Here is a 56,323-nt window from a genome sequence, read left to right on the forward strand (position 1 = left end):
GGCGGCCAGCTCGTCGAGGTCGTCGTTGCGAACTGGGGGGCAGCACTCGCCGTCGGGGGCGGGGCAGCCGTAGAAGCGCCGAGCCCGCAGGAGCGGTCGTTGCAGTGCTCGCCGGTGTCGTCGGAGGCGCAGATGGCGGGGTCGCAGATGCAGCAGGCGGGGATCATGCGGTCCTCCCGGAAGCGGAAGCGGAAGCGGGGCAGGTGCAGGCCGGCCCAGAGCTGCCGGCGGTGCCAGGCGATGGCCTTGGCCTTGAGCTGCGGGCAGGTGACGGCCGTCTGGGTGGCGCGCATCTGGTGGCGGTAGGCCCGCCAGCGGAGGTGCCATTTGCCGCCGTAGAAGCAGAGCGCCGACCAGGCGGTGAGGGCGAGGGCGATGAGGAGTTCCATCACGCACCTGCCCCATTCGCGATTTCCAGCAGCACGTCGGCGTGGCAGGGCTGGTCGAGCGGGCACCAGCAGGCGAGGTTCTTGCCGCGCAGGTACGTGCGGATCTCGGCGGCCTTGATCGGGCCGCACCAGTTCAGCCACGAGCGGTGGGCATCGACGAGCCACTGATGCGGGTTGGGGTGGTCGAGCGGCGCGTTCCGCAACCGGTAGGCGTTTCCCCACCGGCTGGGTCGGCCGACGTAGACGGTGTTCTCGGGCATCCGCCAGCCCTTGGTGCGCTGGCGCTGGATCCGCTTCGGCATCACGCGGCCCTCCCCTGCTGGCCGAACCAGATGGGCTGGTTGAGGGCGGCCTCCCACTCGGCGGTGAACGCTGCGCAGTCGCACTGCTCGCCGGCGAGGACGCCGCAGCCGCACGCCTTCTCGACGACGCGGGGGCCGGGGCGCTGGTCGCTGGTGCCGGGGCCGGTCTCAACCCCGCCGGCGGTGGGTGCGGGGGTCGCGCCGGGCCGGTTCAGGTGGTCGAGGAACGTCTCCAGCTCGATCGCGGCGGTCACAGCGCACCTGCCAGGTGCGCGCGGCGGACGGCCTGCCGGTACTCGAACTCCCGGTCGATGAGCCGGCGGGCCTCTGCGGCGTAGTGGCCGGTCTCGACGGCGTGCTCGGCGGCGAGCTTGGTGAGCTGCTCGTCGGACAGGAACGGCAGGTCGGCGGCGAGGTGGTCGAGGACGACGGCCTCGGCGGCGGCGGGGCTCACCGGTCCGCCCCGATCTCGCTCAGGTCGAGATCCGGCACGAACGCCTTCACCATGTCGGTGAGGTCGCGCACCCCCGCCTCGTAGGCGGCGGAGAACTCGGCCGGGAGGATCTCGAGGGCAACGAGCAGGTTGACCGCCTCGCGGACGGTCGTGGCCGGGTAGTCAGCCGACATGCCGCGGAAGTGGGGGGTGTCGCTGGTCTTGCGCCACACCTCGAAGCCGGCCTCGTTGGGGCGAACGGCGATGGTGGCGCCGTCTTCGTAGCGGGCGTTCTTGTAGCCGCGCCATCCGGCCTCGGTCCAGCCGTTCTCGTGGGCCCAGGCGGACACGGCGGCGAGGAGCTGGCGGTCGGTGGCGGTGCTGGCGGTGGTGTTCACGGGTACTGTGTCCCTTCGGTTGGCGGCGTCCCTGGGTCTTGGCGGATCGGGGGCGCCGCTGTTGTTGTCCGGGGCCCGGTCGGGCGCCGGGTGGTTCAGCGGTGCTGGCGCAGCTCGGCGAGGGCGTCGGCGAGGCGCTGCCGGTCGTGGTCGCGCCGTTCCTGCTCCGTCGCGGGCCGCAGCAGCATCTGCGTGGGCTCGGTCCGCGCGGCCGGCACGACCGCGGCGGTGAGCAGCAGTGCGAACAGCAAGGTGGGCGCGGCGGCGGCGGTGGCGGTCGCCACGAGGCGGCGGGTCGTGGTGTTCATGCCGCGTCGACCGCGGCGTGCTGGTCGATGAACTTGGCGATGTCGTCGCGGTGGACGAGCCGGCGGCGGCCGAGCTTGCGGCTTTGCAGCTCGCCGCTGGCGATGTACCGGGCCACCTGCCGCTCCGTGATTCCGCCGAGCAGGACGGCAACCTCGGGGATGGGGTAGAGCAGGCGGGACGGCACCGCGGCGTCCCCGCTCTCGGGGATCTGAGGGTTATCGTTCCCGAACATGGGGACAGACTACAACTGACTGCGATCCCCGAACAGGGGGATGGGTCATCTTTTTGGGCAACGTTCGGACACGAGAGACTGTCGTATCGTGTGACCCATGCCCGCCAGTTCAGCCATTGTCATCGACGAGCAGTCTCGTCCTACGCACCGTCGCCGAGTTCGGGAATCTGCCCGATCTCGGGCGGCCAGTCCCGAACTCGGGGCCTATCTTTCCCTCATGGCTTCCGTCGAGGCGCGTCGTGCTGCGTTCGGCCGGTTCGTGGCCAAAGCGCTCGAGGACGCCAAAGACCGGCGCATGAGCATCAAGGAGATCGAACGCCGGACAGGCGTCGGCTCCACCACCTTCTACCGCTGGCGCGACGGCGACTGGTCGAAAGACCCGCGGCCCAGCCAAGTCGACGCCTTCTGTGAAGGGCTCGACATCCCCAAGCGGGCCGCGTACCGGGCCCTCGGATGGGGCGCCGACGGCAAGCCCAGCGCCGAGCCGGTGGAGACGTTCCACCCGGAGCTGCGGGCCGTGCAGCGTGAGCTGATGGACCCGAACGTGTCTCAGTCGAAGAAGGAGTTCATCCTCGCCACGCTGCGGCACCTAACCGGATCGAACGGGAGCCGTCGGGCGTCGGGCCAGGACTGACTGTGCCGCGTCTGCCCTACCCCACCATCAAGCTCGGCGACGACGGTTGGTGGCACGCCTACGTCACCGTCGGCAGCAAACCGAACGGCCGCGCCGATCAGCGTCACGTCCGCCGCAAGACGAAGGACGAGGCGGTCGCCCGGGTCGACGAGCTGCTCGCGCAGCGGCGCACCGGTGCGGTCACCAAGGCCGGCCGGGCGCCGACCGTCCAGGCGTGGATGGAGGTGTACCTCGCCGACGTCGCGCCGCGGCGCTGCAACCCGGCGACGCTGTACGACTACCGGTCGAAGTGCCGCAACTGGATCTACCCGCACCTAGGGAAGACCAGGTTGGACAAGCTGAAGCCGGAGCAGCTCGACGCGATGTACCTGGCGATGGAGCGACAGGGCAAGGCGTCGTCGCACGCGTTGAAGGTGCACCGCATCATGACCCGCGCCCTCGAGGTGGCTCTGCGGCGCGGCATGGTGGCCCGGAACGTGGCGAAGCTGATCGACGCGCCGTCGGGGAGGTCGCCGAAGATGGCGTTCCTCACCGCCGAGCAGGCCGCGAAGGTGCTCGCCGCGGCGGCCGGACAGCGGAACTCTGCGCGCTGGTCTGTGGCTTTGGCGCTCGGGCTGCGGCAGGGTGAGGCGCTCGGGCTGCGGTGGTCGCACGTCGACCTTGAGGCCGGCTACATGGAGATCCCGAAGCAGTTGCGTCGGCGGATCTACGAGCACGGCTGCGGCGGCACCTGCGGGCGCAAGCGGGGAGCGGACTGCCCGCAACGGTCGGAGGGCGGGCTCCAGCTCGTCGACCCGAAGGGCAAGTCGGAGCGGACGTTGCCGATCCCGGCGCCGCTGGTGGCGAAGCTGCGGGTCCACAAGGTGCGGCAGGACGAGGAGCGGTCCGCCGCGGCGGAGTGGTGGCACGACGGCGACTTCGTGTTCGCGCAGAACGACGGACGGCCACTCGACCCGCGGCAGGACTACCAGGCATGGCGGGATCTGCTGAAGGAGGCCGGTGTGCCGCGGGTGCGGTTGCATGACGCGCGGCACACGGCGGCGACGCTGATGGTGGCGCAGGAAGTGAAGCTGGAAGTGGTCCAAGCGGTGCTGGGGCACACGGACATCCGCACGACGCAGGGGTACGCGAAGGTCGTCAACGAGCTGACGAAGGAAGCTACGGACCGTATGGGCCGGCTGCTGCTCGGCGAGGGGTAGACCGCCCCCAATTCCCCCGCGCTGTAGACACCTCTACTGCCGTGATGTAGAGTGGTCTACAGGCGAGCCGAGGAGGAACCCAAAATGGCCGAGCCCACCACCAGCACCATCATCCGCGCCGACCAGATCGAGCCCGGAATGACCGTCGCCGCCGTGTGGCCCGACGGCCAGCGTGGCCGTGCCCGCACCGTCACCGCCGTCGAGATCCTGCCCCACACCGGCCGGATCAAGATGGTGACCACCAGCCGCCGGCAGCCGAGCCCCTACGCGCCGGGCGATCTGTTCGAGCTGACCGAGACCGCCTGAGCCGAGAGGAACCCACCATGAGCACCGCACACCAGCAGATCAGCGAGCGCGGCCCCCGCTGGGCAGTCTCCGGAAGCGTTCGGCAGGGCGAGATCCGCGCCGAGTACGCCGACACCGCCGAGCGCGCGGAACAGATCCGCAAGGACTTCGAGGAGAACTGGGGCTACTACCAGGTCAGGGTTCACCCACCGGTCGGGTCGGTTGACCTCGCCAAGCTGGGTCGGGAACGCGCCGAGGCCAAGCGGGTGTTCGACGAGAAGACCGCGATCCTGCGCGCAGGGGTACTGCGCGCCCTTGAGGAGGGTCGCGCCGAGGCCGAGGTGGCCCGCACCGCCGGCGTGGACCGGATGACGGTCCGCAAGTGGGCCGGGAAGGGCTGACTCCACAGGGTTACCGGCTAGCCGAGCCCCGCGAGGGCTAGTACACCTCTCCGTACACTGTTGATCTCAGAGGGCACGAGAAAGGGCCCCTGGCTCCCGGGATGTTTCCCGAGGCCAGGGGCCCTTTCCGTTACCGAGCCGCCTGACGGAATCGAACCGTCGACCTACGCATTACGAGTGCGTCGCTCTAGCCGACTGAGCTAAGGCGGCAACGATCGTCAAGTGTACGGCACGCCCCACCGCCCGCCGAACCCGATACCCCCCCCCCGCGCTGCGGCGGCAAGCCGGACAACGGACACCAATACGTCGTTCGCCGGACAGCGGTCGCACGGGAGCGGTACTACGCTGCGGCGGTGACCGATGATCACCCCCGCCCCGAGGAGTCGGCCAGCCAGCCGAGCGACGGTCGGACCACCAGCGAGCCGGCCGGTGAGCGGGCGGCCCGCCGGCCACGGACCACGGATCCGCTGGAGCTGGGCTTCACCCCGCGCAAGCCGGTCCCGTGGCTCGCGCCGTTCCTGCTCATCAGCACCGGCATCCGTACGCTGCTCGCGATGCTCTTCGGGGCGTACCTCGACAAGCGGGAGCTGCAGAACTCCCTCGACTCCCGCATCGAGCGGCAGGTCGGCGCGGACGGTGGGCTCTGGCTGGACTACGTGGCGGACCTGGGTGACGGCTTCAACGCCACCTACTCGATCGCGTACCTGCTCGCGCAGCCGGAGCTGGAGGTGGACGGGCACCGCCTGCCGCGCGCGCAGACCCTCGTGATGGGCGGCGACCAGGTCTACCCGTCGGCGGGCTACGCGGCGTACGAGGACCGGTGCAAGGGGCCCTACCAGGCCGCGCTTCCGGTCACCCCGCCCGAGCGGCCCACCCTGTTCGCGGTCCCCGGCAACCACGACTGGTACGACGGTCTCACGGCGTTCCTGCGGCTCTTCGTCCGCACCCGGGACCGGCACTTCGGCGGCTGGGGCACCGGACAGTCCCGCTCGTACTTCGCCGTGGAGCTGCCGGCGGACTGGTGGCTGCTCGGCCTCGACGACCAGTCCGGGTCGTACCTGGACGATCCCCAGCTCACCTATTTCGACGCGGTGGCTCGCAAGCTGGGCCCGCAGAGCCGGGTGATCCTGGCCGTGCCGGCGCCCACGTGGGTCAAGGCCGTCGACCACCCCACGGCGTACGACTCGATCGACTACTTCATCCGTACGATCGTCGCGCCCACGGGGGCGCAGGTGCGGCTGCTGATCTCCGGCGACCTGCACCACTACGCCCGCTACGCCGGCCCCGACCGGCAGCTCATCACCTGCGGTGGTGGCGGCGCCTACCTCTATCCGACGCACAAGCTCCCGCAGCGGATCGAGGTGCCCCCGAAGGACACGCTCGCGCGGCGGGCCAGCCGCTCCCGCGCGTACGACCTGGTGGCGCGCTTCCCGGACGCGGCCCGCAGCCGGCGCTACGGCTGGGGCATCTTTCCCCGGCTGCCGCTGCGGAACCCGGGCTTCACCACGCTGCTCGGGACCCTGCACACCCTGCTGATGCTGTCGATGGCGGGCGTGGGAGCGAACCGGGCCGGCGGCACCGAGCAGCGGCTGTTCAGCGTTCCGCTGGTGCTCATGCTGGTGGTCACGCTGCTCGGCGCCGCGTTCTTCGCCAAGCCGCCGAGCGCCGGCGGCAAGCGGCACGCCCGGCACTGGATCCTCGGCGTGGCGCACGGTCTCGCGCACCTCGCGCTGGGCGCGGCCGGCACCTGGGTCTGGTTGCAGCTACCGTTCTACGACTGGCCGTGGCCGCTGCCGGCGGTCGCCGCCGCGGTGCTCTACGGCCCGGTGAGCGGGCTGGTGGCGAGCCAGTTGGTGGCGGCGTACCTGCTGGTGGCGGGCGCCTTCGGGGTGAACCTCAACGAGCTCTTCGCGGGCCAGGGGATCGAGGACTCGAAGTCGTTCCTGCGGATGCGGATCGACCCGGATGGCAGCCTCACCATCTACCCGATCAACCTGGACCGGGTGGCCCGTGACTGGCAGATCAACCCGGACCAGACGCCCACGGCGAGCTGGCTGACCCCGAAGACCCCCCTGACGCCCCACCTGACCGAACCCCCGATCCGCCTGACCTGACCCCGCCCACCACCCCGTTGATCATGAAGTTGTTGCCGCGACACGCCGCGGTGTGAGGCAATAACTTCATGATCGACGGCGCGGGGCATGTGCGGGCGCGCACGCGCGCGGAAGCGCAGCCCGGGGGCGCGGGAGGTCAGGCGTTGTAGTGCTTTTCGTGGGCCTGGCGGGGGGCGCAGACGGAGGCGCGGGAGCAGGAGCAGCGGCTGCCGTCGGCGTCCAGCCGGACCGTCACCGAGTCCCGTGGGACGCTGTGCCCGACCACCCGGCCGTCGCCCTCCGGCGTGGTCACTCGCGCCCCGACCGCAGGCGCCGACTCCTGGAAGCGCTGGTAGAGCGGGTGCTCGTACTTGAGGCAGCACATGAGCCGACCGCACGCCCCGGAGATGCGCAGCGGGTTGAGGGGCAGGTCCTGGTCCTTGGCCATCCGGATGGTCACCGGCTCGAAGTCGGTGAGGAACGTGGCGCAGCAGAGGTCGCGGCCGCACGAGCCGATGCCGCCCTGCACCCGGGCGGAGTCGCGGGCCGAGAGCTGGCGCAGCTCGACCCGGCAGTGGAGGGTGGCGCCGAGGTCGCGGACCAGCGAGCGGAAGTCCACGCGGTGCGGCGCGGTGAAGTAGACGGTCGTACGCTCGCCGCCGCCCTCGCCGGAGCCGAGCACGTGGTCGACGCCCACCACCTTCATGGGCAGGCCGTGCGCCCGGATGAGCCGCTTCGCGGCGACCTTCGCCTCGGCCTTGCGCCGGCGCAGGGCCTCGTCGCGGCGCAGATCGTCCTCGGCCGCCATGCCGGCCAGCCGGGGGAAGCCCTCGGTGTCCTCGGTGACCCACTGCGCGGCCCAGACGCACTCCGCCACCTCGGGCCCGTCGTCGGTGGGAACGAGCACCTTGTCGCCGACCTGCGGCCGAAGCTCACCGGGGTCGAGGTAGTAGAGGCGCCCGTACCGGTTGAAGCTGACCGCGCAGAGCATGCCCATCCCCCCACCCTACGCGGACCGGCGACCCCCGGCCCGTCGGGCGTCGCCGGACGACTACGCCGTGCAGCCATCCACAACGGTCGACTCGACCGACCCTGCGGCCAACCCGTCGTGCCGTTGATCCTCGCCCGGACGGCTGAATCCGGGCTCGCACGGGCGACAAACGGGCGCCGGGCGCGTTGAGTGGAGACCAGACCTGCGGGGGGTGCAGGGGGAAGGCCACGGCGTCGCCGCCGGTGCCCGGCTCGACCGGGCACCCGAGCGCGACGCCGTGGACTGTCCGGGGTCGTGTCACCAGCCGACGCGGGTGTTGGTGTCGTAGCGGGCGGGCCCGGCCGCCGCCGGTCGCCACGTCGACTCAACCAGGCTCGGCGCCCACTGCCGCACCAGCGTCTCCGCACCGTCGTACGCGACGGAGAGCGTCGCGAGCACCCGCGCCGCGATCTCGGCGGCCTCCACGCGCGGCCCGCCGGACGTCGGGCGGGACGCCGCCCCGGTCGGGATGGCCGTGGCCGCGACGACAGCCACGGCCTCGGCCGAGCGGAGCACGTCGGCGAGCGCCCGGGCCAGCGCGAGGCGGCTGCCCTCGACCCAGTCGGCGAGCGCGTCGGCGTAGCCGGCGGTCGACTCCAGCCGCCCGACCAGGCTCTCCGGCCCTTCGTCGAGGTGGTGCAGCAGCGCGGCGCGGGTCTGCCCGTACGCCTCGGCGGCCGGCCCGGCCCACAGCATCGGGTCGGCCAGCGCGGCGGACGCGTCGTCGTAGCCGCGCACCAGCCGGCGCACGTCGTGCCCGGCGCCGGCCAGCGGCTCGGGGCGCAGGTCGAGGAACGTGCGCACCGCCTCGCCGGGGAGCACCTGCATCCGGCGCAGCAGCGGCCAGACCCGGTGGCCCTCCGGGGCGCCGGCGGCGAGCAGCGTGTCGACCCGGCGCAGCAGGTCGAGGCCGGGCTCCGCGAGCCGGTCCAGCGCGTCCATCACGCCTCCCCGACGAGCCGCCGGCGCGCCGAGCGGTCCGCGTCGACGTAGCCGTCGGCGGCCTCGCGGACGGCCGTGGCGCCGGCGCTCAGGCGGACGGCGGCCGCGCGGGCCTCCCGGGACCGGTTGTCGGTGGCGGCCGTCCACTGCCGGTGCAGCGCCCGCCCGATCTCGCCGGGCCGCCCCGGCGCGTCGGCGCCGAACGCGGCCTGTGGCGGGTCGCTCGCGGTGACGGTGTGGGAGAGCGTGGTGAGGGTGGCGCTCGCCTCGTCGAGGCGGCGCGCGAGGGCGCGCAGGGCATCCATGTCAGGCTCCCGCGAGCGGCCGGTAGGCCGCGAAGGTCTCGTTGTGCAGCTTCTCCCGGGCCCACACGGCGGCGTCGGCCGCGGCGGTGACCGCCGCCTGCACCGAGCCGGCCACGTCGCGGGGATTGCGGGCGTGCAGCGGGCCGAGGAACCGCACGTCCGTGATGCGGCCGCCCGCGGTCACCACCACCTCGACCAGCCCGTCGGGCGAACGCACCGTGACCTCGACCGTCGACACCGCCTGGTCGAACTCGGCCTGGAGGGACTCGATTCGGCGGTAGCGCCGCACCGCCTCCTCGATCCAGGCCTCGTCGATCTCGCCGCGTGGCATCGGCGACCCCTCCCCGGGCTGATCCTCACTGAGCGTGGCGTCACCGTCACCACCGCAACCCGGACCGTACCCCATGGGAATCGCGGCTGTCGATGCCCTGTGGACGAGCGCGTCCGGCGGCGCCGGACCGTCTCCGAACAGCGAAGCGGCGTCAGCCCCGCCAGAGGGTGAGCATCATCGACTCGACCGCGATGCGCGGCTTCACGTTCGCCTCGATGGCCGCCCGGCAGGCGAGCACCGCCTCCAGGCGGCGCAGCGCCCCCTCGGCGTCCCACTTCTGCGCTCCGGCGTTCGCCAGCGCCGCGGTGTCGGTGTGCACGGGCTCGACGGGGGCGCGCAGCGCCATGACGAGGGCGTCCCGGTAGAAGCCCGCGAGGTCGACGAGCGCCCGGTCCAGGGCGTCTCGCTGCGCCCGGGTGGCCCGCGACTTCTGCCGCTTCTCGAGATCCTTGAGCTGCCCGGCGGCCCCCCGGATGGCGCCCGCGGCGCCCCGGCCCGTGCCGCCCGCCCCGAGCGCCGTCTCCAGTGCCGCCCGCTCGGCGGCGTCGGCCTCCGCCACCGACGCCTCGGCCTCCGCCTCGGCCGCCTCGATGAGCGCGGACGCCGCGTCGAACGCCGCGCCCACACCGGTGAGCCGGCGCGGCACGGCGAGCACGGCCTCCCGCCGCTTGCGGGCCTCCGGGTCGCGGGCCAGCCGCCGGGCCCGGCCGACGTGCCCCTGCGCGGCCGCGGCGGCCCACTGCGCCACGTCGGGGGCGATGCCGTCCCGGCGGACCAGCACCTCGGCCACCGCGGCGGCCGGCGGCTGCCGCAGCGGTACGACCCGGCAGCGCGAGCGGATCGTCACCGAGACGTCGTCCGGGTGGGTGGACGGGGCGCAGAGCAGGAAGACCGTACGCGGTGGAGGCTCCTCGATCGCCTTGAGCAGCGCGTTGCCGGCGGCTTCGGTGAGGCGGTCGGCGTCCTCGATGATCACCACCTGCCACCGCCCGCCGGACGGGGTGCTGGCGGCGCGCAGGACGAGCGCCCGCATCTCGCCGACGCCGATGGAGAGCCCCTCCGGCACGACGAGCCGGACGTCGGCGTGGGTGCCCGCCATGGTCGTGTGGCAGCCCGGGCACTCGCCGCAGCCCGTCCCGTACGCGCACTGGAGGGCAGCCGCGAAGGCGCGCGCCGCCACCGAACGCCCGGACCCGGGCGGGCCTGTGAAGATCCACGCGTGGGTCATGCCGGCCCCCGGGTCGCCACCCGGGGTGCCGTCCGCGTCTCCGGGCTCACCGTCGCCGGCCGCGGCACCCGGGCCGGCCGGGGTGAGGGCGAGGGCCCGCTCCCCGGCCGTGTGCCGCAGCACGGCGGACGCGGCGGCGGCGGCCCGGCGCAGCGTGGCGACCGCCTCGTCCTGGCCGACGAGGTCGGCGAAGACGTCGGGCATCAGGTCCGCTGCTCCATCGTCACCAGCTCCGCTTCGGATAACTCCGGCTGCACCGAGGTGTCCGGGCCCTGCGCCGGCCGCGGGTGCACGATGCCGGCCGGGTTGCCCAGCATCTCGTCGATGCGGCGGGCCACCAGCCGGGTGATCTCCTCGGCCGGCCGGGCGGCGTCGAGCACGAGGTAGCGCTTCGGGTCGGCGGCGGCGAGGTCGAGGAAGGCGTACCGGACCCGCTCGTGGAACGCGATCGACTCGGCCTCCAGTCGGTCGGCCGCCTGGTTGCGGGACGCGACGCGGGACAGGCCGGTGCGCGGGTCGACGTCGAGCAGCACCACGAGGTCCGGCTTGAGCCCTCCGGTGGCCCAGGAGGAGAGCCAGGAGACCTCGTCGACCGGGAGCGTACGCCCGGCGCCCTGGTAGGCCAGGGAGGAGTCGACGTACCGGTCGCTGATCACCACCCCGCCACGGGCCAGCGCCGGCCGCACCACGGTCGCCACGTGGTGGGCACGGTCGGCGGCGTAGAGCAGCGCCTCGGCCCGGGGTGACGGCGCCTCGCCCTCGTCGGTGCCCAGCACCAGCGACCGGATCCGCTCGCCCACGGCGGTGGCGCCCGGCTCCCGGGTCACCACCACGTCCCGCCCCTGGCCGCGCAGCCGCTCGGCGAGGAGCGCGAGCTGGGTGGACTTGCCGGCGCCCTCGCCGCCCTCGAAGACCACGAAGAGGCCGTTGGACACGAACGGCTCGGCCGGCATCAGCGGGCGACCCCGGATCGAGCCCCAGAGGTCGGCCAGGACCGGCACGCCCTTCTTGTCGTCCATCTGCCCGAACGCGCTGATCCCCGCGAAGATGCCGGCCGCGCCGGCGGCGAGGAGCAGCAGGCGGGTCGACGAGATGGACACGCCGAGGTCGGCGATCTCCAGCTTGCGGGAGCCGCCGACGCCGGCGAGCAGGCTGCTCAGCGCGATGGCGAGGATGAGCACGAGCCGGGTGCCGATCTGCACCACGGCGAACACTCGGCCCCGCACCTCGTCGGCGATCTCCCCGCCGAGCAGGGTGGTGCCGGCCAGGAAGGCCATTCCGGCGCCCGCGCCCACGAGGACCGCGCCGACGATCGCCATCGACAGGTGGATGGCGAAGGCGAGGGTCATCACGGCGGCGCTGGCCAGCACGATGCTCATGCCGAACCAGCGTCGCCGGGACATCTCCTTGACGATCATCGGGCCGAGGCCGATGCCGATCGCCAGGCCGATGAAGATGGCGGCGAAGAGCAGGAAGAAGGCGGCGTCGCCGGCGCCGAGCGAGTTGGCGAAGAACCGGGCGGTGCCGATCACGATGCCGCCGCCCGCGAAGGCGCCGAAGATGCCGAGCACCAGACCGCGGACCAGCGGCGTGTGGGAGATGAACCGCCAGCCCTCGACGAACTGCCGGGTCATGCTCTGCCCGGCGCTCTCGTGCTCGGTGCCACGCGCCTGGCTGATCTCCTTGATCCCGAACGCCACCACCACGGCGGTGGCCAGCCGGGAGAGGGAGTTGAACCAGAGCGCCAGTTGGGCGGGCTCGGCCCAGGCAGGAACCTCGCCGCCGGTCACTCCCCGGACGCTGCGGTCCAGCCCCGCGATGGCCAGCGCGGCGAACACCGGCGTGAGGCCGTACGTGGTGATCAGGGTGAGCTGGTTGGCGGTCTCCAGCCGGGCCCGCGGGATGAGGTTGGGGACCGCGGCCTCCTTGGCCGGGATCCAGAGCAGGGTGATCGACTCGATGAGGAAGGTGGCGACCGCCGCCCAGGTGACCACGAGGCCGCCGCTGGCGCCGGTGAGGGCGTACAGCGGGATCGACGCGAACAGCACGAAGCGCAGCAGGTCGCAGATGACCATCGTCCAGCGCCGGTCGAACCGGTCGGCCAGGACTCCGGCGATCGGGCCGAGCACCAGCGCCGGCAGCAGCCGTACGGCGATCACGCCACCGAACGCGGCGCCCTTCGCGGTGCTGCCCTGCACCTGGGCGGCCGCGAAGACGGACGTGGCGAGCAGGCCGAGCCAGTCACCGAACGAGGCGGCGCCGAGCACGATCCAGAGCCGGCGGAACGGCCGGATGCGCAGCACGGAACGGATGGCGCTGTAGCCGGAGCGGTCGGTCTGGGGCGTGCCGGCCGGCTTGCCCGCGGCGCTGCCGATCTGCCCCGCGGCGCTGCCGATCGGGGCCGCGGGGTTGCCCGTCCGGTCCGCGGGGCGGCCGGACTCGCCGCCGGACGGCGACACGCCGGGCGACTCGCCGTTGTTCTGGCTTTCGATGGCCGTACCTCCACGTGCCGGCCCATCGCTGGGCATTCCCGGTGGAACACTCTAGACCCGGTGGGCAGCCGTCCCACCCCTGACATTGTCCTGCTCGCCGAGCCTAGGCCGCCGGGGCCACCCGCAACACCCGGGTAGACGCGAGGGGATTTCGCATCGATCGTCGGACGGTTAGCGTGCACACCGTGGCCACCGAACGCGACAAACTTCGCGACCGCCTGGACCGGGCGACCGCCCACCTCGACCCCCCGTACGCCGTGGTCGACCTGACCGCCTTCGACGCCAACGCCATCGCGCTGGCCGGTCGGGCCGACGGCAAGCCGCTCCGGCTCGCCAGCAAGTCCGTACGCAGCCGGGAGCTGATCAGCCGGGCGTTGCGCCGGCCGGGCTGGGCCGGCGTGATGGCCTTCACGCTGCCCGAGGCGATCTTCCTGGTCCGGGCCGGGGTGACCGAGGACGTGCTGGTGGCGTACCCGACGGCCGACCGCGCCGCCCTGGCCGAGCTCGCCGCCGATCCGGCGCTCGCCGCGGCGGTCACGCTGATGGTCGACGGCACCGACCAGCTCGACCTCGTCGACGCCGTACGCGCCCCCGGGCAGCGGCCCGAGCTTCGGGTCTGCCTCGACCTGGACGCCTCCTGGCGGCCGCTCGGCGGGCGGGTGCACGTCGGCGTGCGCCGCTCACCCGTGCACAGCGCCGCGGCGGCCGGCGCGCTCGCCTCCACCATCGCCGGGCGCGCCGGGTTCCGGCTGGTGGGCATCATGGCGTACGAGGCGCAGATCGCCGGTCTCGGCGACGCGCCGCCCGGCAAGGTGGTGCTCGGTGGTGCGATCCGCATCGCCCAGCGGGGCTCGTACCGTGAACTGCTGGCCCGGCGGGCGGCGGTGGTCGCGGCCGTCCGCGACCACGCCGACCTGGAGTTCGTCAACGGCGGCGGCACCGGCAGCGTGGCCGCCACCAGCGCCGATCCCGCGGTCACCGAGGTCACCGCGGGATCGGGCCTGTACGGTCCGACGCTCTTCGACGCGTACCGCGCCTGGCGCCCCACCCCGGCGGCCTACTTCGCCTGCGCGGTGGTCCGCCGGCCCGGCCCCGAGCTGGCCACCGTGCTCGGCGGCGGCTGGATCGCCTCCGGTCAGGCCGGGGCCAGCCGGCTGCCCCGGCCGGTCCTGCCGGCCGGGCTGAGGCTGCTCGGGTCCGAGGGCGCGGGCGAGGTGCAGACCCCGCTCGCCGGCGCGGCGGCCGCCACCCTCCGGGTCGGTGACCGCGTGTGGTTCCGGCACGCCAAGGCCGGCGAGCTGTGCGAGCACGTCAACGAGCTGCACCTGGTCGAGGGGGACGTGGTCGTGGCCACGGTGCCCACCTATCGCGGCGAGGGCCACGCCTTCCTCTGACCCGCGGCGGCGTACCCGTCGACCGGCGCACCTCCGGTCGGCGTCCCCGGCCGGCACCCGCGGCCCGCGCGTCCGGCCGGCGCACCCCGGCCCGCACGTCGTCCGCACCGTGGGCCCGGCCGCACCGGGCCCTTCCGTCGACCGCACCGTCGCCCGGCGCACCCCGGGCGTCCTGCCGCCGCCGTCCCCGCACCCAGGGCGGCGGCCCTGCTCAGCTGGCCTTCGCGGTGTCCGCCGTGGCGTTCACCTGACGGTGCAGGTACTCCCGGATGAGCGCCTTCGCCTCGGCCAGCACGCGCTCGTCGCCCTCCTGCCGCCGGCGGAACGCCAGCTTGATGAGGGCGTCGGCGGTCTCCACGGCGACCTCCAGGTGGAAGCGGAGCTCGGGGACGCCGGTCAGCCCGAAACGCTCGGTGAGCACCCGGGCGAGCTGGTCCGCGATGACCCCGTTGTTGTCCCGCTGCTCGTCGAGCAGGTGCAGGTCGACCACGTCGCCGAAGTGCAGGGTACGGAAGCCCGGGGTGGTGCGGTGCATCGAGATGTACTCGTCGATGGCCGCGTCGACGCCGTCCCACCAGTGGCTCAGGTCGTCCGACGCGAACCGCTCGTCGAGCCGCTGGAGATAGGACTCCATCGTGCGCAGCGTCAACGCCTGGACGATCGCACGCTTGTCGGGAAAGAACTGGTAGACCGACCCGATGGCGACCTCGGCACGTTCGGCGAGCAAGGTCGTGGTCAGACCCTCGTACCCCACCTCGTCAACGAGTTCGGCGCAGGCGTCCAGCATCCGCTGGACACGCGCGACACTTCGACCCTGCACCGGCACCCGGCGCAGCGGCCCGGTCGTGGCGGCTGGTGTGGACACTCAGCGCCACCCCCCTTCAACGGATGAACATATCTGCACGTCACTGTTCGTGACTACCGGTACAACGAACGGGACTCAATTGCGGTATTTACCTCGCACAACGTTCCCTGATATGAAGTCACTTCATATTCATGTCGAGGAGCGTGTATGGCCGGCACCGCACCGCCCGCCGTCCCGTGGTCCAACTGGGCCGGCAACCAGCAGGGCTCCGCAACCACCATCCTGCGCCCCCGATCGACCCCGGAGGTCGCCGAGGCCGTCCGGACCGCCCGGGCGGCCGGCGGCCGGCTCCGGGTGGCCGGCAGCGGGCACTCCTTCACGGCGATCGCCCTCGCCGACGACTCGCGGATGGACCTCGCGCGGCTCGACACCGGGGTACGGGTGGACGCCGAACGACGGCTGGTCACCGTGCCCGCGGGGATGACCCTGCACGCCCTCAACGACCTGCTGGCCGGGCACGGGCTCGCCCTGCCCAACCTCGGCGACATCGACGCCCAGACCGTCGCCGGGGCGATCTCCACCGGCACCCACGGCACCGGAGCGGGGTACGGCTGCCTCGCCACCTTCGTGGCGGCGCTGACCCTCGTCACCGGCACCGGCGAGGTGCTGCACTGCTCGGCCGAGGAACACCCGGACGTCTTCGCCGCCGCCCGGGTCTCGCTCGGGGCGCTCGGCGTGCTGGTCGACGTGACGCTGCGGTGCGTGGACGCGTTCGTGCTGCACGCGCACGAGCGCCCGGCCCCGCTCGACGCCGTGCTGGCCGAACTGCCCGACCTGATCGGGGCCCACGACCACGTCGAGTTCTACTGGTTCCCGTACACGGCGCGGGTGCAGGTCAAGACCAACGACCGGGTGCCCGCCGACGACCGGCCGCTGTCGCGGCTGCGCGGGTGGCTGGACGACGAGTTCCTCGCCAACACCGTCTTCGCGGGGGCCTGCCGGCTCGGTCGGGCCGTGCCGGCGCTCGCGCCCACGATCAGCGCGGTGTCCGCGCGGGCGCTCACCGAACGCCGCTACACCGGCCGCTCCGACACGGTCTTCTGCACGCCACGCCGCGTCCGCTTCGTCGAGATGGAGTACGGCCTGCCGCGCGCCGCGCTCGGCGAGGCGCTCGGCGCGCTCCGGAAGATCGTCGACGGCCTGCCGTTCAAGGTGCTCTTTCCGGTGGAGGTGCGGTTCACCGCGGCCGACGACATCTGGCTGTCGCACGGCTACGGCCGCGACTCGGTCTACCTGGCCGTCCACCAGTACGTCGGCATGCCGTACGAGCCGTACTTCACCGCCTTCGAGCGGGTGGCCGCCGGCCTCGGCGGGCGCCCGCACTGGGGGAAGCTGCACTGGCGGGACGCCGCCTCACTGGCACCGGCCTACCCGCGCTGGGCCGATTTCCTGGCCGTCCGGAACCGCCTGGACCCGGGCCGGGTCTTCACGAACCCCCACCTCACCGGTGTCCTCGGCGCCTGATCCCAACCCCTCGAAATTTAACGCGTTTTATACGCTTCAGAGGTTTCACGATTTCGTGAAATCGGCGTAGCGTCCCGGGTATGACTAGTGCTATCACCGTCTCCGCCCTGGTGAAGACCTTCGGCCGGGCACGGGCACTCGACGGGCTCGACCTGCGGGTCGACGCCGGCGAGGTGCACGGCTTCCTCGGCCCGAACGGCTCCGGGAAGTCCACCACCATCCGCGTCCTGCTCGGGCTGCTGCGAGCGGACTCCGGCTCGGTCGACCTGCTCGGCGGCAACCCCTGGCGGGACGCGGTGGCTCTCCACCGGCGTCTCGCGTACGTCCCGGGTGACGTGAACCTGTGGCCCAACCTGACCGGCGGGGAGGCCATCGACCTCTTCGGCTCGCTCCGGGGCGGCCTCGACCGCCGTCGCCGGGACGAGCTGATCCAGCGCTTCCAGCTCGACCCGTCCAAGCGGGCACGGACGTACTCGAAGGGAAACCGGCAGAAGGTCGCGATCGTCGCCGCCTTCGCCTCCGACGTCGAGCTCTACATCCTCGACGAGCCGACCTCGGGGCTGGACCCGCTCATGGAGGCGGCCTTCCAGGAGTGCGTACGCGAGGTGAAGCGGCAGGGCCGGACGGTGCTGCTCTCCAGCCACATCTTCTCGGAGGTCGAGGCGCTCTGCGACCGGGTCAGCATCATCCGCCAGGGCCGGACGGTGGAGAGCGGCACCCTCGCCGAACTGCGCCACCTGACCCGCACCTCGGTCTCGGTCGAGACCACGCTCCCCGTCACCGGGCTCGCGGACCTGACCGGCGTGCACGACGTCGACGTGGCGGGCACCCACGCGACCTTCGCCGTGGACACCGCCGAGCTGAACCGCGCGCTGGCGTACCTCACCCAGTTCGACGTGCGCGCGCTCTCCAGCGCCCCGCCGTCGCTGGAAGAGATCTTCCTTCGCCACTACGGCGACGAGCTGGCGGGAGTGGCGTCATGAGCGACGCCTTCACCGGCACCGGCCGGCTCGCCCGTCTCGCGCTGCGACGTGACCGGGTGCAGCTCCCGGTCTGGATCCTCAGCACCGTCGTGCTCGGCGCCTTCGCCCGCTCGGCGCTCGACAAGCAGTACCCGACGGAGACCGACCGGCTCGCGGTCCTGCGTGTCGCCGTCGACACGCCCGCGGTGCTGATGTTCCGGGCCGCGCCCACCGGCACCAGCAGCGGCGAGATGACGGCGTTCGGGATCCTGGCGTTCCTCGCGATGCTCGCCGGTTTCATGAGCACGCTCGCCGTCATCCGGCACACGCGGCAGAACGAGGAGACCGGCCGCGCCGAGATGGTCGGCGCGACCGCCGTGGGCCGGCACGCCAGCCTGACGGCCGCCCTCGTCGTCGTGGTCGGCGCCAATCTGGTGCTCGGCGTCCTGGTCGGGTTCGCCCTTCTCGGCTACGGCGAACCCGCCGCGGGCTCCTTCGCGGCCGGCGCGGGCGTCGGCGCCGCCGGGGTCGCCTTCGCGGCGATCGCGGCCGTCGCCGCCCAGCTCACCCAGAGCGCGCGCGCCGCCAACGGGATCGCCGCCACCGCCGTCGGCGCCGGCTACCTGATCCGTGGCCTCGCCGACGCGTTCGGCGACGTCCACCCGGACGGCTACACGATGACCAGCGCCTGGCCCTCCTGGCTCTCGCCGATCGGCTGGACCATGCAGATGCGGCCCTTCGCCGCGGACGGCAACCGGTGGTGGGTCCTCGCGCTCCCCGTCGCGCTCCTCGTCGTCGCGGTGACGGCAGCCTTCGCCCTGGCCGGGCAGCGCGACGTCGGGATGGGCCTGCTGGCGGACCGCCCTGGCCCGAGCCGAGCGTCCTCGGCGCTGCTCGGCCCGCTCGGTCTGGCCTGGCGGCTGCAACGCGGCACGGTGCTCGGCTGGGCGGTCGCCATCGGTGTGTTCGGCCTCATCCTCGGCTCGATGGCCAACGCGGTCGACGACCTGGTGGCCGAGAACAGCGGCGTCACGGGCACGCTCAACGACCTCGCCGGCGGCGGCGGGCACGCCCTCATGGACACGTTCTTCGGCGCGATGATGGCGACCATCGGCGCGATGGTGGCCGGCTACCTGGTGCAGGCGCTCATGCGGCCGCGCGCCGAGGAGGCGGGCACCCGCGCCGAGGCGGTGCTGGCCACCGCGACCGGCCGACTGACCTGGCTCGGCAGCCACGTGGCGGTCGCCACCGCCGGCGCCGTGGGGATGCTCGGCCTCGCCGCGGTCTCGATGGCGCTCGTGTACGGGCTGAGCGTCCACGATCTCGGCGGCCAGCTCGCGCACCTGGCCGGAACGGCGTACCTGCAACTGCCGGCCGTGCTGGTCCTGGCCGGGCTCGCCGTGGCGCTCTTCGGGCTCGTGCCGCGGTTCGCCGTGGGGCTGACCTGGTTCGGCTTCGCCCTGAGCTTCGTGCTCGGCCCGTACGGGGCGCTGCTCGGCGTGCCCGAGGCCGTGCGCGACGTCTCGCCCTTCAGCCACATCCCGGCGGTTCCGGCCGACGCCACGGGAACGCCGCTCGTGGTCATGTCCGGCGTCGCCCTCGCGCTCGGCGTGGCGGGCCTGGCCCTGTTCCGCCGACGTAACCTCGCCCCGTGACGCTAGGGGCGATCCCCACTCGCGGCGCGACCGGCTCTCCGCCGGCCGCGCCGCTGGTCGTCCGGCCGGGCGCCGGGCGTGGGGTCCCGGGAGCGCCACCGGGCACGACCACCGGAAACTAGGGAAAGATAGGCAGATGCAACGCGCAGGCCACCGCGACGAGGAAGCCGTACGGCGCTTCGTCGAGCACTTCGCTCTCACCTTCAGCGACATGGGGGTCCCCCGGATGCCTGCGCGGGTGCTCGCGGCGCTGATGGTCGCCGACGAACCCGGGCTCACCGCGGCGCAGATCAGCGAGTGGCTCGGGGTCAGCCCGGCCGCCGTCTCCGGGGCGGTGCGCTACCTGATCCACGTCGGCATGGCGGTACGCGAGCCGGCTCCCGGCTCCCGCCGGGACCTCTACAAGGCGGCCGAGTCCAGCACGTACACCTCGATGATCCGCAGCGGGATCTACAAGCGGTTCGCCGACATCGTGGACGAGGGTGTAATGGCGGTCGGCGACGAGACGTCACCGGCCGGCGCGCGCCTCGCCGAGATGCGGGACTTCTTCCTCTTCGTCCAGGACGAGATGAGCGCCGCCGCCGACCGGTGGGAGGGCATGCGCGCCGAGCGGCAGCGGCAGCAGCCGGAGGGCTGAGCCGCCGGCCGGGCGGGGAGCGCCGGCCGGACGGCGCCGACCGCCGCGCCCCGCTCGACGGGCTACTCCGTGGCGGACGTGGCCTTACGGGGGGCGGCCTTCTTCGCGGGCGTGGCCTTGGCCGTCGTGGCCTTCTTGGCAGCCGTCGACTTGGTCGCCGCCGCCGTCTTCTTCGCGGCCGTCGACTTGGCGGCCGTGGACTTCGCGGCCGTCTTCTTCGCCGGGGCGGCCTTCTTCGTGGCCTTCTTGCGCGGCGCCGGCCCCTTCGCCCGCTTCTCGGCGAGCATCTCGGAGGCCTCCTCGATGCTCAGCGCCTCCGGGGTCTGGCCTCGCCGCAGCGACGCGTTGGTCTCCCCGTCCGTCACGTACGGACCGAACCGCCCGTCCTTGATCACCAGCGGCTTCTCGGTCACCGGGTCGACGCCCAGCTCCCGCAGCGGCGGTGCGGCCGCCCGCCGCTGGCGGGTCTTCGGGGCCGCCAGCAGGGCCAGCGCCTCGTCCAGCGTGACGGTGAACATCTTGTCTTCCGAGTCCAGCGAGCGGAACTCGTCACCGCGCTTGACGTACGGGCCGTAGCGGCCGTTGTTGGCGAACACCTCGACCCCGTCCGGGGCCACGCCCACGAGCCGGGGCAGGGTGAGCAGCTGCAACGCCTGCTCGAGGGTGAGGCTGTCCGGCGTCTGCGAGCGCAGCAGCGACGACTTACGCTCGCCGCTCGACACGTACGGGCCGAAGCGGCCGGACTTGAGCAGGATCGGCTCGCCGGTGGCCGGGTCATCGCCGAGCTTGCGCTCGCCACCGCCGCCGAGGAACAGCTCGTGCACCTTCTCCGGGGTCAGCTCGTCGGGCGCCAGCCCCTCGGGGATCGGTGCCCGGTCGCCCTGCGCGGCGCCCTCCTCGCCCTCGCCGGACGGCGCGGGCTGCTCGCCCGGCAGCGCCCGCTGCAGGTACGGGCCGTAGCGGCCCACCCGGACCACGACCTCGCGGCCGTCGTCGTCGGTGAAGAGCGGGATCGAGTTGACGCTGCGCGCGTCGATCTCGCTGAGGTTCTCGGTGACCAGCTTCTTGAGCCCGCCGGCGTGCGCGATGGCCTGGTCGCCGGTGCCGTTGGCGCTGCCGAAGTAGAAGGAGGTGAGGAAGTCGACGGCCGCGTGGTCGCCGCCGGCGATCTCGTCCAGCTCGTTCTCCATGCTGGCCGTGAAGTCGTAGTCGATGAGGCGCGGGTAGTGCCGCTCCATGAGCCCGATCACCGCGAACGCGAGGAAGGTCGGGATCATGGCCTGGCCGCGCTTGTTGACGTACCCGCGGTCCTGGATCGTCTGCATGATCGACGCGTACGTCGACGGGCGGCCGATGCCCAGCTCCTCCAGCGCCTTGACGAGCGACGCCTCCGTGTACCGGGCGGGCGGCTGGGTGTGGTGCCCCTGCGCGGCCAGCTCCTCGGCCGTCAGCGGCTGGTCCTTCACGAGGGTGGGCAGGCGGCGCTCGGCGTCCTCGGCCTCGGCGTTCTCGTCGTCGCTGGACTCGACGTACGCCCTCAGGAAGCCGGGATCGGTGATCGTCTTGCCGGTGGCCCCGAAGTCGACCTCCTCCCCGGTGCTGGAGAGCGCGCGGATGCGCACCGAGACGCTGGAGCCGACCGCGTCGGTCATCTGCGAGGCGATGGTGCGCCGCCAGATCAGCTCGTAGAGCTTGAACTCCTCGGCCGACAGCTCCTTGGCCACGTCGCCGGGGGTGCGGAAGTTGTCGCCCGCCGGGCGGATCGCCTCGTGCGCCTCCTGCGCGTTCTTCACCTTGCCCGTGTAGCGGCGCGGCTCCGGCGGGACGCTGCGCTCGCCGTACAGCTCGACGATCTGGCGGCGGGCCGCCGCGATGGCGGTCTCCGACAGGTTCACCGAGTCGGTACGCATATAGGTGATGTAGCCGTTCTCGTAGAGCCGCTGCGCCGTGCGCATCGTCTGCTGCGACGAGAACCGCAGCTTGCGGGCCGCCTCCTGCTGGAGGGTGGAGGTGATGAACGGCGCGTACGGGCGCCGGCGGTAGGGCTTCTCCTCGACCCGGGTGACGGTGAACGGCCGCCCCTCGAGGCGGGCGGCGAGCCCCCGGGCCCCGCTCTCGTCGAGGTGGACCACCCCGGCGCCCGGCCGGACGCGACCGGTGGTCGGCTCGAAGTCCTTGCCCGTGGCGATCCGGTCGCCGTTCAGGGCGACGAGCGTGGCGTGGAAGGTGCGCGGCCCCTCGCCGGCGTTCCCCACGGCCAGCGTGGCGAGGATGTCCCAGTACTCCGCGGTGCGGAAGGCCATCCGCTGCCGCTCCCGCTCCACGACGATCCGGGTGGCCACGGACTGGACCCGGCCCGCCGAGAGCTTCGGCATGACCTTCTTCCACAGCACGGGCGAGACCTCGTAGCCGTAGAGCCGGTCGAGGATGCGTCGGGCCTCTTGGGCGTCGACCAGGTCGCGGTCGATCTCGCGGGGGTTGGCCACCGCCGCCTGGATGGCCGGCTTGGTGATCTCGTGGAAGACCATCCGCTTGACCGGCACCTTGGGCTTGAGCGTCTCCACGAGGTGCCAGGCGATCGCCTCGCCCTCGCGGTCCTCGTCCGTCGCCAGGAAGATCTCGTCGACCTCCTTGGCCAGCTTGGTCAGCTTGCTGATCTGCTGCCGGCGGTCGGCGGAGACCACGTAGAGGGCGTGGAAGCCGTTGTCGACGTCCACCCCGAGCCGCGCCCACGGCTCACCCTTGTACTTGGCCGGCACATCGGCGGCGTTGCGCGGGAGGTCCCGGACGTGGCCGAAGCTCGCCTCCACGACGTACCCCGGGCCGAGGTAGCCCGAGATCGTCTTGGCCTTCGCCGGTGACTCGACGATGACCAGACGGGTGGTTCCCGCGTTGCTCGGCACGTCTCTCCCTGACCTCACTCCTGCTCGCGACCGGCTCGGCCCGTTTCGGGCGATGATCGACCCGCCCGGACCCGGGCGGCCCGGATGTCCAACGTAACGCGCCGTCCGCGTTTCGGGTTTCGCGGGCGGCAAACCACCCCGGCAGTGGGTGGATCTGCCGGTCGGCGCCACCGTACACCGTGGGTAGGGCCCGTAGCGGGCCACTGTGATGATGGCGGACCCACGGCCGAGGCCCCGACTGCCCTTTTTCTGCCGGTATAGTCCCCGCGGTTGTCCGCCACCGGACAGCGGCCGGGTGACCCCGGGCGACGGCGTCAGGGCCGCTCGGGCCAGGCCGACGCCGGGGCGGCGGGCGGACGGTCTCCCACCAGCTCCGCGAGGCGGCGCAGCCGCCGCCGCCCGCTGATCAGGTACGCGGGCCCGCCGGCCGGCGGGTCGAGCAGCTCGCCGGCGACGCCGACGGCCGCGAGCGCGGCGCCGACCGGCTCCCAGCACCCCTCGTCCGCCACGCCCAGCCGAAGCAGGAACCCGGGCGGTTCGGCCGCCCCGGCCGCCGCGAGCCACAACCGCAGCCGCCGGCCGTTGAGGTGGAACCCGGCCGGGGGCCGCTTTTCCGCCCCGCGCAGCCACGCCGCCGCGAGCGGCTTCAAGGTCCGGGCGTACGACGTGCGCACCGCGTGCCGCTCGTCCTCGGTCGGCTCCCAGCTCGCCGCGAGCCCCCGCTGGGCCAGCTCGGCCACCAGGACGTGCACCCGCCAGGCGGCGTCCACCACGACCGAGATCCGGGCCGTACCGCCCATCCGGACCACCTCGCCCGGACCGGCGAGCAGCCCGGCGAGGTCGGCCAGCGTCGGCTCGGCCGTCTCCGCGCCGAAGAAGACCAGTTGCCGGCCGGCCTCGTCGGCGGCTTCGGGCGGGGCCGGCCCGCCGCCCGGGCTCGCGGGATCGCCCGCGGAGTTACCGCCGGCTCCCGGCCGGGTCGACACGCGGCGGCCCGCCGCGGTCGACGGGGCCGGGTCGGGCACCGGAAAGAGCGCCGGAAGCGTCTGCTCTCCCGGCGGCTCGCCGAGCCCGTTCAGCGGCACTCGGGCACCTCGTCGAAGGCGCGTTTCAGCTCCTCGGAGTTGAGCCGGCCGGTGTCGAGCGCGCTGGCGTCGTACTCCTTGTTCAGCGTGTCCACGGCGGCGCGGACCCCGTCGTAGAAGGCGGTGGCCTCGCCGGTGTCCAACCCCTCGATGGTGTCGCGGGCCCGGCCGTACGCGTCCCGCATCTTCTCCAGCGAGGTGCGGAAGCCGGAGGAGATCTCCTCGCCGTGGTCGGTCTCCGGGACGCCGGCCTCCGCCACCTTGCGCCGGGCCGTCTCGCTGGCCTCCTCGGCGCCGCCGAAGAGGCGCACCAGGTTCTCCTTGGCCTGCGCCGGAGTCGTCCGCGCGGTCATCTGCTGGTCGGTGCTGCTGGTCAACCTGCTGATCTCCGTACGCCAGGGTGCGAGCGCCGCGCACACCGAGGCCGCCCACGCCCGCGGGCTGGGACCGCCGCAGGCGCTCAGGACCAGGACGAGCGTGGCCAGGACCACCGTGAGCTTTCCGGCGGCAGTCGCCCGGCACGTACGCATGCGTTGCAGCGTACGGCCTCCGCGGAACGCTGGCACCGCTCAGGTTTGCCGACGGCGGGGCCCCGGCCGGCGACGGACGCCGACCGGGGCCCCGGTGCGGTACGGGTCAGGCCGGCACGGTCTCCGGCCGCTGGTCGGCGCTGCCCGAACCGGTGCCGTCGCCGGCGCCCGAGTCGGACATCGCCACACCCTTGCGCTTGCTGAACAGCACCGCCACGACGACGACCAGCGCCGCCACCAGCGCGATGGTGATCCGCAGCCCGGTGTTCTTGTCGCTGCCGATGCTCCAGGCCACCACGGCCGGCGCGATCAGGAGCGAGACCAGGTTCATTACCTTGATCAGCGGGTTGATCGCCGGGCCGGCCGTGTCCTTGAACGGGTCGCCCACGGTGTCGCCGATGACGGTCGCCGCGTGCGCCTCGGAGCCCTTGCCGCCGTACGCGCCGTCCTCGACCAGCTTCTTCGCGTTGTCCCAGGCGCCGCCCGAGTTCGCGAGGAAGACGGCCATCAGCGTGCCGGCGCCGATCGCACCGGCCAGGTACGCGGCGAGCGCGCCCGGGCCGAGGCCGAAGCCGACCGCGATCGGGGCCATGATGGCCAGCAGGCCCGGGGTCATGAGCTCGCGCTGGGCGTCCCGGGTGCAGATGTCGACGACCTTGCCGTACTCCGGCCGCTGCGTGCGGTCCATGATGCCGGGCAGCTCACGGAACTGCCGGCGGACCTCCATGACGACCGCGCCCGCCGAGCGGGACACCGCGTTGATGGCCAGCCCCGAGAAGAGGAAGACCACCGCCGCGCCGACGATCAGGCCGACGAGGTTCCGCGGGTTCGCCACGTTCAGCGAGTTGAGGATCTCGGCGCCGACGTCGCTCACCCCGGCGTCCGCGTACGCGGTGCGCAGCGTGTCGGTGTACGAGCCGAACAGCGCGGTCGCCGCGAGCACCGCCGTGGCGATCGCGATGCCCTTGGTGATCGCCTTGGTGGTGTTGCCCACGGCGTCCAGCTCGGTCAGCGTCCGCGCGCCGTGCTCGTCGATGTCGCCGGACATCTCGGCCACACCCTGGGCGTTGTCGGAGATCGGGCCGAACGTGTCCATGGCCACGATCACGCCGACCGTCGTGAGCAGGCCGGTCCCGGCCAGCGCCACGGCGAAGAGCGACAGGGTGATCGAGCTGCCACCGAGCAGGAACGCGCCGAACACGCCGGCGCCGATCAGCAGCGCCGAGTAGACGGCCGACTCCAGGCCGATGCTGATGCCGGCGAGGATGACGGTGGCCGGCCCGGTCTGCGAGCTCTTGCCGATGTCCTGCACCGGGCGCCGGTTCGTCTCGGTGAAGTACCCGGTCAGCGCCTGGATGGCGGCGGCCAGCACGATGCCGATGACGACCGCGCCGATGGCCACGACCCGCGGGTTCTCGCTCACGTCGGTCAGGCCGCCCTCCAGCTCGGCGAAGCTCGCCGGCAGGTACGCGTACGTGGCGACGGCCACCAGGACGGCGGAGAGCAGCGCGGAGATGTAGAAGGCGCGGTTGATGGCGGTCAGGCCGGAGCGGTCCGAGGCGCGCAGCCGGGTGATGAAGACGCCGATGATCGCGACGAGCACACCGATCGTGGAGATGATCAGCGGGAAGACCAGGCCCTCCTCGCCGAAGGCGGCGCGGCCGAGGATCAGCGCCGCGACCAGCGTCACCGCGTACGACTCGAAGAGGTCGGCGGCCATGCCGGCGCAGTCGCCCACGTTGTCGCCCACGTTGTCGGCGATCGTGGCGGCGTTGCGCGGGTCGTCCTCGGGGATCCCCTGCTCGACCTTGCCGACCAGGTCGGCGCCGACGTCGGCGGCCTTGGTGAAGATGCCGCCGCCGACCCGCATGAACATGGCGAGCAGCGCGGCGCCGAAGCCGAAGCCCTCCAGCACCGTCGGGGCGTCGCCGCGGAAGATGACGACGACGAGCGCGGCGCCGAGGAGGCCGAGGCCCACGGTGAGGAAGCCGACGACGCCACCGGTGCGGAAGGCGATCCTCATGGCCGACTCCCGGCCGCCCTCCCGCTCCCGCGCGGCGGCCGCCACCCGCAGGTTGGCCCGGGTGGCCAGCCACATGCCGGCGCCACCGATGAACGCGCTGAACAGCGCGCCGACCACGAAGAAGGCCGACCGGCCGATCTTCACGGCGGTCTCGCTGCCGTCGGTGTCATGCACCGGCAGCAGGAAGAGCAGTACCACGGCGATGACGACGAAGATCGCCAGGGTGCGGAACTGCCGGAGCAGGTAGGCCGAGGCGCCCTCCTGGACCGCCCCGGAGATCTCCTGCATGGTCGCGGTGCCCTTGCCGGCCGCCAGGACCGCCCTCGTGAGGGCGGCGGCGAAGACGAGCGCCACCAGCGCGATGACCGCGGCGATGACGACGTACGTGACATTGGCTCCGGTAAGGGAAAGCCCGCCGCCCTCGGCGGCCAAGGTCTCGGACATCTGTGTCCTCCTGTACCGAACACGCGCCCGGCCGGTGGAGACGCACCGGCCGGCGCCTGGATGCGGACTCGCAAGCGCCCGCCCAGCCCACCCCAGCGGACCAGCGATGAACACCCGTTCCCGCTGGCTGCGGGATGGATCACTTGCTGACAACCCGGGTACTGTAGCCCTCCGCAGTGTTCGAGGTCACACCGAGGGTGCACCCCGTCTCGATGATCTTCGTCGCTGTGTTATGAACCGAAATCTGATATAGGGCCGGGTCCATGTCGAACAGGCCGCGTCCCAGCGGGAACGCGGCCTGTGTGGAGGGTGCGGGGTCAGCGGCCGACCGGCCACACCATCCGCACCTCGGTGCCGATGCCCTCGTCGACCGGGCGCACCTGGAGGTCCTCGACGAAGCCGGCGAGCAGGGCGAAACCCACACCGGTGGTGAGCGCCTCGTCGGTGAGCGACTCGTCGGCCAGTTCGTCCGGCGGCAGCGCGGCGAGGCCGATGCCCGCCTCGATGGGCGCGCGGTCGACGACCCGGACGGCGTACTGCCCCGAGTCGGACATCTCCACGAGCACCGGGTCGTGCAACCCGTACTGGCGGTGCAGGGCGACCGCCCGGGTGCACGCCTCGCCGATGGCCAGCCGCACCTCGTCGAGCAGGTCCTCCCGGACGCCGGCGCGCCGCGCGACCGCGACGCCGACCAGCCGCGCCGTGCGCACGTGCACGGGGGCCGGGGAGAAGGAGAGCCGGACCGTGGCCATCATGCGCCGGCGCCGGTCGAGTCGGCGCCCACCGCCGCGTCGACCGTGGGGTGCAGCGGGAAGACCTGGTCGAGCGCCGTGATCCGGAAGATCTTGAGCAGCGGCTCCTTGTCGCAGACCAGCGCGAACGAGCCACCCGCCGAGCGGAGCCGCTTCAGCGCGCCGACCAGCACGCCCAGGCCGGTGGAGTCGAGGAAGTCCACCCGGCCGAGGTCGACCACCACGTGCCGAGCCCCGCCGTCGATCAACTCGAGGAGCCGTTCCCGCAGACGGGGGGCGGTGTAGACGTCCACCTCACCGCCGACCTCGAGCACCGTGTGCTCCCCCACGGTGCGCGTCGCCAGCGACAGCTCCATCGGTCCTCCTCGCAAGAGCCGTAAACTCTCCTGGGCATCTAACCACTACCGCCGGGAGACGCCGAGGTCACCGGCGAAGCCTCCCCCATACCCCAGGCCCCGGCTTTTCATCTCCGAACACCAGTGCGAGAGTGCAGGACGTGACTGACGACGGCGTGAACTCGGCGCGCCTGGCGCCGCGCGCCCCGGAGCCGTCGTCCGCCGTCGCCGTGTCCGCCGGCCCCGGACGCCCGCCGGCCGACCTGCTGGGCCGGCTGCGCGCCCGCGCCGACGCCGACCCGGTCACCCACGTCGAGCGGGTGCCGGCCCGCGCGGGAGTGCCGGCGCCCTGGCCGCAGTGGGCCCCCGAGGAGCTGCGGGCGGCGTTCGCGCGGCGTGGCGTGGCCGCCCCGTGGCGGCACCAGGCCGAGGCGGCCAGCCTGGCGTACGACGGCCAGCACGTCGTCGTGGCCACCGGCACCGCGTCCGGCAAGTCCCTCGCGTACCAGCTTCCGGCGCTCGCGACCCTGCTCACCGACCCCCGGGCCACCGTGCTCTACCTGGCGCCCACCAAGGCGCTCGCCGCCGACCAGTTACGCGCCGTCGCCGAGCTGGACCTCGAGGGGGTCCGCCCCGCCACCTACGACGGGGACACCCCACGCGCCGAGCGGGAGTGGATCCGCCGGCACTCCCGGTTCGTGCTCACCAACCCCGACATGCTCCACCACGGCATCCTGCCCGGACACGCCCAGTGGTCGGGCTTCCTGCGCCGGCTCGCGTACGTCGTCGTCGACGAGGTTCACACCTACCGCGGGGTGTTCGGCTCCCACGTGGCGCACGTGCTGCGCCGCCTGCGCCGGCAGTGCGCCCGCTACGGCCGTACGCCCGTCTTCGTGCTGGCATCCGCCACCTCCGGCGACCCGGCGGCGGCCGCCGGGCGGCTCACCGGCCTGCCGGTGGCCGCCGTGACCGAGGACACGTCCCCGCGCGGCGGGGTGACGTTCGCGCTGTGGGAGCCCCCGCTGCTGCCCTCGGCCGACACGTCGTCCGACGCCGCCGACCTCGCGCCGGTCCGCCGGTCGGCCCTGCGCGAGACCGCCGACCTGCTGGCCGACACGGTGGCCGCGGGCGTACGCACCCTGGCGTTCGTCCGGTCCCGCCGGGGCGCCGAGGTGGTGGCGGCGAATGCCCGGCGGGCACTCGACGAGGCGGTGCCCGGGCTGGGCGAACGGGTGGCCGCGTACCGCGCCGGCTACCTGCGCGAGGAACGGCGGGAGCTTGAACGCGCGCTGCTGCACGGCGACCTGCTCGGCCTCGCCTCGACCAACGCGCTGGAGCTGGGTGTCGACCTCGTGGGCCTCGACGCCGTGCTGATCTGCGGCTACCCCGGCACCCGGGCGTCGCTCTGGCAGCAGGCCGGCCGGGCCGGGCGCTCCGGCCAGGAGGCCCTCGCCGTCCTCGTGGCCCGGGACGACCCGCTGGACACCTACCTCGTGCACCACCCGGAGGCGGTCTTCGGGCGGCCCGTCGAGGCGACCGTGCTCGACCCGGCCAACCCGTACGTGCTCGCGCCGCAGCTCGCCTGCGCCGCCGTCGAAGCGCCGCTCACCCCGGCCGACCTGGAACTCTTCGGCGACGGGTCCAAGGAGGCGGTCGAGGAACTGGTGGCCGCCGGCGCCCTCCGGCAGCGGCCGACCGGCTGGTACTGGCGGCACCGGGAACGCCCCGAGGTGGACCTGCGGGGCGAGGGTGGCGCGCCGGTCTGCGTGGTGGAGGCGGCCACCGGCCGGCTGCTCGGCACCGTCGACGGCGGCTCGTCGCACTTCCTGCTGCACCCCGGCGCCGTCTACCTGCACCAGGGCGTCTCGTACGTGGTGGACGACCTGGACCTGGCCGACGGGTGCGCGCTGGTGCACGCCGAGGAGCCGGACTGGTCCACCCACGCGCGAGACGTCACCAACGTGTCGGTGGTGTCGGTGCGCTCGTACGTCGACGCCGGGCCGGTCGGGATGTTCCTCGGCGAGGTGGACGTCACCAGCCAGGTTGTCTCGTACCAGCGGCGGCGGATCGCCACCGGCGAGGTCATCGACACCCGGCCGCTGGACCTGCCGGCCCGCGAACTGCGGACGGTGGCCGTGTGGTTCACGCTGTCCCCCGAGTCGCTGGCCGGTGCCGGGGTGGAGGCGGCGGACGTGCCGGGCGGGCTGCACGCGGCCGAGCACGCGGCCATCGGGCTGCTGCCGCTCATCGCCACCTGCGACCGGTGGGACATCGGCGGGCTCTCCACCGCCCTGCACCCGGACACCGAGGCGCCCACCGTGTTCGTCTACGACGGCCACCCGGGCGGGGCCGGCTTCGCCGAGCGCGCGTACGGCACGGCGCCGACGTGGCTGCGGGCCACCCGGGACGCGATCGCCGAGTGCGGCTGCGAGACCGGCTGCCCGTCCTGCGTGCAGTCCCCGAAGTGCGGCAACGGCAACAACCCGCTGTCGAAGGCGGACGCGATCCGGGCTCTCGACGTGGTGCTGGCGAACCTGCCCGCCTGAGGTCGCCGACCGTTCCGGCCGTTCCGGACGGGGTGGGCGGTGGCGGTGGCGCTGGCGCTCGCCTCAAGATCCGCGCAACATCCCGGAAAGTGCTGCCTCCCGCGCCCGGGAGACAGCAACTTCCCGGAAACAGCGCGGATCTTGCGCGGCGGGCCGGGCGGGCGGACGGCATCCGATGTGTTGTGCAACACTCCGGCGCGCACCCATCCTGAGGAGAACACATGCAGCTCGACACCTTGCAGGCCCAGCAGCGATTCCACATCCGCCAGCGGATCCGGATGATGGTCAACCAGTACGAGGTCCACTCCGTGGCGCCGGACGGCTCCGAGGGCGAACTGCTGGCGTTCGCCCAGCAGAAGCGGCTCGCCTTCAAGGAGCAGGTCACCATCTACACGGACGACTCGAAGCAGCAGCCGCTGCTCGGCTTCAAGGCCCGCCAGCGCCTCGACCTCGGCGCCACGTACGACGTGACCGACGCCGCCGGCAACCCGATCGGCCTGTTCCGCAAGGACTTCGCGCAGTCGCTGCTGCGGTCCACCTGGCACGTGGAGCAGAACGGCCTGCCGCAGGTCACCGGTCAGGAGCGCAGCCTCCCCGTGGCCCTGCTGCGCCGCTTCGTCGACTCCCTCTCCTGGCTGCCGTACCACTTCGACTTCACGGCCGGCGGCCAGCCGGTGTTCTCGGTCGTCAAGAAGTGGGGCCTGCGCGACCGCTACGTGGTGGAGATCCAGCACCCGCAGATCGACCGCCGGCTCGTCATCGCAATGGCCGTCGGGCTCGACGCCCTCCAGGCCCGCTGACCCACCGCCCGGGACGCCGACCACCGGCCGGCGTCCCGGACCGTGCCGACCTCGGCACACGCCGCACGCCCGGTCGGCGCCGGGGCCCGGGGCAGGCAAGTCCCCATCCCGGACCGTGCCGACCACGGCACACGCCGCACGCCCGGCCGGCGCCGGGGCCCGGGGCAGGCAAGTCCCCATCCCGGACCGTGCCGACCTCGGCACGCGCCGCACGCCAGGCCGGCGCCGGGGGCCCGGGGCAGGCGAGTCCCGAGTGGTCGTGTGCGTATCTCCACCGCCCGGCGCCGGATCCCGAACCCGCGTCGCACCCGTCCCTCAACCACGCACCGGCCCGGCGCGGGCGGTGGCGCTGGCGGCGCGGGTCAGGCCCGGAAGCGGAGTGACCGTCACCTCCGCCGTCACGAGCACGTCGAGTCCGTCGAGCCGGCAGGCCAGCGCCCGCCCGCCGTTGTGGCGGACGAACTCCGCCGCCGCGGCGCAGGCGGCCTCGACGCCCTGCGGCGCGCGTCCCGCGCCGGCGAGCGCGCCGAAATCCGCGGCCACCAGGGCCTGCTGCCGGGCCGTCCGCGCGGCGCCCAGGCCGGCGCCGAGGACCCCGACCACCACGAAGACCAGCCCCACGGCGAGCAGACAGAGGTGGCGCCACCGCGGTCAGCGCGGCCCTGCGTTGCGCCGCCGTGGACGGCCGACGGCCAGTTCCGGAACAGTGGAGGACGCTCGGGCCGGCTTCGGGGCGCAGGCCGGCGGGGGCCGCCGCGATCGCGTCCGCGCGGTGGGCAACGGCTCATCGCGGACCCAGCGGCGCGGCGGACCCGATCGCGGGCACAGCCGAGCCAGGCCCGACCGCAGGCACAGCCGAGTCAGGCCCGACCCCGGGCACAGCGGAACCAGGCCCGACCGCGGGCACAGCGAAGCCGCGCTCGACCGCAGGCACAGCGGAACCAGGCCCGACCGCAGGCACAGCGGCGCCGGGCTCGATGGCGGCGACGGCGGTCGCCAGCACGGTGATCCGGGGCAGTCGCGCGCCGAGAGCTCGGACCGGTGCGCGGACCGTCACCTCCACCTGCTCGTCGCCGGTCGAGATGCTGACCTCCGCTCCGGGTGGGGCCACGCGGGCGGCGGCGGACACCCCTTCCTCACCCCGAGAGGCGGCGAGCGCCGCCTCCCGGGCCGCGTGCAGGCAACCCGCCGGGGTCGTCACCGCGTTGACCGCGGTCAGCCCGGCGAGTAAGAGCAGCAGCAGCGCCGGCAGGCCGGCCGCCAACTCGGCGGTGAACGAGCCCCGGTCGCGGCCGGCCAGCCGGCGCCGGATCACTTGAGCGCCCGGTCGATGACGGCGGTCAGCGCGGACTGGACGTTGCCGGACGTCAGGACCTTCAGCAGGATGCCCGCGAAGGCGACCGCCGCGAGTGTGCCGACGGCGTACTCCGCGGTGTTCATCCCAGCGTCCCCGCGCAGGCGGGCGCGAAGCTTGCGCACGATGTCGTACCCCTTCCTCGATGGTTGTTCACAGCACGTCGCTCCAGGACGGCGACGATCACCGGCACCAGGCCGGCGAGAATGAAGGCCGGCAGGAAGCAGAGCCCCAACGGCAGGACGATGAGGACACCCGCCCGGCGGGCCGACGCCTCGGCGGCCGTGGCGCGGTCGGCCCGCAGGTCGTCGGCGAGCCGGGTGAGCGCCCCGGCCAGCGCCGCCCCGCTGTTCGACGACCGGTACGCGGCAGCGGCCAGCCGCTCCGCGCCCGGCACCCCGTCGAGCGCCGACCAGGCCTCCTCGGGGCCGCCCCCGAGCAGCAGCGTGCGACCGACCCGCCCGAGCCGGACGGCGAGCGGACCGTCGAGCGCGTCGGCCACCGCGAGCACCGACCGGTCCACGGGCGCGCCCGCCCGCAGAGCCGCGGCCAGCAGGTCGGCGGCGAGCGGCAGGTCGGCCGCCTCCCGAAGGCGGCGCGCACGGACGGCCGGTGGTTCGAGCCGCCGGAGCAGCCGGTCGAGGAGCAGCGCCGTGGGCACCGCGCCGAGCGGGCCGAGCCATCCACCCGCCACGACGGCCACCGCCACGCCACCCAGCGCCGCCGCGAAACGGATCGCGTCGGGCCGGCCGAGCCAGCCGGGCCCTGCCTTCGCGACCCGGCCCGGTGGGCCGCCCGGAACGGGTGGTCGATCCCGAGCGTCGGCCGCGACCCGGCCCTGCCCCCACCGGCCGCCGGCACCGAGCGCGTGCAGCCGACGCGACGGCCGGCGTGCGGTCACCACGGCGAGGAGTGCCGCCGCGACCAGGAGGCCGGCGGCCAGCGCGGCGGGGTACATCAGGCGACCCGCCCGGGTGCGGCGCTGAGCCGTTCGGCCCAGAGCAGCCCCATCATCTGCAGGGCAACGGCGAGCACGGCGCACACCCCGCCGACCGGGGTGTGCAGGAGCACGCGTACCGGGTCGACGCCGATGCCGTAGCCGAGCCCGATGCCGCCGAGCGGCAGCGCCCCGAGCAGCCACGCGGTGGCCCGCGCCCCCGCGGCCTGCGCCGTCGCCGCAGCCAGCCCCCGATCGGACGCCCGGGCATCGGCCTCGATGCGCTCGACCAGGTCGGCCAGGGGCGCTCCGGTGCGATGGGCGAGGCGTACGGCCGCCGCCACGAGGCGGTCGAGCCGGTCCTCGTCACCGTCGTCGGCTGCCAGGGCTGGCACCGGCAGCCCGGCCCGGAGATCGGCCGCGAACCCGCAGAGCTGGTCGAGCCGACGCCGCCGCGCCTGCTCGGCTCGCCGTGTCACCCGCCACCGGATCGCCGCGCGGACGCCCAGCACCCCGTACGACGCGAGGGCCACGGCCCCGACCGGGCCGGCCACCAGCCCGCCCAGCACGACGCCGGCGAGACCGGCCAGGAGCAGGGTTCGCCTCGGCGCACGGGCCGACGACGCGACCCAGGCGGAACGGCGGGATCTCGCCGTCCCCGCCGCTTCGGTCGAGGTGGGGGGCCGGACCGGGGAACCTTCCGGAGGCGTACCGCCGAGGCCGGACGGACCCCGGCCATCGCGACGACCCGGCGTCGGTGAGAGCCGGCCAGCGCAGACCCTCGAGCTGCTCCCACCCGAGGACCAGGTCGAGCCCGCCGCCGAGCGGGTCGGCGTCGACGAGCAGGGTGCGCAGCCGGGCCCGCGCCGCCGAGACGGCCAGTCCACCGGCCAGGATGCTCGCCCCCGCGCCGCCCCGGCCGCCGAGGACCGCGACGATCCGGGCGTCCGGCCCGACCGGCCGGTCGGTGCCGTGCTCGGCGAAGCGGTCGACCAGCCACGGCTCGGCAGCCGGCAGGGTGGCCACGTGGGCGGCGCCGATCAGCTCGGCGACCTGCCAGCCGGGGTCGAGTTGGTCGGAGTGCCCGACCAGCACGAGCCGCGGACGGTGCGGCAGCCGGGCGCGCAGGCAGGGCTGGGCCTGGTCGACGCCGACCAGGACCAGGGGCGCGGGCAGCCAGCGGGTGCGGGCCGCCGCGGGGTCGGGCGCGAGCTCCACCTCGGCGCCGCCGGCGGCGGCGAGCCGGAGCAGGTCGTCGACGAGGTCACCGTCGCCGGTGACGACCAGCGGGTGCCGGACGGGCGACGGGACGGAGGTACGGGGTGGCATCGCGGCCTCCAGCGGTCGGTCTCGGGGTGCTGACGGAGACCCTGCTCGCGCCTCGCACCGCCTGACCGCCCCGCCACCGCGATCTGTGGAAAACCCCGCCGCCTGTGGAAAACGCCCGCCGCGCCGGTCGACCTGCTATGCGCTAGCCCGCGAATGCCACATTGTCTGCGACCGACTCCCGGAGGTCACCAGACGTAAGGAATGAGGCGAGCACGGCCCGCTGCGAAGTCCCGGTAGCGGTTACCAAGCTCGGCGATCAGGGCTCGCTCCTCGATCCGAAGTCGATAGACGAGAGCGATCGAGATCACGACCACCGCGGCAGCCGCGCTGACCCAGTTCCCCAACATCAGGCCGCACCCGGCGAACGCGAGCAGCAGGCCGGTGTAACTCGGGTGCCGCAGCACGCGGTACGGACCGCTATCCACGACGGGCTGGTCTTCGCTGGTCTTCACCACGACGGTGAAGTACTTTCCCAAGCTCGCGAAGGACCACCAACGCAGCAGTAGGCCGAGCCACCCGATCCCCGCCCCGAGCGCGAACAGCCACGGGCTGCCGACCGTGGCGCCGGGTGTGACAGCTCGTCCGGCAGGCAGCAGCAGGATTCCACCGACGAACATCGCCCGGAACAGGAACTCCGCACGCAGATCGACACGGGTCGCGTCGCGCCGTACGCGGAACGCCTGCGAAACCTCACCCACCACGAAGGCGCCGACGCTCGCGCCCAGGACGATGCGAGCCCAGGCCGAGTGTTCCCCATACGAGGCGAGCACACGACGATTGTGGCCTGGTTCCGGTGCTGACGGCTATGCCACTGCCCGGCTTTCTCCTGGCCCCGCTGCGCCAGCCGCAAGCCGCCGCCGGCGAGCCGGACCCCCGCGCACTCGTCTTCCTGGACCGGGTCGGCCGTCCGCTGCGACGGGTCAAACTCCGGCGTGGGGTCTGGGCTGGCTGCCGTCGCTCGTCCGGGAAGGTCTGCTCGCCATCTGGTTGGGTCACCGACGGTGTTCCGATCAACCTGGTGCGACGGGTCATCAGGCCATCGCCAGGGCTATGAGGCCGGCCGGTCCCAGGTTCGCGGCCAGCAGCCGGTTTGCTCTCGCACGCCAGCTGTCGCCGTAGTCGCCCGGCGTGAACGCCTCCCAGGCCAGGAAGGCGATGTCGGCGAGGCCGCGGCTTCCGCGCCAGTACGCGAGGTGGAGCGGGTTCATCGTCACCGGCCCGTATCCCTGGAAGAACCAGTCTCGTTCTCGGTCGCCGATGTGCTCGTCGCCGTAGGTGCCGCCGAGGACGAACATCAGGTCGTGTTCGGGCGTTGACAGCGCTGCGTCGTCCCAGTCGATGAGCCACATCCGGCCGGGCGCTGCCAAGACGTTGCCCAGGTGTGGATCGGTGTGGCACACGGTTGACGGCGTCACCGCCGGCGCCAGCGACTCCACCCGGTCCGCGACCGCCGCGATGCGCTGTGCGTGGTCCATCCAGATTTGCCTGGTCTGGGCGGCAATGGCATCGGGCGGTGGCGAGGCGTGGAGCAGCGCTTCGGTCGCCCGGGTCGCCGCCAGGTCCTTGTCGTGGCCGGCGACGGGCAGCACGGCCGCCAGTTCCGGCGTGACCGGCAGCGAGTGCGTCGCGGCAAGCAACTCTCCAAACTCGCGCCACTGGGCCTCATCCAGGCCGCCGTCCAGGCCGTTGCGGTCACCAACCCATGGCGTGACCGACAGGCGGCGTCCGTCCCGCTCGGAGCAGAGGCGACCGTCCCGCGTGCGGACCGGCGCGGCCACCGCTCGCAGTCCCCGATCGGCTAATGCGGTCGGCACCACGAGTCCAGCGGCGCTGCCACCGGCGGACCACTTGATCGCGTACGCAGCTGTTTCCGTGCGTCCCAGAAGGTTCTGCGCTGCCCGATCCACCCCGCCGTTGATCACTTCGACGGTAGTCAGGTGGATACCGAAGTCCTCGGCAACGTGGTCGATCACGACGGGGATGGTAGCGCCGACCGTTCCCACCAGGCATTTATGTATCCGACTATCCTCGACCGCTTCCGGGCCCACCTCTACCGCATCGGGACGGTGTCGATCATCCTCAAGACGGCGGTACAGGCGCGGCTGATCGCCACCAATCCCGCCGAAGGGGTGCGGCTGCCGCGTGATCGGTCCCGCGACGTCGAGCCGGTCACGATTAGCCGGGAGGACTGCTTCGGCCTGCTTATGCCTGACACGCCCGGCCCTGGTCGGTGCGCCGAGGGGTGCTGGCGACCAGATCGGTTGAGATTCGGGACCGGCGCCGAGGTTCCTACCGCCTCCTTGATCGATGCGGGCTTGATCGCCCGCACTAGCCTCGCGGCATGGTTCCCCGGGCCTATCCAGGCGTGCCCCTTTCGGGGCTGGTGGCGTCTCTGTTGATCCTGTTGGTCGGTGCCTTCTCCGACCTGGGGCCGCCCCCGCCCGCCGGGGAGCTGCTTGACGGCACCGTGATAGCCGTCGAACGGGACAGCAGCGGCCAGCCGATGATGGCGCTCGTGCAGGTTGACACTGGAAGCGGTCCGGCCATCTGCGGCATCGATCGCACGGCGTTCGCCGGCCAGCGACTCCCGGCACCGCACACGGAGCTGACCGTCGATTACCAGCCCGTGGGCTGCGCGCTCCCCCCGGTGTCGCGGCAACTACCCCGCTGGGTGATCCTCACGTTCGGCGGTGTCGGCGCAGCACTCATGGCGCTGTGGCTTCGGGTGGGGCGCTGAGGATGGGAGGCGCTCACCCGCACAGCGGCCGAGGCAGCACGTCAACGACGCTGAACCGTTAACGCACAACCGGCTCACGGCGCTGCCGGGATACGCGGCCTGGTGACGATTCGCTGACTCCCGCGATCGAGCCGTCTGCCGGGGCCGAGCCCGGGACGCCGAAGAAGGCCTGGGACCTGCGTCCCAGCGGTCAGCCCGGAAAGGGACGACCCCTGTCGGGGGGATGCGGTTTCAAGCTGTCAGCGGCTGTCAGCTGGTGCCCGTTCGCGTCAACTAGCAGGTGGCAGACGTCGTCGGTCGGCGTTCCGTACCGCCCGCATCGACGCTGGCGCTGCCTTGCTGCCTCGCCACCTGACGAGTCGCCACTACAGCAGCCGACATGGCCGATACTGCATTGAAGTTCCTCACGACGGAGGCACGCGCAGATGGATCTCGCCCAGCTCAAGACCGCGCTGGACCGGAGAGGCGTGTCGGCCCGGCGGTACAGCCTAAGCGGCGGGTTACCGAACGGCGGGTTTGGCGTCGATCACGACGGCATTGGCTGGACCGTGTATTACAGCGAGCGCGGCCAGCGGTGCTACGTCATAGAGAGTTACCGCTCCGAGCACGATGCTTGCCGCCGGCTGTGGAACTTGATCACAGACGGGGCGCCTCTCCCCGAAGATCCCCGACAAGCGCCCTAACGACCGCCCGGCCTGAACCTGCGGCAAGTCGATACCTGCTGACTACTCGCTTACTGGTTCTGGGCGCTCTGTCCGGCCTCGTCCACGCATGTGTCTGACGTCGGGCGTTGATCCGTCGCCGGCTGGCTTTGGCTCTCACCGTCCGCCCTGTTGCTGTCACCGTTGTTGTCGGCAGCAACCCGGTGCCATGCGGCGCTACTCGTACACGACAGCCGCCGCGAGCGCCCGGGCGAAGAACGTCCAGTCGCCCTCGACAGGAAGCTCCTGTTCGAAGTTGCCGTACCAGCCTGGCGCGGCGGTGATCCACGCGCACAGTGCGTCGAGGAACCGCTCCAGTGTCTGGTTCTCCCAATCCGCGCCGGAGCGAATGAAGTCATCGCGGAGGGCTGCGACGAAAGCAGCAAGCTCTTCCCGGGTTCTCACTTGGTTTGCAGGGTGCGGCGGCAGACTCCAAGCCATGGCCGGAACGGTACTTGCGTTGTGCCGTCACCGGCCCACCGGCATGTCCGGCAACCTGCGCAAGCGCTTGGCGCCGGCGGTGGCTGGTGATCACCGCTGGTCCGCCTTCGACGGCCTAGCGACGGCCTGGACCTGATCCTCGTCCACCCCTTGGCCCTCAGGCAACCAACACGGAACGCGGACCTGCTGCTGAACCCGGGCTGACCCGTCGGAAGGGTCCTCCGAGGTCCACGCTCGTCCGTCAGCGTCCGGCCCGGTCGTCACCCAGTTAGTCACTCACGAGTCGCGAAGTCGACTTTGCTTCCTCACCTCTGCCGCGCAACTGAGCAACGCCCTAGCCAGCGCCTCCGCCCGTTCCGCCGACAACCACAACGAGCCGTGTGGCACGTCGTCATCGGGACCGGCCAACCCTTCCGTCAGGGTCTCCGCCGGCACTTCCACGTCAAGCCGAACGAAGTGATGCCCTCTGCTGTAGTCGACGAAGGCCTCCAGGTACCGGTCATCATCGAACGTCACCGCCGTATGCTGCCATGGCACCGACGCCTACCTGGCCCCTCAGCCTCGACCGCTTCGTCCCGAAAGTATGATCAGTCGTCGATGAGCTGGGCGAGCAGCCGGGGCCACCTGCCGGAGCAGTCCACCACCGTCCGTGGGCGTCTGGCGGCGACCGCCCCGGTCGTCACCGAGTTGGTCACCCAGCCCGCGGTTGGTTCGCCAGCGGGAACCCGGCTCGGCGTGGTGGAGCTTTGGGCTGGCCTGCGATCATCGCCCTATGGCGTACAACGTGTATGAGCGCTACACCCAGCTCATGCGCACCAGCTCGCTCGACTTGTGGAGACGTCTCCGGGTTCTCCTGGCAGAGCAAGGCATCGACCCTCACGATTCAGTTCTGGTGAACCTCTTCCCCGACGGGGGCAACGACGAGTTCGGCCAGATCATCTCGCAAGAGGATCAGGTTTACTGCTTCTCGCTTGCCTACGACAGGGAGCAGAAGGACGGGGCGGAACACGCCGTTATAAGGAACTGGACGGAGATCACGGACGGCTGGCAAAGGCGGTCCCTAGCCATCGAGACAGCCGATGCCTTCATCTGGCGGGTTCCCCGACGGCCAACCGATCTTTCGCTTTGACGCAGAGAGCGACCAGTCAGCCATCCGTCTGCCCTCGACCCGCCCTCCTGGGGTGCGGGCTGCACACTGACGCTGGCGAGCCGGACCCCCGCACGCTCGTGTTCCGGGACCGGGTCGGCCGTCCGCTGCGGCGGTCGAACTTCCGGCGTCGGCTGCCTTCGCTGATGCGGGCCGGTCTGCTCGGTCAGGTGGTCAACACCGGGCCGCATCGCTACGGGCGGTCTGGCCAGACCGGGAGGGCGTCGAGTGGTCGGCGGAGTTCACCACCGAGCGCGAGGCGGTCGCCTGCGTGGCGGCCAAGGCTGCCGGCGGGATGCGGTTCCACGATCTGCGGCACGCCTACGCCACCTGGCTGGTCACCGACGGCGTGCCGATCAACCTGGTGCAGCGGGTCATGGGCCACGAGCAGGCGTCAACGACGCTGAATCGTTATACACACACGCCGGACGACTACGCCGCCCGCGTCCTGGCTGCCTTCGAGAGCTCTGCTGCCTCCCTGCTGCCTCGGGCTGGGAAATCGTCCTCCGATGGGGCCTTCGACGGGATGGGAGACGACCTGTGACCTGGGCCGCAACGATCAGCCCGGAAAGGGACGACCCCCGTCGGGGGGAGACGGGGGTCGTCGGGAGGTTCGGCTCCGGGGGGGTCGAGCCGAACCAACTCAGCGGTTACGGGGGGTGCAACCGCCGAGGGTCTGCGTCTGTCCGAGATATGAGCACTCGTCGTGCCGACAAGTCTGCCTGAGCGGACCTGTTACGTCGAGTGGTGCGCACTCCACTCGCTGCGAATTTGTTTTCGCAGAGTGTGATCGCGATCACTGCGAGCGGAGGTGTCCGGGTCGGCCCGCTGGTGCGGGGATCACCGGACCCCGGGCACCCGCCGACCATAGACCATCCGGCTAGACTTTCGCGCCGTGGGCCGAGGTGCCGCTTTTTTCGATCTGGACAAGACCGTCATCGCCAAGTCGAGCGCCCTGGCGTTCGGCCGTCCGTTCTACCGGGACGGGTTGATCACACGGCGTGACGTGGTCAAGTCGGCGTACGCGCAGCTGATGTTCCGGCTGGGCGGCACCGACGAGCAGACCATGGCCCGTACCCGGGACTACCTGGCCACCCTCTGCAAGGGCTGGCCCGTGGAGCAGGTCCGCCAGATCGTCGCGGAGACGCTGCACGAGTTGATCAACCCGTACGTGTACGCCGAGGCGGCCGCCCTCATCGAGGAGCACCAGGCGGCCGGCCGGGACGTGGTCCTGGTCTCCGCGTCGGGCGAGGAGATGGTCCGCCCGATCGGCGAGCTGCTCGGGATCACCGACGTGATCGCCACCCGGATGACGGTGGAGGACGGCCGGTACAGCGGCGAGGTGGAGTTCTACGCCGCTGGGCCGAGCAAGGTCGAGGCCGTGAGCCAGCTCGCCAAGGAGCGGGGCTACGACCTCGCCGACTCGTACGCCTACTCCGACTCGTACACCGACCGCCCGTTGCTGGAGTGCGTCGGTCACCCGACCGTCGTGAACCCGGACCGGCAGCTGCGCAAGATCGCCGCCGAGAACGCCTGGCCGGTCCTGGAGTTCCGGCACCCGATCCCGCTGGGCCGGCGGCTGCGCGAGCGTCCGGCCGTGCCGGTGGCCGCGGCCGCGCTCAGCGTCGGCGTCGGGGTCGCGATCGGCATCGCCTGGTACGGCCGGCACCGGCGCACCCGGGCCACCTCGACCACCGCCTGACCGTTCGATCGAGGTTTACCTCTGCGTCGTGGCGGGCACCGGACAGGTGCGGCCCACGACGGGGAGGAACGATGACCACACCGGACCGGCGTCCCGGCCCCTACAGCCCCCGCACCATGTGGGTCCTGGCCCTCTCGGGCATCGCCATCAGCCTGATGCTCGTGGTGTTCGGCCTCACCGGCTTCAGCTCCCGGCCGGTCGTCCCCCTCGTCATCGGGCTCGTGGCGACGGCGTTCTTCCTGCTGATGATCCCGCTGGCCCGACGCCGAGGTCGGATGTGAGCCGGGTCAGGACGCCGCGGCCAGGACCTCGTCGCCGATCCGGGTGAGCTGGTCCGCCCCCGCCTCGACCGCCGTCATGTAGTGCCGCAGCCAGGACCTGAGACCGTCCGGGGTGCCGGTCGCGAAGGCTCCGGCGGAGCCCACGTACTCGGGCTCCCGCTCGTGGTGCCCGACGTCCACGGCGAGCAGGCCGCGCGGATCGGTGCCGCTGGCCAGCAGCACGAGCCGCGCCGCGCCGCGCGCCACCACGCCGGACGGGCCGGCGAACGGTCGCAGCGCCAGCAGCTCGCCGTGCACCACGGCCGCGAGCACCATCGGGGAGACCGCGGTGCCGCCGGCCACCAGCGCCGCCAGGCCGTCCAGCCGGGCGCCGACCACCGGGTCGGCCGCGGGCCGTCCGAGTTCCGATTCGGGTACGACGTCGCGTGCCGCGAGCACGTGCAGTTTCGCGAGGGCCTGCCGGGGCGCCTTCGGCCAGAGTTCGGTGAGCCCGGGCAGCGCGCCCGCGACCCGCAGCGCGCCCTGGACCACCGGGTCGGTGACGGTGCCGGCGCGCACCGCCTCGCGCTCGTACGCGTACCCCTCGAGCGCGGCGCTGGCCACCGCGGACCGGAGGCTGACCTCGGCCGCGACCTGGCCGCCGTGGCGGCGCAGCGCGCGGTGCCGCAGCGCCTCGTCGAACCGCTCGCGGGCCCGCTGGGTGGCGGGGGCGACGTCGGCGAGCGCGAGCAGCGGGGCGAGCGGGTCCGTGGTCACCTCGTCCACGCTAGCGACCCCGGGGACGGCGTCAGCCGCCAACCGTCCCCGAACGCGACGGGCACCATACAGCTGGGCGCGCGGTGGGGGCCGTTGGGCGCGGTGCGGCCGGGCGGCGGTCGCCACGGTTGGGCGGCGGGACTAACCTCTTGCGCAGCGAGACCCAGGTCACCCCGAGCGACGAGGAGCACGGATGAGCGAGGCATTGGCCAACTTGCTGAATGAGACGCGCCAGTTCCCGCCGCCGGCCGAACTCGCCGCCGACGCCAACGTGAAGGCCGACGCCTACGACGAGGCGGCGGCCGACCGGTTGGCCTTCTGGGAGCGGCAGGCCGGGCGGCTGAGCTGGTCGCAGCAGTGGGACCAGGTGGTGGACTGGTCGAACCCGCCGTTCGCGAAGTGGTTCGTGGGTGGCCGGCTCAACGTGGCGTACAACTGCCTGGACCGGCACGTGGAGGCCGGCCGGGGCGACAAGGTGGCGATCCACTGGGAGGGCGAGCCGGGCGACACCCGGACCCTCACCTACGCCGATCTGCACAAGCTGACCTGCCAGGCGGCAAACGCGCTCACCGAGCTGGGCGTCGGGGCCGGCGACCGGGTGGCGATCTACCTGCCGATGATCCCGGAGGCCGCGGCCGCGATGCTGGCCTGCGCCCGGATCGGCGCCACGCACAGCGTCGTGTTCGGCGGCTTCTCCGCGGACGCGCTGACCAACCGCATCCAGGACGCCTCCGCCAAGGTGGTCATCACGGCCGACGGCGGCTACCGGCGCGGCAAGCCGTCGGCGCTCAAGCCGACGGTGGACGAGGCGGTGGCGAAGTGCCCGTCGGTGGAGCACGTGCTCGTGGTCCGCCGCACCGGCGAGGACGTAGCGTGGTCCGGGAAGGACCACTGGTGGCACGAGACGGTCGAGACCGCCTCGCCGGAGCACACCGCGGAGTCGTTCGACGCCGAGCACCCGCTCTTCATCCTCTACACGAGCGGCACCACGGCCCGGCCGAAGGGCATCCTGCACACCACGGGTGGCTACCTGACCCAGACGTCGTACACCACGCACGCGGTCTTCGACCTGAAGCCGGACACCGACGTCTACTGGTGCACGGCCGACATCGGCTGGGTGACCGGGCACTCCTACATCGTCTACGGGCCGCTCTCCAACGGCGCGACCCAGGTGATGTACGAGGGCACGCCGGACACGCCGCACAGGGGCCGGTTCTGGGAGATCGTCGACAAGTACAAGGTGACGATCCTCTACACGGCGCCGACCCTCATCCGCACGATGATGAAGTGGGGCGAGGACATCCCCGCCGGCTACGACCTCTCCTCGCTGCGGCTGCTGGGCAGCGTCGGCGAGCCGATCAACCCGGAGGCGTGGATCTGGTACCGGCAGAACGTCGGCCGGGGCGTGCTGCCCGTCGTGGACACTTGGTGGCAGACGGAGACCGGCTCCATCATGATCTCCCCGCTGCCGGGGGTCACCGAGGCCAAGCCGGGCAGCGCCATGACACCGCTGCCGGGCATCGTGGCCGACGTGGTGGACGACCAGGGCCGGTCGGTGCCCAACGGTGGCGGCGGCTACCTGGTGCTCACGAAGCCGTGGCCGTCGATGCTGCGCACCATCTGGGGCGACGACAACCGGTTCCTCGAGACGTACTGGTCGCGTTTCGGCGCGGGCGCCAACAGCGGCGCGGACTGGGTCTACTTCGCCGGTGACGGCGCCAAGAAGGACGACGACGGGCACATCTGGCTGCTGGGCCGGGTGGACGACGTGATGCTGGTGTCCGGGCACAACATCTCCACCACCGAGGTGGAGTCGGCGCTGGTCTCCCACCCGTCGGTGGCGGAGGCAGCCGTGGTCGGCGCGACCGACCCGACCACCGGTCAGGCGATCGTGGCCTTCGCCATCCCCCGGGGCAGCGCCGAGACGGGCGGCGACGCGGGCGAGCAGCTCATCGCCGATCTGCGCAACCACGTGGCGAAGACGCTCGGCCCGATCGCCAAGCCGCGGCAGATCATGCTCGTGCCGGAGCTGCCGAAGACCCGCTCGGGCAAGATCATGCGGCGGCTGCTGCGGGACGTCGCCGAGCACCGGTCGCTGGGCGACGTCACGACGCTCCAGGACTCCTCGGTGATGGACCTGATCGCGACCGGGATGAGCGGGGGCAAGTCGGACGAGGACTGACCCCGGACGTACGCCGTGGAGGGGGGTGGCCCGCGGGGCCGCCACCCTCCGTCATGTCTTACGCCCCGCATCGGCGCACGACACGCGCTGTCACATCGGTCGGTCGGAGGACTGCGGAGAAGCTGAACGGATACAGGAACGCGCCGACCCCTGTCGCTCCGGCCCCCTCGTGATTTAGGTTCACGCCGGCCGCGACACTTCGACGCACGTCGCACACGTAGACGCCTACTCGTCGCGCTGCCCGCCATCGCTCTCGCCGCCACATCACTGACCGTGACGGGCAGCGCCTCGGCGGCCGAGACCTCCGCCGCCCCTCGGGCAGTGATCGGCCCCGACGAGTACTACATCAACTACGCCGAGCCGGAGGTGCAGCCGGACACGGCCGGCCGCGAGGTCAAGGGCAGGGACGGCGTGTACGCCCCGGCCCTCGACGCGGCCCGCGCGTTCGACCGCAAGCACGCCGGCGGCAACCCGGTCACGGCCCGGGAGCTGGCCAAGGTCGAGGCCAAGTCGCTCAAGACCGGCAAGAACCCGCGCAAGATCAAGCAGGCGCCGAGCACGCAGACGGCGAAGCTGCTCACCCTGCTGGTCGAGTTCAACGACCAGGCCAACGACGACTTCACCAACGTCAGGGTGCCGAAGACGGTGTTCGAGGACCGCACCTGCGTCTTCGGCACGGTGCAGAACGGGCCGAAGCACAACAACATCCCGAACCCGGCCAAGCTGGGGTACGAGGACAACAACTCGATGTGGGTGCCGGACTTCTCGCCGGCGCACTACGACAAGATGCTCTACACCAAGACCGGCATCACCGAGCGGGTGCGCAAGGACCTGAAGGTCCGGACGGCAAGCGCGGCATCGACCTGTCCGGCCGCACCATGCACAACATGTACTGGAGATGTCGAAGGGCGCGTACACGGTGGACGGGCAGGCCAGCCCGTGGATCACCGTGCCGCACTCGGAGGCCTGGTACGCGGCGAACCGCTGCTTCCAGGACCAGAACGGCAACTGGGTCGCCGGCCGTGAGCAGTCGATGAACGGCCACCCGGACAACCCGGACGGTGCCGGGCGGCTCGCCACCGACGCGATCGCCACGCTGGCCGCCAGCGACCCGGACTTCCCGTGGGCCGACTACGACATCGAGGACCAGGCCGACCGCGACGGTGACGGCAACGTCTTCGAGCCGGACGGAGTGATCGACCACCTCGTGCTGGTGCACGCCGGCAAGGGCAAGTCGAGCGGCGGTGGCGCGCAGGGCGTCTACGCCGTGTGGGCGCACTCCTCATCGATTCCGGACGGCTACACGATCCCGGGCACCAACCTCCAGGTGTCGAACTACATCGTGCAGCCGGAGGACGCCGGCGTCGGCGTCTTCGCCCACGAGTTCGGCCACGACCTCGGCCTGCCGGACCTCTACGACACCTCCGGTAACGCCGACTCGGACGTGGACTTCTGGGACCTGATGGCCTCGGGTTCGCACTCCGGCGAGATCTTCCAGGCGCTGCCGACGCACATGGGCATCTGGGACAAGTGGGTGCTCGGCTGGGCCGACCCGCTCACCGTGGCCCCCGGATCCCGGCCACGCTACGCGGAACTCGGGCAGACCTCGCGTACCCCGGTCGGCACCGAGGACGGCATCAAGGTCGACCTGCCCGACAAGGTCACCACGCTGGCCACGCCGCACAGCGGCGCGAACATGTGGCACAGCGGCAACGACCAGGAATGGGCCGACGTCAAACTGACCCGTTCGGTCCAGGTCCCGGCCGCGGCCGACGCGAAGTTCTGGATGTGGAACAACTACGTCATCGAGGCGGACTGGGACTACGGCTTCGTCGAGGTCTCGACCGACGGCGGCGCCACCTGGACCGAGCAGAAGGTGTACGACGAGGCCGGCACCGCGGTCTCCACGCCGGACAACTACCCGGACCCGAACGGCCGGATGCACGACTTCGGGGACAAGAAGTACGGCCTGACCGGCAGCACCGACGGCTGGGGCACGACTACGTCGACCTGTCGCCGTACGCCGGGACGACCATCCAGGTCCGGCTGCGGTATGCCACCGACGAGGCCTTCGAGGAGCGGGACTGGTTCGCCGACGACCTCTCGGTCACCGGCGGTGGCGCCACCACCTGGAGCGACGACGTCGAGAACGGCGCCAACGGCTGGACGGCCACCCGCGGCACCTTCCGGGACACGACGGGTGAGGGCTGGTACATCGACAGCGGCACGATGATCCAGGCGCACTACTACCTGGCCGAGTGGCGCAACTTCGACGGTTTCGACGAGGGCCTGAAGTACGCCTACGACACGGTCTACTCGCGCGACGCGTGGAAGGTCGACCGGATCGCGTACAACGCCCCGGGCATGCTGGTCTGGTACCGGGACACCGCGCTCGGCGACTCCAACCAGGTGACCGCTCAGCTAACCGCGCTGCCCAGCTACGGCGCGAAGGGCGGGTTGCTCATCGTGGACTCGCACTTCGACCCGCTGCGTCGCAAGGGTGCGGCGGCTGTGAAGGACCCGTCGGTGACGGACAACCTGCCCAGCCGTCCGCAGTCGTCGAACGCGGCGTTCTCGCTGACGCCGACGTACCCCTTCCAGGAGTGCCTGGAGGCGGCGGGCGAGCCGTACAGCGCGTACTGCACGAAGTTCGGCTCGCAGCAGCCGGTGAAGGCGTTCACCGACGCCAAGGGCTGGTACCCGGGCATCGAGATGCGCGACGGGGCACCGTACGCGCGGGACAGCGACGCCTCGGTGGTCCTGCCGTCGCGGAACAACGCGCCGTACACCACCCGGGTGACCTACCCGAACGGAAAGCCGGCGCCGGAGTTCTACGGCGTGACCCTAGACGATGGCGCCATCACGCTGGGCACCGGCAACCCCGGTGACATGCGCGTGAACTACGGCGTGTCGATCAAGATCGAGAAGGCCGCGAAGGACAACTCGGCCGCCTGGGTCTACGTGACTCCGGCGAAGCGGTGACCTGACCGTTCCCGTCGCGGCCCGTCCGGAGCGCATCGCTCCGGGCGGGCCGCTCGCCGTTCCGCCCTCCGGCGATCCTCGTACGCCCGCCTGCACCGTCGCGTGTGACATATCCGCAGATGCCGGCGCTTTCTTCCGGGGCACCCATAATCACCGTCACTATTGGTGATCTTGATCAAAACGTAATCTTAACAGTTGCCTAAGGCTACGGATGAAAGGCCCGGATTTATCCGGGCAAAGGGTTTCCAAGCGCCGAGTGGTCTCTCGCGATTGCCCCGTGACAAGTGCTCACACCTCTGTAAGGGTGAGTGACGCATCTCATGACAGTCGGTGCCAGTGTGCACTCTGTCGTGTAACAGATCCACAGAGGAGGGACCCTTTGAGGAGACGAGTCACAGCCGGCCTGGCGACCGCCGCGGCCGCGCTGCTGGCGGCGGGAGTCGTGGCGACGCCGGCCTCCGGCGCCCCGGCGGCGAACCCGACCCCCTCATCCGACAAGGCGCACGGCCGGGACAACCTCCCCGACCAGAAGGCGGATCAGCAGCGGGAGATCCGCAAGCAGGCCATCGCCGACCTGCTCTCCGGCAAGGCCAAGCTGGAAACCCGCCACGGTTCCAAGGTCATCAAGGTCAAGGACCGGTTCGTCGAGTACCAGCAGCCGCCGAAGGTCGACCCGATCTTCACGATGCTGATCAACTTTGGCGACAAGACCCAGCCGAACACCGGCGGGACGGCCGGCCCGGTGGCCGGGCAGATCCCGGAGCCGGACCGGAACTGGGACGGCGACGCCACCGACGACAACAGCACCTCGTGGTCGCCGAAGTACGACCGCCAGCACTACCTGGACATGTTCTACGGTGAGGGCGAGTCGTTCCGCGACTTCTACCTGAAGCAGTCCGGCGGCCGCTACACCGTCGGCGGGGACGTCAGCGACTGGGTCACCGTGCCGTACAACGAGGCGCGGTACGGCTCGAACGCCATCCCGGAGGACGACGGCTCCTGGAACTTCATCAAGGACAGCGCCACCTCCTGGTACGACGCCCAGGTCAAGGCCGGCAAGACCCCGGACCAGATCAAGGACTACCTCAAGCAGTTCGACATCTGGGACCGGTACGACTTCGACGGCGACGGCGACTTCAACGAGCCCGACGGCTACATCGACCACTTCCAGGCGGTGCACGCCGGTGTGGGCGAGGAGGCCGGCGGCGGCGCCCAGGGCGAGGACGCCATCTGGTCACACCGCTGGGGCGCGTTCACCAACCTGGTGGGCAAGGCCGGCCCGGCCGGCAACCTGGCCGGCGGTGTGCAGATCGGCGACACCGGCCTCTGGATCCGTGACTACACGACGGAGCCGGAGAACGGCGGCCTGGGCGTGTTCGCCCACGAGTACGGCCACGACCTCGGCCTGCCGGACCTCTACGACACGGCCGGCGGCGACAACGGCGTCGGCTTCTGGAGCCTCATGTCCTCCGGGTCGTGGCTGAGCCACGGTAAGGACGACATCGGGTCGACCCCCGGCTACATGGACCCGTGGTCGAAGCTCTTCCTCGGCTGGCTGAACCACTCCACGGTCGAGTACGGCAAGGGCACCAGCCAGGTGACGCTCGGCCCGGCGGGTGACAGCGACGGGCCGAAGGCCCAGGCGGTGGTCGTGAACCTGCCGCCGCAGACCCAGACCACGAAGTACAACACGCCGTTCGGCGGGGCGAACGAGTGGTGGGGCGGCAGCGCGGACAACCTGAACAGCACGCTGACCCGCACCCTGGACCTGACCGGCGCGACCTCCGCGTCGATCACTTCCAAGCTGCAGTACGAGACCGAAGAGGACTACGACTACCTCTACGCCGAGGTGTCCACCGACGGTGGCGCCACCTGGAAGGCGCTCACCAACTCGCTGCACGACACGCTCCCGGACGGCAGCATCCAGACCGGCATCGACGGCTCCAGCGACGGCGCCTGGGTCGACTCGACCTACGACCTGTCGGCGTACGCCGGAAAGACCGTCACATTCCGGTACCGCTACGCCAGCGACCTCGGCGTGCACTACGCCGGTCCGTTCCTGGACAACATCACGCTGACCAAGAACGGCGCCGTGGCGTGGACCGACGACGCCGAGACCCTGGCCGCCGAGTGGACCGCGAAGGGCTTCACCCGGACCGGCGGCACGGTGACCGACGAGTACCCCCGCTTCTACATCGCCGAGAACCGGACCTACTTCGGCTACGACGACACGCTGCGGACCGGTGGGTACAACTTCGGCTACGGCAACACCCGGCCGAACTTCGTGGACCGGTTCGCGAACCAGCCCGGCATGCTGGTCTGGTACGTGAACTACGCCTACGGCGACAACAACACGTCCGAGCACCCGGGCTACGGCCTCGATCTGCCGGTCGACGTCCGCCCGGGTCCGATCACCGTTCCGGGCCAGGGCACCATCACCAACCGGCGCAACCCGTACGACGCCACGTTCAGCCTGATGCAGAAGCCCGCGCAGGTCTTCCGCCTCAACGGCGTGGCCGTCACCGTGCCGAAGCTGAAGGCCACCCCGGTCTTCGACGACAGCGTGGTGGACCGTTACTGGTCGCCGGAGAACGAGCAGAACTCGGTGAAGGTGGGCGGCACCGGCACCCGCATCGAGATCGTGAAGCAGGGCACGAAGCCGACCGACGACATGGTCGTGCGGGTCAGCAACTGATCCATCGATCAATATCGGGGCCGGTGGCGGAAACGCCGCCGGCCCCTTTTTCGTACCCTCGATCAAGCTGATCGAAAGGCGTCAGTGCACGTGCGCGCAGAGCCCACTCGCCCCGATCAGCTGACCTGCGAGCACGCCTGTCGTGTTACGGACAGCGACGCGGTAAACAAAATCTTGCAACAAATCGACGCATGCATCTTCCCACCCGTCCCACCAGTGTCTATGTTCACCAGTGGTCCCCCCTGTGGGATCGATCTTTCGCCGGTCCACCCCCGTAGGACCGGTTCCTTCTTCACCGGAGGTACCACGTGCGCAAAGTCGCAGTGGGTCTGCTCGGGCTCTCACTGACGGCGACGGGTCTCGTCTACGGCCCGTCCGCCTCGGCGGCGCCCCGGCCCAATCTGCCGGCAGCTGCTCCTACCGCCGCCGAACCCCAGGCAGCCAAGGACGAACTCCCCGACAAGCTCGAGGACAAGCGCCGCGAGCTGCGTCAGCAGGGCCTGGCCGACGTGCTGACCGGCCGCAGCAAGCCCATGGAGGTCAACGGAAGCACGGTCGTCAAGGTCGACGAGACGAACGGCACCGGCACCAACGCCCGCACCAGCGGCGGGCAGCAGGAGAGGCGACACAAGTACGTCGAGCTCAAGCGCGAGCGCACCGACAAGATCTTCGTGATCCTGGCGGAGTTCGGCGACCAGCGCCACCCCGACTTCCCGGACAAGGACATGAACCCGGACATCGCCGGGCCGACCACCTTCGACGGGCCGCTGCACAACCAGATCCCGCAGCCCAACCGGGCCGTCGACAACTCGACCGTCTGGCAGCCGGACTACAACCCGGAGCACTTCCGCCAGTTGTACTTCGGCACCAACCCCGGCGACGAGTCGCTGAAGCAGTACTACGAGGCGCAGTCCTCGGGCCGCTACACGGTCGACGGCATGGTCACCGACTGGGTCAAGGTCCCCTACAACGAGGCCCGCTACGGCCGCTCGGACGACCCGATCCCGGACCCGGAACCGGGCCATGAGCCGGACCCGCGCGACGACCGGGCCGTCTGCGGCGACAACGTCTGCTCGAACACCTGGGACCTCATCCGCGACGCCATCAACGTCTGGTACGCGGACCAGAAGGCCAAGGGTCGCACCGAGGAGCAGATCGCCGCGGACCTGAAGTCGTACGACACCTGGGACCGGTTCGACTACGACGGCGACGCCAACTTCAACGAGCCGGACGGCTACATCGACCACTTCCAGATCGTCCACTCCGGCGGCGACCAGGCCGACGGTGACCCGCACCAGGGCGAGGACGCCATCTGGAGCCACCGCTGGTCGGCGTTCAACAGCTCGCCGGTCGGCCCGCCGAACCTCCCGATCGGCGGCACCCAGATCGGCAACACCGGTCTCTGGGTCCGCGACTACACGATCCAGCCGGAGAACGGCGGCCGCAGCGTCTTCTACCACGAGTACGCCCACGACCTCGGCCTGCCGGACGACTACGGCCCCGCCGACAACAACAACGAGCACTGGACCCTCATGGCCCAGAGCCGGCTCAGCGGCAAGAACGACGCCGGCATCGGCGAGCGCGGCGGTGACCTCGGCGCGTGGAACAAGCTCCAGCTCGGCTGGCTCGACTACGAGATCGTCAACGCGGGCCAGAAGCGGACCATCGAGCTGGGCCCGCAGGAGTACAACTCGAAGGACGCGCAGGCCGCCGTGGTGGTGCTGCCCAAACGGGAGTACACCTTCGACTACGGCGCGCCGTTCGAGGGCTCGAAGCAGTACTTCTCCGGTAACGACGACAACCTCAACAACACCATGACGAGGGAGTTCGATCTCACCGGCAAGTCCTCGGCGGCGCTCTCCCTCAAGGGGAAGTACAGCATCGAGCAGGGGTTCGACTACCTCTACTTCGAGGCCTCGAGCGACGGCGGGCAGACCTGGGCCCCCCTGGACGGCACCGTCGACGGCCGACCGATGGGCCGGGACCACGACGGCCGGCCAGCCCTCGACGGCAGCACCGACGGTGCGTGGGTGGACATCAACCTTCCGCTGAACTCGGTCGCCGGCAAGGTCGCGCAGATCCGCCTGCGCTACACGACCGACCTGGGCGTGTCCGAGGGCGGCTTCTTCGGTGACGCGATCACCGTGACCGCCGACGGCCAGCCGGTGCTCAGCGACGGCGCCGAAACCGACGCCGGCTGGGCGCTCGACGGCTTCAGCGTCGTGGGCGCGACCTACACCCGGGAGTTCGACAACTTCTACATCGCCGGCAACCGGTCGTACGTCTCGTACGACAAGTACCTGAAGACCGGCCCGTACTTCTTCGGCTACGCGAACACCCGCCCCGACTGGGTGGACCACTACGCGTACCAGGAGGGCCTGCTCATCTCGTACTGGAACACCCGCTGGGCGGACAACAACACGGTCGCCCACCCGGGCGAGGGCCGGAACCTGTACATCGACGCGCACCCGCGCCCGATCTACAACCTCTCCGGCCAGCCGTGGCGTGCCCGGGTCCAGGTGTACGACGCGCCGTTCAGCCTCAAGAAGGCCGACTCGTTCACCCTGCACCTGAACAGCCAGGCGAGCTACATCCGGGGCCAGGACGCCCAGCCGCTGTTCGACGACACCAAGAAGTACTTCTACGAGGACCTGCCGAACCACGGCGTCAAGCTCCCCGCGACCGGTGTCAAGATCAAGGTGCTGGAGCAGAACGGCACCGCCATGAAGATCCGCATTTCCTGATCCGGCAACGGTGACGACGGCGGCGCCCGGGATGTCCCGGGCGCCGCTGCCGTTTCCGGCCCACCGATCCGCGCGCCCGCGGAACCGCGGGCTCCGCGGGACCGTCCAAGGAGCGTGTCGATGCCTCCACGCGCCGTTCTCGCGCTCCTCCCCGTGCTGGCGCTGACCGCCTGCGGCGGCGCCGGCGACGGTGGCGTTTCCACGCTGCCGGCCACCAACGCCGCCCCGGCCGTGACCGCCACACTCCCGGCCACGGCCCCGGCCACCCCACCGCCGACGGGCACGAGCGGTCCGCCTCCGTCGACGGCCACCCGTACCCCCGCCCGGCCGCTGCCCACCACCGCGCTGCCGACCATGCGCCCGCCGCTCGCCAAGCCGAGCCCACCCACCGACCTGCAACCACGTCACGTGAGCGGGTTCGTGACCCGGGGCGGCAGCGGACCCTGCTACGGGCTGGTGGCCGAGGACGGCACCGAGTACGCGCTGCACGGCCCGGACGTCGGCGAGCTGCGCACCGGAGCGTTCGTCACGCTCCGGGTCACCACGCTCCAGGCGCGCATCGACTGCGGGTCGGGCACACCCATGAGCATCGTCTCCGACTGACCCGACCACGCTCGGTCTGCCGACCGTCGGTTCGCCCCCACCCGGCGGACAGCCGACACCACCGCGGAGGGGCCGGGTCCTAGGCTGGGGCAATGACCGACCAGTACGGCGGACCCGTCGACGAGTCCTGCGTCCTCACCGAGGGGCCCTGGACGCACCGGTTCGTCGGCGCCAACGGCAGCCGGTTCCACGTGGTCGAGGCGGGCGCCGGCCCGATGGTGCTCTTCCTGCACGGCTTCCCCGAGCACTGGTGGGCGTGGCACGAGCTGCTGCCGGCCGTCGCCGACGCCGGATTCCGGGCCGTCGCGGTCGACCTGCGCGGTTACGGCGCCAGCGACAAGCCGCCACGGGGGTACGACGGCTACACGCTCGCTGCCGACATCGCCGGGTTGATCCGCGCCCTGGGCGAACGCTCCGCCACCCTGGTCGGCAGCGGCGCCGGCGGCATGATCGCGTGGACGGTCGCGTCCTTCCACCCGCAGCTCGTACGCCGGCTCGTGGTGCTCGGCGCACCGCACCCGCTGCGGTTGCGCGCCGCCATCGTCGCCGACCCGCGCGGGCAGTTCGCCGCCTCCACCCCCGCGTTGAAGTTCCAGCTGCCCCGGTACGAGCACGTGCTCACCCGCGACGGCGGGGCCGTCGTGGAGGAGCTGCTGCGGCGCTGGGGCGGGCCCGACTGGGTGGCCGGCCCGCGCTTCGCCGAGTACGCCCTGCGGTGCCGGGAGGCCATGCGGATTCCCCAGGCCGCGTTCTGCGCGCTGGAGGGCTACCGGTGGGCGTTCCGGTCGGCGCTCCGGCTGCACGGTTACCGTTTCGTGAAGCTGATGCAGAAGCCGCTGGTCACCCCGACCCTGCAACTGCACGGCGCGCTCGACGTCGCCGCCCTGCCCCGCACCGCCCAGGGCTCCGGCCGGTACGTCGTCGCCCCGTACGAGTGGCGGCTCCTCGACGGTGTGGGCCACTTCCCGCACGTCGAGGCGCCCGAGGTGGTGCTCGGCGAGGTCCTGCGCTGGGCGAAGACCTGAGCGGCCGTCCGCTGCCTCAGACGCGCCGTTCGCGCAGGTCGGTGACCTCGGCAGCGGGTGCCCACCCCTGGTAGACGCCGAAGTCGAACGCCTCCAGCCGCAACGCCTGGGCCACCGGCCACCGCCCGCCCGTGTACTCCACCCGCAGCCAGCCGTCGTGCTCGCCGAGCACGATGAACGGCTGCCCCTGCCAGGTGCAGGTGGTGCGCACGTACGCGAGGTCCTCGACCTCAGCCGCCGGCAGCACCCGCACGTACCGCCCGGGCCGGACCTCCTCGAAGCCCTCGCCCGGTTCCGGCTGGTAGAGGCGGACCTCGTCGCCGTCCGGGCTGGCCTGGTACTCCCGGCCGCGCCAGCGGGCCACGTAGCCGTCGCGGATCACGGGGCCTCCACCTCCCGCCAGCGCGTCGTGTCGGCGTCCAGGACGGCGACGACCCGTTCGGTGCCGTCCACACCGATCCGCCAGAGCTGCGCGCCGTGGGGCAACCGGGCGCTGTCCACCTTGAACTCCGCCACGACATCGCTGCTCTCGCCCGGCGCGAAGCCGTTGCCGCGGAACGGCGATCGTTCGATGACCCACCCCTCCATGGCCCGCATGGCCGCCTCGTTCTGCCCCCCGTACGGGATGCGGTAGAGGCTCGGTCGGTACGCCGGCCAGCGCAGGACGTAGATCTCGTCGGCGTCGCGGGAGAAGGGCGAGCCGGGGTGATTCAGCCCCAGGGCGTCGTACAACTGGGCCGGGGTGTTGAGGTGGTTGAGCTCGTTGGCGCGGTGGACGAAGCCCGAGACCCGGTCGTAGCCGCGCTCCAGGTAGTAGGCGAGTTGGCTGGGCGCCACCGCCTTCTGCATGACGACGGGCCGGGTCGGGTCGGCGGGTCGGGGCGTGGGGCGGGGACGCTCGGCCGGCTCGGCCGGGGCGGGCGACTCCTCCGTCTCCGCGTCGTCGCCGAGGCCCACCTCGGCCGCCCAGTTCGCGAGCCCCACGATCTGCTCGCCGGGCAGCTTCGCGCCCACGGGGGTGCCGGGATTCACCGCGAAGGACCACGTCGTGTCCGGCCAGCGCCGGATGAGCTGGACGAACCGGACCTGCACCGTCTCGATGTCACCGTCGGCGTGGTCGGCCAACCGCTCCGGTGAGGTGTAGACGACGACGAAGGTCTCCCCGTCGAGTTCCTCGGTACGCCACACGAACCCCGGGTCGCCCGGCCGGCTGCCGGGCGCCGACGCGGCCGCCACGGGCAGCAGCACCCGGGCGAGCAGCAGCGTCGAGAGGAAGGTGTCGGTGCTGCGCGCGCCGGCCGCGCCGAGC

At 72.1% G+C, this 56,323-nt stretch carries 53 protein-coding genes, 1 tRNA gene and 6 pseudogenes (1 of these 60 cut by a window edge); 26 read left to right on the forward strand and 34 right to left on the reverse strand.

Going from position 1 to position 56,323, the window contains the following annotated elements:
- The 7 genes from ACSNOA_RS00360 to ACSNOA_RS00390 all read right to left on the reverse strand — a co-directional run.
- A partial coding sequence (locus ACSNOA_RS00360) for a hypothetical protein (RefSeq protein ID WP_436655042.1) occupies positions 1-389 on the reverse strand: 389 nt, incomplete at its 3' end.
- Positions 389-691: a DUF4326 domain-containing protein gene (locus tag ACSNOA_RS00365; protein ID WP_436655044.1), complete on the reverse strand. Its 303-nt coding sequence runs from the start codon at positions 689-691 to the stop codon at positions 389-391. The genes ACSNOA_RS00360 and ACSNOA_RS00365, both read right to left, overlap by 1 nt.
- Complete coding sequence (locus ACSNOA_RS00370) at positions 691-945, reverse strand: hypothetical protein (protein ID WP_436654925.1); 255 nt, start codon at positions 943-945, stop codon at positions 691-693. The genes ACSNOA_RS00365 and ACSNOA_RS00370 overlap by 1 nt, the downstream gene beginning before the upstream one ends.
- Positions 942-1,145 (reverse strand): hypothetical protein, encoded by a 204-nt coding sequence (locus ACSNOA_RS00375; protein WP_436654923.1) that lies wholly within the window; start codon positions 1,143-1,145, stop codon positions 942-944. Before ACSNOA_RS00375 ends, ACSNOA_RS00370 begins: the two co-directional genes overlap by 4 nt.
- On the reverse strand, positions 1,142-1,522 hold the full coding sequence (locus ACSNOA_RS00380; RefSeq protein WP_436654921.1) for a hypothetical protein: 381 nt from the start codon (positions 1,520-1,522) through the stop codon (positions 1,142-1,144). Before ACSNOA_RS00380 ends, ACSNOA_RS00375 begins: the two co-directional genes overlap by 4 nt.
- Positions 1,523-1,617: 95 nt before the next feature.
- Positions 1,618-1,830, reverse strand: coding sequence for a hypothetical protein (locus tag ACSNOA_RS00385; protein ID WP_436654919.1), 213 nt, complete (start codon positions 1,828-1,830; stop codon positions 1,618-1,620).
- Positions 1,827-2,063, reverse strand: a complete 237-nt coding sequence (locus ACSNOA_RS00390) for a helix-turn-helix domain-containing protein (RefSeq protein WP_436654917.1) — start codon at positions 2,061-2,063, stop codon at positions 1,827-1,829. Before ACSNOA_RS00390 ends, ACSNOA_RS00385 begins: the two co-directional genes overlap by 4 nt.
- Positions 2,064-2,280: 217 nt before the next feature.
- On the opposite strand from ACSNOA_RS00390, the gene ACSNOA_RS00395 reads away from it, so the two are divergent.
- From ACSNOA_RS00395 to ACSNOA_RS00410, 4 genes are all read left to right on the forward strand, one after another.
- Positions 2,281-2,697, forward strand: coding sequence for a helix-turn-helix domain-containing protein (locus tag ACSNOA_RS00395; protein ID WP_436654915.1), 417 nt, complete (start codon positions 2,281-2,283; stop codon positions 2,695-2,697).
- A 2-nt stretch (positions 2,698-2,699) separates the two neighbouring features.
- Entirely contained in the window at positions 2,700-3,896 is a 1,197-nt protein-coding gene (locus ACSNOA_RS00400; protein WP_436654913.1) for a tyrosine-type recombinase/integrase, read from the forward strand.
- Positions 3,897-3,980: 84 nt separating this feature from the next.
- Positions 3,981-4,202: a hypothetical protein gene (locus ACSNOA_RS00405; protein WP_436654911.1), complete on the forward strand. Its 222-nt coding sequence runs from the start codon at positions 3,981-3,983 to the stop codon at positions 4,200-4,202.
- A gap of 17 nt (positions 4,203-4,219) precedes the next feature.
- Positions 4,220-4,582, forward strand: coding sequence for a hypothetical protein (locus ACSNOA_RS00410; RefSeq protein WP_436654909.1), 363 nt, complete (start codon positions 4,220-4,222; stop codon positions 4,580-4,582).
- A 136-nt stretch (positions 4,583-4,718) separates the two neighbouring features.
- Here the strand turns inward: ACSNOA_RS00410 and ACSNOA_RS00415 are convergent.
- Positions 4,719-4,792, reverse strand: a tRNA-Thr gene (locus ACSNOA_RS00415).
- Between the two features lie 143 nt (positions 4,793-4,935).
- On the opposite strand from ACSNOA_RS00415, the gene ACSNOA_RS00420 reads away from it, so the two are divergent.
- Positions 4,936-6,696, forward strand: coding sequence for a metallophosphoesterase family protein (locus tag ACSNOA_RS00420; protein ID WP_436655046.1), 1,761 nt, complete (start codon positions 4,936-4,938; stop codon positions 6,694-6,696).
- A 136-nt stretch (positions 6,697-6,832) separates the two neighbouring features.
- On the opposite strand, the gene ACSNOA_RS00425 is transcribed toward ACSNOA_RS00420, so the two are convergent.
- The 6 genes from ACSNOA_RS00425 to tmk form a co-directional block, all read right to left on the reverse strand.
- On the reverse strand, positions 6,833-7,672 hold the full coding sequence (locus tag ACSNOA_RS00425) for a PSP1 domain-containing protein (RefSeq protein WP_436655048.1): 840 nt from the start codon (positions 7,670-7,672) through the stop codon (positions 6,833-6,835).
- Between the two features lie 291 nt (positions 7,673-7,963).
- Positions 7,964-8,647 carry a hypothetical protein gene (locus ACSNOA_RS00430; protein WP_436655050.1) on the reverse strand — a complete coding sequence of 228 codons (684 nt, stop codon included), beginning with the start codon at positions 8,645-8,647 and terminating at the stop codon, positions 7,964-7,966.
- The gene (locus tag ACSNOA_RS00435; RefSeq protein WP_436655052.1) at positions 8,647-8,952 is read right to left on the reverse strand and encodes a hypothetical protein; all 306 of its coding nucleotides are present in this window, start codon (positions 8,950-8,952) and stop codon (positions 8,647-8,649) included. Before ACSNOA_RS00435 ends, ACSNOA_RS00430 begins: the two co-directional genes overlap by 1 nt.
- A gap of 1 nt (position 8,953) precedes the next feature.
- The gene (locus ACSNOA_RS00440; RefSeq protein WP_436655054.1) at positions 8,954-9,283 is read right to left on the reverse strand and encodes a YbaB/EbfC family nucleoid-associated protein; all 330 of its coding nucleotides are present in this window, start codon (positions 9,281-9,283) and stop codon (positions 8,954-8,956) included.
- Positions 9,284-9,434: 151 nt separating this feature from the next.
- Positions 9,435-10,715, reverse strand: coding sequence for a DNA polymerase III subunit delta' (locus ACSNOA_RS00445; protein ID WP_436655056.1), 1,281 nt, complete (start codon positions 10,713-10,715; stop codon positions 9,435-9,437).
- Complete coding sequence (tmk, locus tag ACSNOA_RS00450) at positions 10,715-12,778, reverse strand: dTMP kinase (RefSeq protein ID WP_436656152.1); 2,064 nt, start codon at positions 12,776-12,778, stop codon at positions 10,715-10,717. Before tmk ends, ACSNOA_RS00445 begins: the two co-directional genes overlap by 1 nt.
- A gap of 410 nt (positions 12,779-13,188) precedes the next feature.
- On the opposite strand from tmk, the gene ACSNOA_RS00455 reads away from it, so the two are divergent.
- Positions 13,189-14,397, forward strand: coding sequence for an amino acid deaminase/aldolase (locus tag ACSNOA_RS00455; RefSeq protein ID WP_436655058.1), 1,209 nt, complete (start codon positions 13,189-13,191; stop codon positions 14,395-14,397).
- A 211-nt stretch (positions 14,398-14,608) separates the two neighbouring features.
- Here ACSNOA_RS00455 and ACSNOA_RS00460 read toward each other — a convergent pair whose 3' ends face one another.
- Positions 14,609-15,184 (reverse strand): TetR family transcriptional regulator, encoded by a 576-nt coding sequence (locus tag ACSNOA_RS00460; RefSeq protein WP_436656154.1) that lies wholly within the window; start codon positions 15,182-15,184, stop codon positions 14,609-14,611.
- 225 nt (positions 15,185-15,409) lie between these two features.
- Between ACSNOA_RS00460 and ACSNOA_RS00465 the strand changes: the two genes are divergently transcribed.
- The 4 genes from ACSNOA_RS00465 (at position 15,410) to ACSNOA_RS00480 (ending at position 19,980) form a co-directional block, all read left to right on the forward strand.
- Positions 15,410-16,726: a D-arabinono-1,4-lactone oxidase gene (locus tag ACSNOA_RS00465; protein ID WP_436655060.1), complete on the forward strand. Its 1,317-nt coding sequence runs from the start codon at positions 15,410-15,412 to the stop codon at positions 16,724-16,726.
- Positions 16,727-16,806: 80 nt separating this feature from the next.
- A complete protein-coding gene (locus ACSNOA_RS00470; RefSeq protein WP_436655062.1) occupies positions 16,807-17,709 on the forward strand; it encodes an ABC transporter ATP-binding protein in 903 nt (300 codons plus the stop codon).
- Positions 17,706-19,343, forward strand: coding sequence for an ABC transporter permease (locus tag ACSNOA_RS00475; protein WP_436655065.1), 1,638 nt, complete (start codon positions 17,706-17,708; stop codon positions 19,341-19,343). Before ACSNOA_RS00470 ends, ACSNOA_RS00475 begins: the two co-directional genes overlap by 4 nt.
- 136 nt (positions 19,344-19,479) lie before the next feature.
- Entirely contained in the window at positions 19,480-19,980 is a 501-nt protein-coding gene (locus ACSNOA_RS00480; protein WP_436655067.1) for a GbsR/MarR family transcriptional regulator, read from the forward strand.
- A gap of 62 nt (positions 19,981-20,042) precedes the next feature.
- On the opposite strand, the gene topA is transcribed toward ACSNOA_RS00480, so the two are convergent.
- From topA to ACSNOA_RS00510, 6 genes are all read right to left on the reverse strand, one after another.
- Positions 20,043-22,883, reverse strand: a complete 2,841-nt coding sequence (gene topA, locus ACSNOA_RS00485; RefSeq protein ID WP_436655070.1) for a type I DNA topoisomerase — start codon at positions 22,881-22,883, stop codon at positions 20,043-20,045.
- A 314-nt stretch (positions 22,884-23,197) separates the two neighbouring features.
- The gene (locus ACSNOA_RS00490) at positions 23,198-23,968 is read right to left on the reverse strand and encodes a hypothetical protein (RefSeq protein ID WP_436655072.1); all 771 of its coding nucleotides are present in this window, start codon (positions 23,966-23,968) and stop codon (positions 23,198-23,200) included.
- Entirely contained in the window at positions 23,959-24,498 is a 540-nt protein-coding gene (locus tag ACSNOA_RS00495) for a hypothetical protein (RefSeq protein WP_436655074.1), read from the reverse strand. The genes ACSNOA_RS00490 and ACSNOA_RS00495 overlap by 10 nt, the downstream gene beginning before the upstream one ends.
- A gap of 106 nt (positions 24,499-24,604) precedes the next feature.
- The gene (locus ACSNOA_RS00500; RefSeq protein WP_436655076.1) at positions 24,605-26,965 is read right to left on the reverse strand and encodes a sodium-translocating pyrophosphatase; all 2,361 of its coding nucleotides are present in this window, start codon (positions 26,963-26,965) and stop codon (positions 24,605-24,607) included.
- Between the two features lie 317 nt (positions 26,966-27,282).
- Positions 27,283-27,720: an ATP-binding protein gene (locus ACSNOA_RS00505; protein ID WP_436655078.1), complete on the reverse strand. Its 438-nt coding sequence runs from the start codon at positions 27,718-27,720 to the stop codon at positions 27,283-27,285.
- Positions 27,717-28,073 (reverse strand): STAS domain-containing protein, encoded by a 357-nt coding sequence (locus ACSNOA_RS00510; RefSeq protein ID WP_436655080.1) that lies wholly within the window; start codon positions 28,071-28,073, stop codon positions 27,717-27,719. Before ACSNOA_RS00510 ends, ACSNOA_RS00505 begins: the two co-directional genes overlap by 4 nt.
- A gap of 170 nt (positions 28,074-28,243) precedes the next feature.
- On the opposite strand from ACSNOA_RS00510, the gene ACSNOA_RS00515 reads away from it, so the two are divergent.
- Together ACSNOA_RS00515 and ACSNOA_RS00520 are read left to right on the forward strand one after the other, a co-directional pair.
- Entirely contained in the window at positions 28,244-30,598 is a 2,355-nt protein-coding gene (locus ACSNOA_RS00515) for a DEAD/DEAH box helicase (RefSeq protein WP_436656156.1), read from the forward strand.
- Positions 30,599-30,819: 221 nt separating this feature from the next.
- Positions 30,820-31,398: a hypothetical protein gene (locus tag ACSNOA_RS00520; protein WP_436655082.1), complete on the forward strand. Its 579-nt coding sequence runs from the start codon at positions 30,820-30,822 to the stop codon at positions 31,396-31,398.
- A 315-nt stretch (positions 31,399-31,713) separates the two neighbouring features.
- Here the strand turns inward: ACSNOA_RS00520 and ACSNOA_RS00525 are convergent.
- The 8 genes and pseudogenes from ACSNOA_RS00525 to ACSNOA_RS00560 form a co-directional block, all read right to left on the reverse strand.
- Positions 31,714-32,105 (reverse strand): annotated as a pseudogene (locus ACSNOA_RS00525) (Rv3654c family TadE-like protein).
- Between the two features lie 233 nt (positions 32,106-32,338).
- A pseudogene (locus ACSNOA_RS00530) lies at positions 32,339-32,710 on the reverse strand (TadE family type IV pilus minor pilin); the annotation flags it as partial.
- Positions 32,710-32,838 (reverse strand): DUF4244 domain-containing protein, encoded by a 129-nt coding sequence (locus ACSNOA_RS00535; protein WP_208418639.1) that lies wholly within the window; start codon positions 32,836-32,838, stop codon positions 32,710-32,712. The pseudogene ACSNOA_RS00530 and the gene ACSNOA_RS00535, both read right to left, overlap by 1 nt.
- 83 nt (positions 32,839-32,921) lie before the next feature.
- Positions 32,922-33,710, reverse strand: a pseudogene (locus ACSNOA_RS00540) (type II secretion system F family protein); the annotation flags it as partial.
- Complete coding sequence (locus ACSNOA_RS00545; protein ID WP_436655085.1) at positions 33,710-34,084, reverse strand: hypothetical protein; 375 nt, start codon at positions 34,082-34,084, stop codon at positions 33,710-33,712. The gene ACSNOA_RS00545 and the pseudogene ACSNOA_RS00540, both read right to left, overlap by 1 nt.
- Before the next feature lie 355 nt (positions 34,085-34,439).
- A pseudogene (gene ssd, locus ACSNOA_RS00550) lies at positions 34,440-35,018 on the reverse strand (septum site-determining protein Ssd); the annotation flags it as partial.
- A gap of 185 nt (positions 35,019-35,203) precedes the next feature.
- Entirely contained in the window at positions 35,204-35,788 is a 585-nt protein-coding gene (locus ACSNOA_RS00555; RefSeq protein ID WP_436655087.1) for a methyltransferase family protein, read from the reverse strand.
- 261 nt (positions 35,789-36,049) lie between these two features.
- Complete coding sequence (locus ACSNOA_RS00560) at positions 36,050-36,991, reverse strand: phosphotransferase enzyme family protein (RefSeq protein ID WP_436655089.1); 942 nt, start codon at positions 36,989-36,991, stop codon at positions 36,050-36,052.
- A gap of 368 nt (positions 36,992-37,359) precedes the next feature.
- Between ACSNOA_RS00560 and ACSNOA_RS00565 the strand changes: the two genes are divergently transcribed.
- Entirely contained in the window at positions 37,360-37,755 is a 396-nt protein-coding gene (locus tag ACSNOA_RS00565; protein WP_436655091.1) for a hypothetical protein, read from the forward strand.
- Positions 37,756-38,633: 878 nt separating this feature from the next.
- Here ACSNOA_RS00565 and ACSNOA_RS00570 read toward each other — a convergent pair.
- Together ACSNOA_RS00570 and ACSNOA_RS00575 are read right to left on the reverse strand one after the other, a co-directional pair.
- Complete coding sequence (locus ACSNOA_RS00570) at positions 38,634-38,897, reverse strand: DUF7660 family protein (RefSeq protein ID WP_436655093.1); 264 nt, start codon at positions 38,895-38,897, stop codon at positions 38,634-38,636.
- Positions 38,898-39,173: 276 nt separating this feature from the next.
- Positions 39,174-39,413 carry a hypothetical protein gene (locus tag ACSNOA_RS00575; protein ID WP_436655095.1) on the reverse strand — a complete coding sequence of 80 codons (240 nt, stop codon included), beginning with the start codon at positions 39,411-39,413 and terminating at the stop codon, positions 39,174-39,176.
- A gap of 256 nt (positions 39,414-39,669) precedes the next feature.
- On the opposite strand from ACSNOA_RS00575, the gene ACSNOA_RS00580 reads away from it, so the two are divergent.
- From ACSNOA_RS00580 to ACSNOA_RS00595, 4 genes are all read left to right on the forward strand, one after another.
- Positions 39,670-40,026 carry a hypothetical protein gene (locus tag ACSNOA_RS00580; protein WP_436655097.1) on the forward strand — a complete coding sequence of 119 codons (357 nt, stop codon included), beginning with the start codon at positions 39,670-39,672 and terminating at the stop codon, positions 40,024-40,026.
- Positions 40,027-40,315: 289 nt separating this feature from the next.
- Entirely contained in the window at positions 40,316-40,588 is a 273-nt protein-coding gene (locus tag ACSNOA_RS00585; RefSeq protein ID WP_436655099.1) for a tyrosine-type recombinase/integrase, read from the forward strand.
- 351 nt (positions 40,589-40,939) lie between these two features.
- Positions 40,940-41,746 (forward strand): HAD family hydrolase, encoded by an 807-nt coding sequence (locus ACSNOA_RS00590; protein ID WP_436655102.1) that lies wholly within the window; start codon positions 40,940-40,942, stop codon positions 41,744-41,746.
- Between the two features lie 71 nt (positions 41,747-41,817).
- The gene (locus tag ACSNOA_RS00595; protein ID WP_436655104.1) at positions 41,818-42,027 is read left to right on the forward strand and encodes a hypothetical protein; all 210 of its coding nucleotides are present in this window, start codon (positions 41,818-41,820) and stop codon (positions 42,025-42,027) included.
- 6 nt (positions 42,028-42,033) lie between these two features.
- Here the strand turns inward: ACSNOA_RS00595 and ACSNOA_RS00600 are convergent, their stop codons facing one another.
- Entirely contained in the window at positions 42,034-42,783 is a 750-nt protein-coding gene (locus ACSNOA_RS00600) for an oxidoreductase (protein WP_436655106.1), read from the reverse strand.
- Positions 42,784-42,976: 193 nt separating this feature from the next.
- On the opposite strand from ACSNOA_RS00600, the gene acs reads away from it, so the two are divergent.
- The 9 genes and pseudogenes from acs (at position 42,977) to ACSNOA_RS00645 (ending at position 55,014) form a co-directional block, all read left to right on the forward strand.
- Positions 42,977-44,965 (forward strand): acetate--CoA ligase, encoded by a 1,989-nt coding sequence (gene acs / locus ACSNOA_RS00605; RefSeq protein ID WP_436655108.1) that lies wholly within the window; start codon positions 42,977-42,979, stop codon positions 44,963-44,965.
- A 273-nt stretch (positions 44,966-45,238) separates the two neighbouring features.
- Positions 45,239-45,991, forward strand: coding sequence for a hypothetical protein (locus ACSNOA_RS00610; RefSeq protein WP_436655110.1), 753 nt, complete (start codon positions 45,239-45,241; stop codon positions 45,989-45,991).
- Positions 45,915-46,868 (forward strand): annotated as a pseudogene (locus ACSNOA_RS00615) (M6 family metalloprotease domain-containing protein); the annotation flags it as partial. The gene ACSNOA_RS00610 and the pseudogene ACSNOA_RS00615, both read left to right, overlap by 77 nt.
- Positions 46,754-47,077 (forward strand): annotated as a pseudogene (locus ACSNOA_RS00620) (hypothetical protein); the annotation flags it as partial. The pseudogenes ACSNOA_RS00615 and ACSNOA_RS00620, both read left to right, overlap by 115 nt.
- Positions 47,078-47,194: 117 nt before the next feature.
- Positions 47,195-47,947 (forward strand): hypothetical protein, encoded by a 753-nt coding sequence (locus tag ACSNOA_RS00625; protein ID WP_436656158.1) that lies wholly within the window; start codon positions 47,195-47,197, stop codon positions 47,945-47,947.
- Positions 47,948-48,326: 379 nt separating this feature from the next.
- Complete coding sequence (locus ACSNOA_RS00630; RefSeq protein WP_436655112.1) at positions 48,327-50,642, forward strand: immune inhibitor A domain-containing protein; 2,316 nt, start codon at positions 48,327-48,329, stop codon at positions 50,640-50,642.
- A 323-nt stretch (positions 50,643-50,965) separates the two neighbouring features.
- Complete coding sequence (locus tag ACSNOA_RS00635) at positions 50,966-53,386, forward strand: immune inhibitor A domain-containing protein (RefSeq protein WP_436656160.1); 2,421 nt, start codon at positions 50,966-50,968, stop codon at positions 53,384-53,386.
- A 120-nt stretch (positions 53,387-53,506) separates the two neighbouring features.
- Complete coding sequence (locus tag ACSNOA_RS00640) at positions 53,507-53,989, forward strand: hypothetical protein (RefSeq protein ID WP_436655114.1); 483 nt, start codon at positions 53,507-53,509, stop codon at positions 53,987-53,989.
- A gap of 92 nt (positions 53,990-54,081) precedes the next feature.
- Positions 54,082-55,014 (forward strand): alpha/beta fold hydrolase, encoded by a 933-nt coding sequence (locus ACSNOA_RS00645; protein WP_436655116.1) that lies wholly within the window; start codon positions 54,082-54,084, stop codon positions 55,012-55,014.
- A 16-nt stretch (positions 55,015-55,030) separates the two neighbouring features.
- Here the strand turns inward: ACSNOA_RS00645 and ACSNOA_RS00650 are convergent, their stop codons facing one another.
- Both ACSNOA_RS00650 and ACSNOA_RS00655 read right to left on the reverse strand, forming a co-directional pair.
- The gene (locus tag ACSNOA_RS00650; protein ID WP_436655118.1) at positions 55,031-55,396 is read right to left on the reverse strand and encodes a hypothetical protein; all 366 of its coding nucleotides are present in this window, start codon (positions 55,394-55,396) and stop codon (positions 55,031-55,033) included.
- A protein-coding gene (locus ACSNOA_RS00655) for an SseB family protein (protein WP_436655120.1) crosses the window boundary here: on the reverse strand, positions 55,393-56,323 show its 3' end. 2,351 nt of this gene lie beyond the right edge of the window; 931 of the gene's 3,282 nt are visible here — the last part of the coding sequence; its start codon lies beyond the right edge, outside the window; its stop codon occupies positions 55,393-55,395. The genes ACSNOA_RS00650 and ACSNOA_RS00655 overlap by 4 nt, the downstream gene beginning before the upstream one ends.

It is taken from the genome of Micromonospora sp. URMC 103, assembly GCF_051386435.1.
In the GTDB taxonomy this organism is placed as follows: Bacteria; Actinomycetota; Actinomycetes; order Mycobacteriales; family Micromonosporaceae; genus Micromonospora.

What these genes read in the sequence shown, in the direction of transcription:
- ACSNOA_RS00365 (WP_436655044.1), bottom strand. Translation starts at nt 691, where the DNA reads ATGCCGAAGCGGATCCAGCGCCAGCGCACCAAGGGCTGGCGGATGCCC.
- ACSNOA_RS00385 (WP_436654919.1), bottom strand. Translation starts at nt 1,830, where the DNA reads ATGAACACCACGACCCGCCGCCTCGTGGCGACCGCCACCGCCGCCGCC.
- ACSNOA_RS00390 (WP_436654917.1), bottom strand. Translation starts at nt 2,063, where the DNA reads ATGTTCGGGAACGATAACCCTCAGATCCCCGAGAGCGGGGACGCCGCG.
- ACSNOA_RS00395 (WP_436654915.1), top strand. Translation starts at nt 2,281, where the DNA reads ATGGCTTCCGTCGAGGCGCGTCGTGCTGCGTTCGGCCGGTTCGTGGCC.
- ACSNOA_RS00405 (WP_436654911.1), top strand. Translation starts at nt 3,981, where the DNA reads ATGGCCGAGCCCACCACCAGCACCATCATCCGCGCCGACCAGATCGAG.
- ACSNOA_RS00410 (WP_436654909.1), top strand. Translation starts at nt 4,220, where the DNA reads ATGAGCACCGCACACCAGCAGATCAGCGAGCGCGGCCCCCGCTGGGCA.
- ACSNOA_RS00425 (WP_436655048.1), bottom strand. Translation starts at nt 7,672, where the DNA reads ATGGGCATGCTCTGCGCGGTCAGCTTCAACCGGTACGGGCGCCTCTAC.
- ACSNOA_RS00430 (WP_436655050.1), bottom strand. Translation starts at nt 8,647, where the DNA reads ATGGACGCGCTGGACCGGCTCGCGGAGCCCGGCCTCGACCTGCTGCGC.
- ACSNOA_RS00435 (WP_436655052.1), bottom strand. Translation starts at nt 8,952, where the DNA reads ATGGATGCCCTGCGCGCCCTCGCGCGCCGCCTCGACGAGGCGAGCGCC.
- ACSNOA_RS00440 (WP_436655054.1), bottom strand. Translation starts at nt 9,283, where the DNA reads ATGCCACGCGGCGAGATCGACGAGGCCTGGATCGAGGAGGCGGTGCGG.
- ACSNOA_RS00445 (WP_436655056.1), bottom strand. Translation starts at nt 10,715, where the DNA reads ATGCCCGACGTCTTCGCCGACCTCGTCGGCCAGGACGAGGCGGTCGCC.
- ACSNOA_RS00460 (WP_436656154.1), bottom strand. Translation starts at nt 15,184, where the DNA reads ATGCTGGACGCCTGCGCCGAACTCGTTGACGAGGTGGGGTACGAGGGT.
- ACSNOA_RS00465 (WP_436655060.1), top strand. Translation starts at nt 15,410, where the DNA reads ATGGCCGGCACCGCACCGCCCGCCGTCCCGTGGTCCAACTGGGCCGGC.
- ACSNOA_RS00470 (WP_436655062.1), top strand. Translation starts at nt 16,807, where the DNA reads ATGACTAGTGCTATCACCGTCTCCGCCCTGGTGAAGACCTTCGGCCGG.
- ACSNOA_RS00475 (WP_436655065.1), top strand. Translation starts at nt 17,706, where the DNA reads ATGAGCGACGCCTTCACCGGCACCGGCCGGCTCGCCCGTCTCGCGCTG.
- ACSNOA_RS00480 (WP_436655067.1), top strand. Translation starts at nt 19,480, where the DNA reads ATGCAACGCGCAGGCCACCGCGACGAGGAAGCCGTACGGCGCTTCGTC.
- ACSNOA_RS00495 (WP_436655074.1), bottom strand. Translation starts at nt 24,498, where the DNA reads ATGCGTACGTGCCGGGCGACTGCCGCCGGAAAGCTCACGGTGGTCCTG.
- ACSNOA_RS00500 (WP_436655076.1), bottom strand. Translation starts at nt 26,965, where the DNA reads ATGTCCGAGACCTTGGCCGCCGAGGGCGGCGGGCTTTCCCTTACCGGA.
- ACSNOA_RS00505 (WP_436655078.1), bottom strand. Translation starts at nt 27,720, where the DNA reads ATGATGGCCACGGTCCGGCTCTCCTTCTCCCCGGCCCCCGTGCACGTG.
- ACSNOA_RS00510 (WP_436655080.1), bottom strand. Translation starts at nt 28,073, where the DNA reads ATGGAGCTGTCGCTGGCGACGCGCACCGTGGGGGAGCACACGGTGCTC.
- ACSNOA_RS00520 (WP_436655082.1), top strand. Translation starts at nt 30,820, where the DNA reads ATGCAGCTCGACACCTTGCAGGCCCAGCAGCGATTCCACATCCGCCAG.
- ACSNOA_RS00535 (WP_208418639.1), bottom strand. Translation starts at nt 32,838, where the DNA reads ATGAACACCGCGGAGTACGCCGTCGGCACACTCGCGGCGGTCGCCTTC.
- ACSNOA_RS00565 (WP_436655091.1), top strand. Translation starts at nt 37,360, where the DNA reads ATGGTTCCCCGGGCCTATCCAGGCGTGCCCCTTTCGGGGCTGGTGGCG.
- ACSNOA_RS00570 (WP_436655093.1), bottom strand. Translation starts at nt 38,897, where the DNA reads ATGGCTTGGAGTCTGCCGCCGCACCCTGCAAACCAAGTGAGAACCCGG.
- ACSNOA_RS00580 (WP_436655097.1), top strand. Translation starts at nt 39,670, where the DNA reads ATGGCGTACAACGTGTATGAGCGCTACACCCAGCTCATGCGCACCAGC.
- ACSNOA_RS00595 (WP_436655104.1), top strand. Translation starts at nt 41,818, where the DNA reads ATGACCACACCGGACCGGCGTCCCGGCCCCTACAGCCCCCGCACCATG.
- acs (WP_436655108.1), top strand. Translation starts at nt 42,977, where the DNA reads ATGAGCGAGGCATTGGCCAACTTGCTGAATGAGACGCGCCAGTTCCCG.
- ACSNOA_RS00625 (WP_436656158.1), top strand. Translation starts at nt 47,195, where the DNA reads ATGATCCAGGCGCACTACTACCTGGCCGAGTGGCGCAACTTCGACGGT.
- ACSNOA_RS00640 (WP_436655114.1), top strand. Translation starts at nt 53,507, where the DNA reads ATGCCTCCACGCGCCGTTCTCGCGCTCCTCCCCGTGCTGGCGCTGACC.
- ACSNOA_RS00645 (WP_436655116.1), top strand. Translation starts at nt 54,082, where the DNA reads ATGACCGACCAGTACGGCGGACCCGTCGACGAGTCCTGCGTCCTCACC.